The organism is Bradyrhizobium sp. AUGA SZCCT0177 (assembly GCF_018130125.1).
Lineage (GTDB): Bacteria > Pseudomonadota > Alphaproteobacteria > Rhizobiales > Xanthobacteraceae > Bradyrhizobium.
This window is the reverse complement of the sequence record NZ_JAFCMA010000001.1, coordinates 165284-222954: the sequence shown is the minus strand read 5'-3', so window position 1 is coordinate 222954 and position 57671 is coordinate 165284. Positions and strand designations below refer to the sequence as shown.

47 protein-coding genes and 1 pseudogene (1 of these 48 cut by a window edge) are annotated in these 57671 nt (G+C 63.3%); 31 read left to right on the top strand and 17 right to left on the bottom strand.

All coding sequences use genetic code 11. From position 1 onward, the window contains the following. Together JQ597_RS01120 and JQ597_RS01115 are read left to right on the top strand one after the other, a co-directional pair. Nucleotides 1-467, top strand: the 3' portion of a protein-coding gene (locus JQ597_RS01120) for a biotin transporter BioY (protein ID WP_502754158.1). Its footprint begins 52 nt before the window's first position; 467 of the gene's 519 nt are visible here — the last part of the coding sequence; its start codon lies beyond the left edge, outside the window; it ends in the stop codon at nucleotides 465-467. Between the two features lie 117 nt (nucleotides 468-584). Further along, entirely contained in the window at nucleotides 585-1913 is a 1329-nt protein-coding gene (locus tag JQ597_RS01115) for a dicarboxylate/amino acid:cation symporter (protein ID WP_212261941.1), read from the top strand. Between the two features lie 185 nt (nucleotides 1914-2098). On the opposite strand, the gene JQ597_RS01110 is transcribed toward JQ597_RS01115, so the two are convergent. Further along, the gene (locus JQ597_RS01110; RefSeq protein WP_212261938.1) at nucleotides 2099-5248 is read right to left on the bottom strand and encodes an Rne/Rng family ribonuclease; all 3150 of its coding nucleotides are present in this window, start codon (nucleotides 5246-5248) and stop codon (nucleotides 2099-2101) included. A gap of 728 nt (nucleotides 5249-5976) precedes the next feature. Between JQ597_RS01110 and JQ597_RS01105 the strand changes: the two genes are divergently transcribed. From JQ597_RS01105 to JQ597_RS01085, 5 genes and pseudogenes are all read left to right on the top strand, one after another. Then, on the top strand, nucleotides 5977-7305 hold the full coding sequence (locus tag JQ597_RS01105; RefSeq protein WP_212261935.1) for an N-acetylmuramoyl-L-alanine amidase: 1329 nt from the start codon (nucleotides 5977-5979) through the stop codon (nucleotides 7303-7305). 256 nt (nucleotides 7306-7561) lie between these two features. Continuing rightward, nucleotides 7562-10075, top strand: a complete 2514-nt coding sequence (locus tag JQ597_RS01100) for a penicillin-binding protein 1A (RefSeq protein ID WP_212261932.1) — start codon at nucleotides 7562-7564, stop codon at nucleotides 10073-10075. Nucleotides 10076-10197: 122 nt separating this feature from the next. Next, nucleotides 10198-11329, top strand: a protein-coding gene (gene prfB, locus JQ597_RS01095; protein WP_212261929.1) for a peptide chain release factor 2 whose coding sequence is annotated in 2 segments (ribosomal slippage) — nucleotides 10198-10266 and nucleotides 10268-11329 — 1131 coding nt in all. Because the reading frame shifts where the segments join, the coding sequence is not laid out codon by codon here. A 3-nt stretch (nucleotides 11330-11332) separates the two neighbouring features. Next, nucleotides 11333-12205 carry an NAD(P)-dependent oxidoreductase gene (locus JQ597_RS01090; RefSeq protein WP_212261926.1) on the top strand — a complete coding sequence of 291 codons (873 nt, stop codon included), beginning with the start codon at nucleotides 11333-11335 and terminating at the stop codon, nucleotides 12203-12205. A 79-nt stretch (nucleotides 12206-12284) separates the two neighbouring features. Continuing rightward, nucleotides 12285-13213 (top strand): annotated as a pseudogene (locus JQ597_RS01085) (DMT family transporter). A gap of 7 nt (nucleotides 13214-13220) precedes the next feature. Here the strand turns inward: JQ597_RS01085 and JQ597_RS01080 are convergent. Together JQ597_RS01080 and JQ597_RS01075 are read right to left on the bottom strand one after the other, a co-directional pair. Then, nucleotides 13221-13415: a hypothetical protein gene (locus tag JQ597_RS01080; protein ID WP_212261923.1), complete on the bottom strand. Its 195-nt coding sequence runs from the start codon at nucleotides 13413-13415 to the stop codon at nucleotides 13221-13223. Between the two features lie 159 nt (nucleotides 13416-13574). Next, nucleotides 13575-15722, bottom strand: coding sequence for a carbamoyltransferase C-terminal domain-containing protein (locus tag JQ597_RS01075; RefSeq protein WP_249147145.1), 2148 nt, complete (start codon nucleotides 15720-15722; stop codon nucleotides 13575-13577). Nucleotides 15723-15880: 158 nt separating this feature from the next. Here JQ597_RS01075 and JQ597_RS01070 point away from each other — a divergent pair, with 158 nt between their 5' ends. Beyond that, complete coding sequence (locus JQ597_RS01070; protein WP_212261918.1) at nucleotides 15881-17098, top strand: ABC transporter substrate-binding protein; 1218 nt, start codon at nucleotides 15881-15883, stop codon at nucleotides 17096-17098. A gap of 18 nt (nucleotides 17099-17116) precedes the next feature. Here JQ597_RS01070 and JQ597_RS01065 read toward each other — a convergent pair whose 3' ends face one another. After that, a complete protein-coding gene (locus JQ597_RS01065) occupies nucleotides 17117-18130 on the bottom strand; it encodes an AraC family transcriptional regulator (protein ID WP_212261915.1) in 1014 nt (337 codons plus the stop codon). 283 nt (nucleotides 18131-18413) lie between these two features. Between JQ597_RS01065 and JQ597_RS01060 the strand changes: the two genes are divergently transcribed. Beyond that, nucleotides 18414-18863, top strand: a complete 450-nt coding sequence (locus JQ597_RS01060) for a cupin domain-containing protein (RefSeq protein WP_212261912.1) — start codon at nucleotides 18414-18416, stop codon at nucleotides 18861-18863. A 37-nt stretch (nucleotides 18864-18900) separates the two neighbouring features. Further along, nucleotides 18901-20391 (top strand): flavin-containing monooxygenase, encoded by a 1491-nt coding sequence (locus tag JQ597_RS01055; protein ID WP_212261909.1) that lies wholly within the window; start codon nucleotides 18901-18903, stop codon nucleotides 20389-20391. 175 nt (nucleotides 20392-20566) lie between these two features. Here JQ597_RS01055 and JQ597_RS01050 read toward each other — a convergent pair whose 3' ends face one another. Beyond that, a complete protein-coding gene (locus tag JQ597_RS01050) occupies nucleotides 20567-21916 on the bottom strand; it encodes a M23 family metallopeptidase (RefSeq protein WP_212261906.1) in 1350 nt (449 codons plus the stop codon). Between the two features lie 101 nt (nucleotides 21917-22017). Further along, nucleotides 22018-22827: a peroxiredoxin gene (locus tag JQ597_RS01045; protein WP_212261903.1), complete on the bottom strand. Its 810-nt coding sequence runs from the start codon at nucleotides 22825-22827 to the stop codon at nucleotides 22018-22020. A gap of 228 nt (nucleotides 22828-23055) precedes the next feature. Here JQ597_RS01045 and JQ597_RS01040 point away from each other — a divergent pair, with 228 nt between their 5' ends. Both JQ597_RS01040 and JQ597_RS01035 read left to right on the top strand, forming a co-directional pair. Next, nucleotides 23056-26781: a YhdP family protein gene (locus JQ597_RS01040; RefSeq protein WP_212261901.1), complete on the top strand. Its 3726-nt coding sequence runs from the start codon at nucleotides 23056-23058 to the stop codon at nucleotides 26779-26781. A gap of 92 nt (nucleotides 26782-26873) precedes the next feature. Then, the gene (locus JQ597_RS01035) at nucleotides 26874-27977 is read left to right on the top strand and encodes a mandelate racemase/muconate lactonizing enzyme family protein (protein ID WP_212261898.1); all 1104 of its coding nucleotides are present in this window, start codon (nucleotides 26874-26876) and stop codon (nucleotides 27975-27977) included. A gap of 8 nt (nucleotides 27978-27985) precedes the next feature. On the opposite strand, the gene JQ597_RS01030 is transcribed toward JQ597_RS01035, so the two are convergent. From JQ597_RS01030 to JQ597_RS01020, 3 genes are all read right to left on the bottom strand, one after another. Beyond that, entirely contained in the window at nucleotides 27986-28747 is a 762-nt protein-coding gene (locus tag JQ597_RS01030; RefSeq protein ID WP_212261895.1) for a Crp/Fnr family transcriptional regulator, read from the bottom strand. A gap of 113 nt (nucleotides 28748-28860) precedes the next feature. After that, nucleotides 28861-29280 carry a response regulator gene (locus JQ597_RS01025; protein ID WP_212261892.1) on the bottom strand — a complete coding sequence of 140 codons (420 nt, stop codon included), beginning with the start codon at nucleotides 29278-29280 and terminating at the stop codon, nucleotides 28861-28863. Between the two features lie 28 nt (nucleotides 29281-29308). Beyond that, nucleotides 29309-29473, bottom strand: coding sequence for a hypothetical protein (locus tag JQ597_RS01020; protein WP_212261889.1), 165 nt, complete (start codon nucleotides 29471-29473; stop codon nucleotides 29309-29311). 243 nt (nucleotides 29474-29716) lie between these two features. On the opposite strand from JQ597_RS01020, the gene JQ597_RS01015 reads away from it, so the two are divergent. From JQ597_RS01015 to JQ597_RS01005, 3 genes are all read left to right on the top strand, one after another. Next, complete coding sequence (locus JQ597_RS01015) at nucleotides 29717-30925, top strand: sensor histidine kinase (protein WP_212262459.1); 1209 nt, start codon at nucleotides 29717-29719, stop codon at nucleotides 30923-30925. A 109-nt stretch (nucleotides 30926-31034) separates the two neighbouring features. Then, nucleotides 31035-31349, top strand: a complete 315-nt coding sequence (locus JQ597_RS01010; protein WP_192739493.1) for a hypothetical protein — start codon at nucleotides 31035-31037, stop codon at nucleotides 31347-31349. A gap of 128 nt (nucleotides 31350-31477) precedes the next feature. Continuing rightward, nucleotides 31478-31768, top strand: a complete 291-nt coding sequence (locus JQ597_RS01005; protein WP_211994952.1) for a GlsB/YeaQ/YmgE family stress response membrane protein — start codon at nucleotides 31478-31480, stop codon at nucleotides 31766-31768. A 30-nt stretch (nucleotides 31769-31798) separates the two neighbouring features. On the opposite strand, the gene JQ597_RS01000 is transcribed toward JQ597_RS01005, so the two are convergent. Then, entirely contained in the window at nucleotides 31799-33046 is a 1248-nt protein-coding gene (locus tag JQ597_RS01000) for an MFS transporter (RefSeq protein ID WP_212261887.1), read from the bottom strand. A 55-nt stretch (nucleotides 33047-33101) separates the two neighbouring features. After that, entirely contained in the window at nucleotides 33102-34355 is a 1254-nt protein-coding gene (gene tyrS, locus JQ597_RS00995) for a tyrosine--tRNA ligase (RefSeq protein WP_212261885.1), read from the bottom strand. 176 nt (nucleotides 34356-34531) lie between these two features. On the opposite strand from tyrS, the gene JQ597_RS00990 reads away from it, so the two are divergent. From JQ597_RS00990 to JQ597_RS00980, 3 genes are all read left to right on the top strand, one after another. Next, nucleotides 34532-35635, top strand: a complete 1104-nt coding sequence (locus JQ597_RS00990) for an anhydro-N-acetylmuramic acid kinase (RefSeq protein ID WP_212261883.1) — start codon at nucleotides 34532-34534, stop codon at nucleotides 35633-35635. Between the two features lie 128 nt (nucleotides 35636-35763). Further along, nucleotides 35764-36441: a glutathione S-transferase family protein gene (locus JQ597_RS00985; RefSeq protein ID WP_212261881.1), complete on the top strand. Its 678-nt coding sequence runs from the start codon at nucleotides 35764-35766 to the stop codon at nucleotides 36439-36441. Nucleotides 36442-36443: 2 nt separating this feature from the next. Continuing rightward, the gene (locus JQ597_RS00980) at nucleotides 36444-36773 is read left to right on the top strand and encodes a DMT family transporter (RefSeq protein WP_212261879.1); all 330 of its coding nucleotides are present in this window, start codon (nucleotides 36444-36446) and stop codon (nucleotides 36771-36773) included. 4 nt (nucleotides 36774-36777) lie between these two features. Here JQ597_RS00980 and JQ597_RS00975 read toward each other — a convergent pair whose 3' ends face one another. The 3 genes from JQ597_RS00975 to JQ597_RS00965 form a co-directional block, all read right to left on the bottom strand. Then, nucleotides 36778-37290, bottom strand: a complete 513-nt coding sequence (locus JQ597_RS00975; RefSeq protein ID WP_212261877.1) for a DUF1697 domain-containing protein — start codon at nucleotides 37288-37290, stop codon at nucleotides 36778-36780. A 15-nt stretch (nucleotides 37291-37305) separates the two neighbouring features. Then, entirely contained in the window at nucleotides 37306-37953 is a 648-nt protein-coding gene (locus tag JQ597_RS00970; protein WP_074829094.1) for an alpha/beta hydrolase, read from the bottom strand. A 173-nt stretch (nucleotides 37954-38126) separates the two neighbouring features. Further along, on the bottom strand, nucleotides 38127-39095 hold the full coding sequence (locus tag JQ597_RS00965; protein WP_212261875.1) for a LytTR family DNA-binding domain-containing protein: 969 nt from the start codon (nucleotides 39093-39095) through the stop codon (nucleotides 38127-38129). Nucleotides 39096-39126: 31 nt separating this feature from the next. Here JQ597_RS00965 and JQ597_RS00960 point away from each other — a divergent pair, with 31 nt between their 5' ends. From JQ597_RS00960 to JQ597_RS00915, 10 genes are all read left to right on the top strand, one after another. Next, the gene (locus tag JQ597_RS00960; protein ID WP_212261873.1) at nucleotides 39127-40341 is read left to right on the top strand and encodes an acyltransferase family protein; all 1215 of its coding nucleotides are present in this window, start codon (nucleotides 39127-39129) and stop codon (nucleotides 40339-40341) included. 175 nt (nucleotides 40342-40516) lie between these two features. Next, complete coding sequence (locus tag JQ597_RS00955) at nucleotides 40517-41677, top strand: cysteine desulfurase family protein (RefSeq protein WP_212261871.1); 1161 nt, start codon at nucleotides 40517-40519, stop codon at nucleotides 41675-41677. Between the two features lie 90 nt (nucleotides 41678-41767). Further along, nucleotides 41768-43249, top strand: a complete 1482-nt coding sequence (gene sufB / locus JQ597_RS00950; RefSeq protein WP_211994964.1) for a Fe-S cluster assembly protein SufB — start codon at nucleotides 41768-41770, stop codon at nucleotides 43247-43249. A 5-nt stretch (nucleotides 43250-43254) separates the two neighbouring features. After that, complete coding sequence (locus JQ597_RS00945; RefSeq protein WP_212261869.1) at nucleotides 43255-43458, top strand: GlyGly-CTERM sorting domain-containing protein; 204 nt, start codon at nucleotides 43255-43257, stop codon at nucleotides 43456-43458. A 16-nt stretch (nucleotides 43459-43474) separates the two neighbouring features. Next, nucleotides 43475-44230, top strand: coding sequence for a Fe-S cluster assembly ATPase SufC (gene sufC, locus JQ597_RS00940; RefSeq protein ID WP_212261867.1), 756 nt, complete (start codon nucleotides 43475-43477; stop codon nucleotides 44228-44230). A gap of 20 nt (nucleotides 44231-44250) precedes the next feature. Then, nucleotides 44251-45576 (top strand): Fe-S cluster assembly protein SufD, encoded by a 1326-nt coding sequence (sufD, locus tag JQ597_RS00935; RefSeq protein ID WP_212261865.1) that lies wholly within the window; start codon nucleotides 44251-44253, stop codon nucleotides 45574-45576. Further along, nucleotides 45573-46820, top strand: a complete 1248-nt coding sequence (locus JQ597_RS00930) for a cysteine desulfurase (protein ID WP_212261862.1) — start codon at nucleotides 45573-45575, stop codon at nucleotides 46818-46820. Before sufD ends, JQ597_RS00930 begins: the two co-directional genes overlap by 4 nt. Further along, nucleotides 46817-47203 (top strand): SUF system Fe-S cluster assembly protein, encoded by a 387-nt coding sequence (locus JQ597_RS00925; RefSeq protein WP_212261859.1) that lies wholly within the window; start codon nucleotides 46817-46819, stop codon nucleotides 47201-47203. The genes JQ597_RS00930 and JQ597_RS00925 overlap by 4 nt, the downstream gene beginning before the upstream one ends. 58 nt (nucleotides 47204-47261) lie before the next feature. Further along, nucleotides 47262-47666 (top strand): HesB/IscA family protein, encoded by a 405-nt coding sequence (locus JQ597_RS00920; RefSeq protein WP_212261855.1) that lies wholly within the window; start codon nucleotides 47262-47264, stop codon nucleotides 47664-47666. A gap of 153 nt (nucleotides 47667-47819) precedes the next feature. After that, nucleotides 47820-48269 (top strand): TfoX/Sxy family protein, encoded by a 450-nt coding sequence (locus JQ597_RS00915; protein WP_212261853.1) that lies wholly within the window; start codon nucleotides 47820-47822, stop codon nucleotides 48267-48269. Nucleotides 48270-48342: 73 nt separating this feature from the next. Here the strand turns inward: JQ597_RS00915 and JQ597_RS00910 are convergent, their stop codons facing one another. The 3 genes from JQ597_RS00910 to JQ597_RS00900 all read right to left on the bottom strand — a co-directional run bounded on the left by JQ597_RS00910 (nucleotide 48343) and on the right by JQ597_RS00900 (nucleotide 52481). Continuing rightward, nucleotides 48343-49410 carry a GGDEF domain-containing protein gene (locus JQ597_RS00910; protein ID WP_212261850.1) on the bottom strand — a complete coding sequence of 356 codons (1068 nt, stop codon included), beginning with the start codon at nucleotides 49408-49410 and terminating at the stop codon, nucleotides 48343-48345. A gap of 142 nt (nucleotides 49411-49552) precedes the next feature. Beyond that, on the bottom strand, nucleotides 49553-51124 hold the full coding sequence (locus JQ597_RS00905) for a DEAD/DEAH box helicase (RefSeq protein WP_212261847.1): 1572 nt from the start codon (nucleotides 51122-51124) through the stop codon (nucleotides 49553-49555). 316 nt (nucleotides 51125-51440) lie between these two features. After that, nucleotides 51441-52481: an AraC family transcriptional regulator gene (locus tag JQ597_RS00900; protein WP_349628766.1), complete on the bottom strand. Its 1041-nt coding sequence runs from the start codon at nucleotides 52479-52481 to the stop codon at nucleotides 51441-51443. Nucleotides 52482-52640: 159 nt separating this feature from the next. Here JQ597_RS00900 and JQ597_RS00895 point away from each other — a divergent pair, with 159 nt between their 5' ends. The 3 genes from JQ597_RS00895 to JQ597_RS00885 all read left to right on the top strand — a co-directional run bounded on the left by JQ597_RS00895 (nucleotide 52641) and on the right by JQ597_RS00885 (nucleotide 57596). Then, nucleotides 52641-54524, top strand: a complete 1884-nt coding sequence (locus tag JQ597_RS00895; protein ID WP_212261845.1) for a winged helix-turn-helix domain-containing tetratricopeptide repeat protein — start codon at nucleotides 52641-52643, stop codon at nucleotides 54522-54524. Between the two features lie 132 nt (nucleotides 54525-54656). Next, complete coding sequence (locus JQ597_RS00890; protein WP_212261843.1) at nucleotides 54657-56186, top strand: caspase family protein; 1530 nt, start codon at nucleotides 54657-54659, stop codon at nucleotides 56184-56186. A 150-nt stretch (nucleotides 56187-56336) separates the two neighbouring features. Further along, nucleotides 56337-57596: an FAD-dependent oxidoreductase gene (locus JQ597_RS00885; protein WP_212261840.1), complete on the top strand. Its 1260-nt coding sequence runs from the start codon at nucleotides 56337-56339 to the stop codon at nucleotides 57594-57596. Nucleotides 57597-57671: the final 75 nt, after the last annotated feature.

Genomic DNA, 57671 nt, shown 5'->3' with positions numbered 1-57671 from the left:
CGAAGGTCAGCCTGCCTTTGCCCTATGTGCCGATGACGCTGCAGACGCTGGTCGTATTGATGATCGGGGCGGCCTATGGCTGGCGCCTCGGCAGCGCAACCATCGTGGCCTATCTCGCCGAAGGCGCGATCGGATTTCCGGTGTTTGCAGGCCCCGTCGGCGGTCTTGCGCCGTTGCTCGGGCCCACGGCCGGATATCTCTACGGCTTCGTGGTGGCGGCCTTCGTCACGGGATGGCTGAGCGAGCGTGGCTGGGATCGGTCAGTACTGCTGCTTTTCATCGCGATGGGACTTGGCCACGTCATCATTCTTGCGGCCGGGTTTGCCTGGCTGGCGTTTGGCATCAAGCTCGGCGTTGAAAAGGCATGGCTGGTCGGAATAGCGCCGTTCATCGCGGCGTCGCTGATCAAGAACGCGCTCGGCGCTGCACTCGTGCCTTTGTTCCGGCGCCCATTCGACCGCCGCTGATCGATCCCGTTCGGACCCCGTCGCAATGCCCCCTGATTTCCGCTGGCCGAAATAATTTGGCTGTGCTAGCGGGCGGGGGTGTGGCAGAACGCCGCAGGTCGAACGGGAGTAGACGTCATGGCGGCAACGATTGCGGCTGAAGCGCCGGTAAGCGCAGGCAGGCCCTGGTACAAGATTCTCTACGTCCAGGTGCTGATCGCCATCGTGCTCGGCGCGCTGACCGGCTGGCTGTGGCCAGCGCTCGCGACCAACGACTGGATCAAGGCGCTCGGTGACGGCTTCATCAAGCTGATCAAGATGGTGATCGCGCCGATCATCTTCTGCACCGTGGTGTCGGGCATCGCCCATATCCAGGACGCCAAGAAGGTCGGCCGCATCGGCATCAAGGCGCTGATCTATTTCGAAATCGTCTCGACCTTTGCGCTGATGATCGGGCTGCTCATCGGCAATGTGGTCAAGCCGGGCCATGGCTTTGGCGGCGCGATGGCTGACGCGGCCAAGGTCGCCGGCTTTGCCAAGCAGGCCGAGGCCCAGAAGTCGGTCGATTTCTTCCTGCACATCATTCCCGACACCGTCGTCGGCGCCTTCGCGCAGGGCGAAATCCTGCAGGTGCTGCTGTTTTCGATCCTGTTCGGCTTTTCGGTCATGGCGCTCGGCGAGCGCGGCCATACGCTGCGTTCCTTCATCGACGATTCCGCGCACGCGGTGTTCGGCGTGATCTCGATCGTGATGAGGGCGGCCCCGATCGGCGCGTTCGGCGCCATGGCCTATACGATCGGCAAGTTCGGCACCGGCGCCATCGTGAACCTGGTCGGCCTGATCGCAACCTTCTATGTCACGGCGGCGCTGTTCGTCTTTATCGTGCTCGGCACCATCGCGCGCATGGTCGGGTTCTCGATCCTCAAGTTCTTGTCCTACATCAAGGACGAGCTGTTGATCGTGCTTGGCACCTCGTCGTCCGAGAGCGCGCTGCCTTCGCTGATGGAAAAGCTGGAGCGGCTCGGCTGTTCGAAGTCGGTCGTCGGCCTGGTGGTGCCGACCGGTTACTCGTTCAACCTCGACGGCACCAACATCTACATGACGCTGGCGACCCTGTTCATCGCGCAGGCGCTCGGTTTCGATCTCACGATGGGCCAGCAGATCACCATCCTGTTGGTGGCGATGCTGACCTCGAAGGGCGCCTCGGGCATAACAGGTGCGGGCTTCATCACGCTGGCGGCGACGCTCGCGGTGGTCGATCCACGGCTGGTGCCCGGCATGGCCATCGTGCTTGGCATCGACAAGTTCATGAGCGAGTGCCGCGCGCTGACCAACCTCTGCGGCAACGGCGTCGCCTGCGTCGTGGTGTCGTGGTGGGAGGGCGAACTCGATCAGGAGAAGCTGCACGCCAATCTCAACAAGCAGATCGATCCGACCGACATGGAGACCGCGCTCTCGACCGATTGACGATCGCTAGAGCCTTTTCCGTTCCGATGAATCGGAACGGGGCTCTAGATTCTTGATTTGACGCGTTTTCTTAACGCGAACCGGTATCCACTTCGCTGGAAAACGCTCTATTGAAGATCGCGTTGCTGCAACAAAAAACCGCCCGGCGTTACCGGGCGGTTTTTCCGTTGGAACTTAGGTCATCCTTATTCGCCGCTGCCGAAACGCCGTGACCACCAGCCGGCCTTGCGCGGCGCGGCTTCGCTGGTTGCGGCAGGCGCGGGTTCAGCGGGCGCGGGAGCAGGGGCCGTTGCCGCCGGCTCCGCCTCGCTATGGCTGACGGCCGGTGCTGGCTCGGACGGGGCGCTGGTCAGGAACGAGACTTTTTCGCGCACCGTCGAACGCCGCCGCGCGGCGGCCCGGTCGGCCTCCTGTGCGGTTTCCTCGGGCGTCGGCGTCGGCGCGCTGCTGACGGTTTCGGGCGAGGCGTGCTCCGCGGGCTGCCACTGCGGTTGCGGCGGCTGCGAAACGGGCTCGGGTTCAACCAATGTCGGAGCCGGCTCAGCCGAGGGGCCGTCGAAATCGGCAACCGCGCTGGTGACTTCCGAAACCGGGGTCGGTCCGAGTTCATCGGAGATCGATCCGGCGAGACCGTCTTCCGGTCCGCCGCCACGCCGGCGGCGTCCGCCGCGACGTCCGCGACGGCGCGGGCGCCGCTCGCCGTTTGGTCCCTGTTCGCCGCGCGCAACAGCTCCCTGTTCGTCGCCCTCGTCGTCGTCGGCTTCGGCTTCGCCGTCGTCGGCAACCGCGACCGCGCCATCAGCGCTTTCGGGTGCAACGCGCAGGGCGTCATTGTCCTCGCGCGGGGCGCCGCCTTCACGCGGCTCACCACGGCCGCGGCGGCGCCGGCGCCGCTTGCGGCGGTGGCCGTCGGCTTCGCTTTCACCGGCGACTTCTTCGCCGCCGGCGGCTTCCTCGGTCAGACCTTCGGTCTCTTCGGTCTCGACTTCACCTTCGATGTCGAACGGCTCTTCGTCGTCATAGGCTTCCTCGACCTGGGACGGCGAGGCCGCGGCCTGCGCTGCGAGCAAGGCCTTGGCTGCTTCCAGCGTGTGCACCTGTTCGCCGCGATCGATGATGAACGATTGCTGGCCGGCCACGGTGGGATCGGCGACCACCGCAAGCGTGACCTTGAAGGCGTTTTCGAGATCGCGCAGATGTCCGCGCTTGTGGTTGAGGACGTAGAGCGCGACGTCGGTGCGGGTGCGCACCACCAGATTGTGGGTCGCGCCCTTCATCAGAATTTCTTCGATGCCGCGCAGCAATTGCAGCGCCACCGACGACACCGAGCGGACATGGCCGCTGCCGCCGCAATGTGCGCAGGGCTCGGTCGAACTCTCCAGCACGCTGGCGCGGATGCGCTGGCGTGACATTTCCAACAGGCCGAAATGCGAGATGCGGCCGACCTGGATGCGGGCGCGGTCCTGCCGCAGGCAGTCGCTCAACTTGCGCTCGACCGCGCGGTTGTTGCGCTTCTCGTCCATGTCGATGAAGTCGATGACGATCAGGCCCGCGAGATCGCGCAGACGCAGCTGCCGCGCGACTTCCTCGGAGGCTTCGAGGTTGGTTTTGAGCGCGGTGTCCTCGATGTGGTGCTCGCGGGTCGAACGGCCGGAGTTGACGTCGATCGAGACCAAAGCTTCGGTCTGGTTGATGACGATGTAGCCGCCCGAGCGCAATTGCACCGTCGGCGAGAACATCGCATCGAGCTGGCTCTCGACGCCCATCCTTGAGAACAGCGGCTGGCCGTCGCGATATTGCCGGACCGCCCGCACGTTCGAGGGCATCAGCATCTTCATGAAGTCGCGGGCTTCATCATAGCCGGCCTGGCCGGCGACCTGGATTTCGTCGATTTCCTTGTTGTAGAGGTCGCGCAGCGAACGCTTGATCAGCGAGCCTTCCTCGTAGACCAGCGTCGGCGCCTGCGACTTCAGCGTCATGTCGCGCACGGTTTCCCACATGCGGATCAGATATTCGAAGTCGCGCTTGATTTCGGGCTTGGTGCGCGAGGCGCCGGCGGTGCGCAGGATGATGCCCATGCCCTCGGGCACGTCGAGATCCTGCACCACTTCCTTGAGCCGCGAACGGTCCTGGGCCGAGGTGATCTTGCGGCTGATGCCGCCGCCGCGCGCGGTGTTGGGCATCAACACGGCGTAACGGCCGGCCAATGACAGATAGGTGGTCAGCGCCGCGCCCTTGTTGCCGCGCTCTTCCTTGACGACCTGCACCAGCATGACCTGGCGGCGCTTGATGACTTCCTGGATCTTGTACTGGCGGCGCGGGCGGAAGGCGCGCTCCGGCACTTCCTCGAGCACATCGTCGCCACCGACGGATTCGACGACTTCCTCTTCGGCATCGTCGCCATCGTCTTCATCGTCCTGCGCTTCGTCGTCTTGCTCGTCGCCTTCCGGCGCGGGGGCACGATCCTCGTGGGAGGCGGCGGCGAATTCCTCGCCGGCATGCTCGGCGTGCGGCGCGTCATCGGCGTGGGCGGCGTTTTCGAGCGCGTGTTCGTCGTCGTGCCGTGCGTCATGCGCCGGCTCGTGGTGATGCGCATGATCCTCGTGGCTTTCGGCGCTGGCCGTTGGCTCTGCCGGCGCGGCGACGGCCTCAACCGGTGCCGCATCGGATTGCAATGAGGCTACCGGGGCTTCGGCCGCGGCATGATCAGGGGCGTGATCTTGGGCGTGGTCTTCCTGGGGACGACCATGTTCATGCGAATGATCGTCGTGATCATGCGCAACGTGCTCATGATCGTGGCCGGCTGTATCGGCGGGATGGTGATCGGCATCATGGGCGTGGGCTTCGTCGGGGTGCGCGCCTTCATGCAAGCGCTGCGCCTCGCCTTCATAGGGCTGGGCTGCCTGCGCCGGATCGATCGCGGCGTTGTCGACGACGTCGCTCTGGACTCGCTCGCCATGGCCGCGGCGGCGGGCGTTGCGGTGGCGCGAACGGCCGCGGTGACGGTTGGAGGAGCGGTTCTCGCTCTCTTCCTCGGCCTCGCGATGGGCGCGTTCGTCGGCCTCGATCAGTGCCTGCCGGTCGGCGACCGGGATCTGGTAATAGTCGGGATGGATTTCGCTGAAGGCCAGGAAGCCGTGGCGGTTGCCGCCATATTCGATGAAGGCCGCCTGCAGCGACGGCTCTACGCGCGTGACCTTGGCGAGGTAGATATTGCCGCGCAGTTGTTTGCGCTGGGCGGTCTCGAAATCAAATTCTTCGACGCGATTGCCGCGGACCACGACGACCCGGGTCTCTTCCGGGTGGGTGGCATCGATCAACATCTTGTTGGGCATTTTGGAGCTCTTGACGGCGGCGGGCGCGGTGCAAGGCGCGCGCATATTGCGCGGCCCGGTGACGCGACGGTCCACCTGATTCGGGGGTGAGGGGAAGGCCAAAACGCAAACCTTGGCGCCGCGCCGAACGGGGACCCACCGGAACAAGGCGACGCGCGAAGCTTTCGCTTCGCATCGGCGCGATCGATCCGTGGATCCTGGTCGGCAACACAGTCTGGCGCATCAAGCGTCGGCCCGTCTGAACATGTTGGCGGCAAAATTGACCGCCGTGTCTATCGCTGAAGGCCCGGCGCGGCGCCAAAGCGCTCGCCGGCCATCGCATATCGGACCGTTTGGGGTCCGGATAATCGGTTCTGCCGTGTTTTAAACCGTCCCTGGAGCAAGATAGTACCTTGCAAGTTAGTACCTGGGAGCGGACGCCGCTCGGGCTCGAAACCGCCACTCCGTGTCAGCCGCGCGCAGCGCTGGCTGTGGAGGGGATCGGGAAAGACGCAGGAAACTTCGGCTTCGAAGGTTCCGGCGCTGCACCGGGAGGCTGAACGCGACACAACCGGGAGTATTAGCCGTCAGCACCTCGTACATACGTGGATTGCCCGCCCGGTGCAAGGGAACTCAAGGGAAGCGTCGCAGCACGGCAACACTCATCCCTTTTCGCTTTTGGGCCCTTAAGGTTCGATTAACCCTGTGGTCCTAATGCGGTAAGAGAGCTGCTCGGAGGCGTCGAATCGTTGGCTAACCGCGCAAATCACCGGGTTTTGCTGGGGCGCGGCCTGTTGTGCGGCGCAGCATTGCTGTGTGCCAATTTCATCACCCCGAGCGCGGCGCAGGGGCCTGCGCCTGGTCCCGCTGCGGCAAGTGCCCCCAGTCCAACCCCGGTCGCCGCCTCGAATTTTCCGGTCGCCTCCGATGCAAGGCTGGCCGGCGATAGCAAACAAACCCGCTTCGTCCTCGATCTCGACAGGCCGATCCAGTTTCGCGCCTTTGCGCTGGCCGATCCCTATCGCGTGGTCGTTGATATTCCCCAGGTCAGCTTCAAGCTGGCCGCGGGCACCGGCAGCACGGGGCGCGGGCTGGTCAAGGCGTTCCGCTATGGCCTTGTCATGCCGGGCGGTTCGCGAATCGTGTTCGACCTGACGGGACCGGCCAAGGTCGCGAAATCCTATGTGCTGGAGGCGGCCAACGACCAGCCGCCGCGGCTGGTGCTGGAGCTGGAAGAGGTAGACCGGACCGCCTTCGTGCAGTTGCTGGCGCCCGAGAATCGCCCTGAACTGAGGCCCGCGATTGCGGCGGCCAATGCCGCGGTCGGGCCGGACGATGCCGCGGCGGCGGCAAAGCCCGCACAGGCGCAGGATACCCGTCCCCTGATCGTGATCGATCCCGGTCATGGCGGCATCGACAACGGCACCCAGGCCGGCGGCGAGATGGAAAAGAATCTGGTGCTCGGATTTGGCCTCGCGCTGCGCGATCGCATCGAGAAATCGGGCAAATACCGCGTCGTCATGACCCGTACGGACGATACGTTCATTCCGTTGAACGACCGCGTGAAGGTCGCACGCACCCAGTCGGCCGCGCTGTTCGTCTCGATCCATGCCGACGCCCTGCCGCGGCGCGAGGGCGATGCCCACGGCGCCACCATCTACACCTTGTCTGACAAGGCCTCCGATGCTGAAGCCGAGCGGCTGGCCGAGGCCGAGAACAAGTCGGACGCCATTGGCGGCGTCAATCTCACCGACGAGCCGACCGAAGTCGCCGACATCCTGATCGACCTGGCGCAGCGCGAGACCCGAACGTTTTCAAACCGGTTCGCCCGCATCTTGATGGGCGAGATGAAGACCACGGTGCGGATGCACAAGCACCCGTTGAAATCTGCCGGCTTCCGCGTCTTGAAGGCGCCGGACGTGCCCTCGGTGCTGGTCGAACTCGGCTATGTCTCGAACAAGGGCGACCTCGAACTCCTGATGTCGGAGAACTGGCGCAACAAGACCGTCGGATCGATGGCGCAGGCGATTGATGCATTTTTCGCCAAACGGCTGGCAACCGCCGGGCCTGGCAAATGAAAAGCCGTATGAAAATGCTGATTAAATGCACGCGATGCTATGGAGGAAGCCCTAGTTTGGCCACAGCGGCAGCGGTATAGAAAACTACCGCAGGGTCTTCGGAATCGGCCATTATTGTCCGTCGGCCCGTTTATTGTTGGTACGCGCAACGGCGGTCCGTTGGGCGAGGGCTTGAGCGCTTCGATTTGCGCTTGGATTTTGATGGCAAGGCAGACGCCGAAAGTCACGGCGCAAGGGTTGGAACGGAACTTCGATCATGCGCTTGCTGGTGCGGTTTTTGGGTTTCTTGTTCGCCGCCGGAACCGTGGTGTTCCTGGTTGGCGTCGCCGGCGTTGCCGGCGCGATCTGGCATTTCTCCAAGGACTTGCCGGACTATTCGCAGCTTCAGGATTATGAACCGCCCGTGATGACGCGCGTGCACGCCTCCGACGGCGCGCTGCTCGGCGAGTATTCCAAGGAGCGTCGGCTCTATCTGCCGATCCAGGCGGTGCCGAAGCTCGTCATCAACGCGTTCCTCGCGGCCGAAGACAAGAACTTCTACGAGCATGGCGGCATCGACTTCACCGGCATGGCGCGCGCGGCGGTGCTGTATGCGCAGAACTACGGTTCCAACCGCCGGCCGCAGGGTGCGTCGACCATCACCCAGCAGGTCGCAAAGAACTTCCTGTTGACCAACGAGGTCTCCTTCGCTCGCAAGATCAAGGAAGCCTTGCTGGCGATGCGCATCGAGCGCGCCTATTCGAAGGACCGCATCCTCGAACTCTATCTCAATGAAATCTATCTCGGCCTCGGCGCCTACGGCATCGCCGCGGCGTCGCTGGTCTATTTCGACAAGTCGGTGAACGAACTCACGATCTCGGAAGCCTCGTATCTGGCGGCGCTGCCGAAAGCGCCGGCGGCGCTGCATCCGGTGCGTAACCGCGACCGCGCGATCGAGCGCCGCAACTACGTCGTCGATCGTCTCGTCGAAAACGGCTGGATCAAGCAGGCCGATGCCGACAAGGCGCGCAAGGATCAGCTCCTCGTCACCAGCCGCGGTACTGGCGCGCATATCTTCGCCGGCGAATATTTCGCCGAGGAAGTCCGGCGCGACATCTTCGAACGCTACGGCGAAAAGAAGCTCTATGAAGGCGGCCTCTCGGTCCGGGCGACGCTCGACCCGAAGATGCAGGTGATGGCGCGCAAGACCATGGCGGCCGGCATGGTCAATTACGATGAGGCGCAGGGCTGGCGGGGTGCGCCAAGCAAGCTCGACATTTCCGGCGACTGGGGGGTGAAGCTGGCCGACGTCAAGGCGCTGGGCGATATCGCGCCCTGGCGGATGGCTGTGGTGCTGGAGACCAGCGACCAGTCGGCGCGGGTCGGGTTCCAGCCGGGCCGCGAGCTTGGCGGCGCCGTCGCCAAGCAACGGCAGACCGGCATCATCACGATCGATGGCGTCAAATGGGCCAAGGCGGCGTCGGGGCCGACCAAGGGCAGGACGCCGACATCGGTCGCGCAAGTGCTGGCGCCGGGCGATGTGATTTATGTCGATCCCCTGTTCGGCAAGGACGGCAATCCGGTTGAGGGGCAGTACCGGCTGCGCCAATTGCCTGAAGTGTCGGGTGCGATGGTGGCGATGGACCCATGGACCGGCCGCGTGCTGGCCATGGTCGGCGGGTTCTCGTTCGACCAAAGCCAATTCAACCGCGCGACGCAAGCCTACCGGCAGCCGGGCTCCTCGTTCAAGCCGCTGGTCTATTCGGCGGCCATGGACAATGGCTACACGCCGTCGACCGTCGTGGTCGACGCGCCGATCGAAATCGATCAGGGGCAGGGCGCCGGCGTGTGGCGCCCGGAAAACTATTCGTCCGGCAAATACAACGGTCCGGTGACGCTGCGCAACGCGCTGCGGCAATCGCTCAATACGGTGACGGTGCGGCTGGCGCAGGACATCGGCATGCCGCTGATCGGCGAATATTCACGGCGCTTCGGCGTTTACGACGAACTGCCGAACTATCTGTCCTATTCGCTCGGCGCCGGTGAAACCACGGTCATGCGCATGGTCACGGCCTATTCGATGTTCGCCAATGGCGGCCGCCGCGTGAAGCCGACCTTGATCGATCGCATCCAGGACCGTTACGGCCATACGATCTTCAAGCATGACGCGCGCGAATGCCGTGGTTGCGACGCGCCCGGCGGCTGGAAGAATCAGCCCGAACCGCAACTGGTCGACCGCCGCGAGCAGGTGCTCGATCCGATGACGGCGTACCAGATCACCTCGATGATGGAATATGTCGTGCAGGCCGGCACCGCGACGGTCGTGAAGGAAGTCGGCAAGCCGATCGCCGGCAAGACCGGAACCACCAACGACGCCAAAGATGCCTGGTTCATCGGCTTCTCGCCGGACCTCGTGGTCGGCATCTATGTCGGCTACGACAAGCCGCGCACTCTCGGCGGCAAGGCGACCGGCGGCGCGCTGGCCGCGCCGATCGCGCGCGACTTCCTCAAGCTCGCGCTCGCCGACAAGGCCGCGATCCCCTTCAAGGTGCCTGCCGGAATCAAGCTGGTTCGCGTCGATGCCAAGAGCGGCATGCGCGCAGGTCCCGGCGAAGGCGGCCGGACCATCCTGGAGGCCTTCAAGCCGGGTACCGCGCCGCCGGACAATTACTCCGTCATTGGCGTGGCGGATGCCGATGGGCGCGCCCCACAGGGATATCCGGCCGGATATCAGGGGGGATATCAGTCGCCTGACACCGGCCACATCATGCGGCCCGGCGGGCTGTACTAGGCTTGTTGGTGTGAAGAAACCGCTTGGGACCAAACCCCAGGCGGATTGCGCTTTGTGAGAGACGCCGCTACATCCCTGCGAGCATCTATAGTTAGCGGTTTGCACCGCAGATCAGAGACACCATGCGCGCCGAAGTCGAACGCCTCGTTGAAGAGATCAAGCAGTCAGTCGGGCTGCTGAGGAGGCATCTTTGACGTCGAACAGTCCACGGCACGTCTAGCCGAGCTGAACAAGCTCGCCGAAGATCCCAATCTCTGGAACGATCCGCAGAAGGCCCAGAAGCTGATGCAGGAGCGCACCTCGCTGGAGGATGCGCTGCAGGGCATCGGCAAGGTCGAGCGCGAGCTCAACGACAATGTCGAGATGATCGAACTCGGCGAAGCCGAGAACGATGCCGGTGTCGTCACCGAAGCCGAGAACGCGCTGAAGGCGCTGAAAAAGGAAGTGGCGCGCCGCGAACTCGAGGCGCTGCTGTCGGGCGAGGCCGACCGTTTCGATTCCTATCTCGAAGTCCATGCCGGCGCGGGCGGCACCGAAAGCCAGGACTGGGCCGAGATGCTGCTGCGCATGTATACGCGCTGGGCCGAGAAGCACGGCTTCAAGATCGAATATCTGGAAGAGACGCAAGGCGAAGAAGCCGGCATCAAATCCGCCACCATCCAGATCTCGGGCCACAACGCCTATGGCTGGCTCAAGACCGAGGCGGGCGTGCACCGGCTGGTGCGGATATCGCCGTATGATTCCAACGCGCGCCGTCACACCTCGTTCTCGTCGGTCGCGATCTTTCCCGTGGTCGACAACAGCATCAAGATCGACATCGCGGAGTCCGACGTGCGCACCGACACCATGCGCTCGGGCGGTGCCGGTGGTCAGCACGTCAACAAGACAGAATCCGCGGTGCGGCTGACGCATATTCCGACCGGCGTCGCCGTGGTCTGTCAGGCCGGCCGCTCGCAGCACAAGAACCGCGCGCAGGCCTGGGACATGTTGCGCGCGCGGCTCTACGAAATCGAGCTGAAGAAGCGCGAGGAGCAGGCCGCCGCCGATCAGGCCGCCAAGACCGATATCGGCTGGGGCCACCAGATCCGCTCCTACGTGTTGCAGCCCTATCAGATGGTCAAGGATTTGCGCACCGGTGTGCAGACCTCGGACACGTCGGGCGTGCTCGACGGCGATCTCGACGAGTTCATGGCCGCGACGCTGGCACAGCGTGCGTTCGGCACCGGACCGGGCTCGGTCGAGGATGTGGATTAACCCATGGCCAGAGTTGCTTTCATCGGATTGGGACGGATGGGCCACGGCATGGCCGGCCGTTATCTCGACGCGGGATTCACCGTCTCGGTGTGGAATCGCAGCAAGGCCAAGGCGGAAGATCTGATCGCACGCGGCGCACGATGGGCAACGTCGCCGGAGGATGCCGCGATTGACGCCGATGCCGTCGTGACCATGGTCGCCGACGACAACGCGTCGCGCGAGGTATGGCTCACCAAGGATGGCGCCGCCGCCAATATGAAGGCCGGCGCGCTGGCGATTGAATGCTCCACGGTGTCCCACCAGCACGCGCTTCACATGGCGGGTGTGTTGGGCGCGCGTGGACTGATCTACATCGATAGTCCGGTGACCGGCCTGCCGGACGCGGCGGCCGCGGGCAAGCTGACGCTGTTGGTGGGGGCTGATCCCGCCGATCTTGAATTAGCGCGGCCCTATCTGGTGCCGCTCTCGACCACCATCCGTCATTTCGGCGCCGTCGGTTCCGGCACCGTCTACAAGCTGATCAACAATCTGATGGGCGCGATCCAGATCGCCGGCATTGCCGAGGGGCTGGCGATCGCCGAGCAGGCCGGGCTCGACATGAAGCTGGTGCTGGAAGCGATTGAGACCGGCGTCGCCGCAAGCCCGCAGGTGATCCGGCATTCCAAGCGGATGGCGGAGCGCAATTTTGCCGGTGCGACCTTCACCGCGGCATTGCGCCAGAAGGATGCAGCCTACGCGGTCGCGTTGGCCGAAAGCCTGCTGTCCGCGCCGCCGATCATGGGACGCGCGGCGGTGCAGTCCTACGACCGCGCCAAGGCCTACGCGCCCGACGACGACGAAGGCAAGATGATCGAGATCGTGTCGCGCCCGAAATAGGCGCGCACCTGTTCGGGAATCGGGTGGGAATGACTCCCGAGCCGGAATAGATCTGCAGCAAATGCAGATATGAGCCGCAATGACCGCTAATGATGTCAGGATCGACGCCCGCGACTGGTCGCTGCTCGGCGTGCTTTCGATCCTGTGGGGCGGCTCGTTCTTCTTCAACGGCGTGGTGCTGCGGGAATTGCCGCCGCTGACACTGGTGCTGCTGCGCGTGGCGCTGGCCTCGATCATCCTGCTGCCTTTGCTGTGGATCTACCGGATCGATTTTCCCAAAGGGGGTTCAGGTTGGAAGCCGTTCTTCGCGATCGGGCTCTTCAACAACGTATTGCCGTTCTCGCTGATCGTGGCGGGGCAGACGACTATCCCGAGCGGGCTGGCCTCAATCCTCAACGCCACCACGCCGTTGTTTACCGTTGTGGTGATGGCGGCGGCCGGTGAGGAGAAGCTGCAGGCGCGGCGGATCGCCGGCGTCGTCGTGGGGCTGATCGGCGTCGTGATCCTGCGCGGCTGGAATTTTGACGGCGACGGATTTTGGAGCGGGCAGGCATCGGCATCCTGCTCTGCCTTGCGGGCGCGTTCAGTTATGGTTTGGCGGCGCTGCTGGCGCGACGGCTGCTGTCTAACTCGCCGCCGCTGGGAACGGCGACGTTCCAGTTGCTGGCCTCGAGCATCATGATGATGGTTGTCGCCGGCTTCGTCGAACGTCCCTGGCAATTGCCGATGCCAGGCGTTGCGACGTGGTTCGCGGTGATCGGTCTGGCTGTCCTGTCGACGGCGCTAGCCTATATCGTGTTCTTCCAGATCCTGCGGCGCTCCGGCGCTACCAACGTCATGCTGGTGACGCTGTTGATTCCGGTCACCGCTATCGTGCTCGGCTATTTGGTGCTGGGCGAGGAGATTTCGCTGCGCGAGATCGTGGGCGCGCTGGTGATCGGCAGCGCGCTGCTGTTGATCGACGGGAGGGTGCTCGGGTTGTTTCGACGGCCGGCTGTTATCGGATAGATGGCGCTTAGCCGGTGTGTTCGGTGTATTTCTTGTAGATCCAGCGCCGCCCGTCGTGTCGCCGCCAGACCTGGCCGGTCAGCAACCGTCCGGTGATGGATCGCCGCGGAATGAAAATCTTCCGCAAGTGCCAGACTTCGGCCCAGGCGGGCTTCGGACTGAGGCTCAATATTCGTAACCGCTCCTGGCTTTCAACATGCATGGCGCGCGCTCACGATTTAACGAGGCTGCCGGGCGGAATATGATCGCCCGACGGCGAAGTTAACAGGGGTTGGGACGGATCAAATCGTCCACTGCATGCACGATAGCGCGCGGCGGTCGTGACGCAATCGCAGTCGCTGGTTAAGCTAACCTGTCAACCTTACCGTCGGCTCTTCCACTGCGCTAACCAGCCGGAAAATCGCCCGCTGTCGCGCTCGCCGCCATGCCAGGAGGCATAAACCGCGCCGTCATCTGCGACCAGCACGACGGCATCGAGCCCCTTGGAGCGGCGCAGCGTGTCGATGGCCTGCTGCGGCGTCTGCGCGATTGGACCGGCGACATTGAAGGACGTGTTGACGGATATCTCGACGCCGACGTGACGGCCGAGCGCCTTCAGATAAGCATGGGTGAGGGGATCGTCATCCGCATTGACGATCTGGATCCGGCCGGTGCCGTCGGCATGGATCACCGCCGGAATTTTGTCACGCGCGCCCGGCTTCGATTGCGCCGTCAGCACCATGTAATTGTAGGCGTTGTAGCCGGCATCGGAGGCGCCCGGCAGCAACTCAAAAAATTCCCGGGCAGATTCCAGCGTTGCCATCGGCGCCAGCGGGCGGATCGCCTCGCGGTATTTGACGCGCTCGTTCAGCCGCTCGCGCGCCAGCGGATCGCAGGGGTTGGCAAGAATTGAACGGTGGCCGAGCGCGCGCGGCCCGGTCTCGGCGGCGCCCTGATACAGCGCGATCACGCCGCCCTGCGCGACCATGAACGCCATCAGGTCGGCGATGGCGTCGCGTCCATCAGCGGTCGAGATATTGCCGATCCGCTGCGAGGCGATGTCATCGGATTCAAGCGCGCTCGCAATGGCTTCATTTGACGGCGGCAGGCCGCAATAGAATGCATGCGTCATCGGCGCGCCGCGCGGGGCGCCCGCCAGATGCGCGAACAACCACGCCGCGCCGATGGTGACGCCGGGATCGCCGGGCACCGGCGGCACCCACAGATGCAGACGCGCGTTGCGCTGCTGGGCGCCGGCGAACCACGCTTCATCGAAATGTTCGAGGAGGCGCATGTTGCCGATCGCGTTTAGCGCCACGCCGCCGGTCAGCACCAGCCGGCTCGCGCCTGTGATGCGCAACAGGTGATCCACGACGTGGATCATGGCATCCTCGAACACCAGTTGCGTCGCGGCGGCCTTGTCGAGGCGATCCTTTGTGTCGGGACGGTGATGGATATCCTCGACGCGCAGCACCGCGTCGGGATTCCAGAGCTGTTCGGGCTTGAGCGGTGGCCCAAGGATGTCGGTGAGGGCCGTCTTGTAAGGGTTATCGAACGGGTCGCAATACCAGTTGGCCATCGCGCGGTTGAGCCTGACTTCGCCGGCCTCGCCGAAGTGCAGGACGTTTCGCAGCCGCGCGTAATACGGATTTGTCGCGCGGTTCATGTCGCCCCAGGCGGCCGCGCCCATATAGCGGCCTTCGCTGGAGAGCCAGGTCCAGCCGCCCTGCGTCGATGAAATCACGCTGTAGAACGCGCCCAGTGAATCGAACATGCTATCGTTGCAGTAGAGCCGGCGCATCTTGCCGTTCTCGACCACATACAACGAGATCGACCCCTGATCGCCGGTGCCATCCAGCACCGCCACGGCCACCGGCTCGCCGTCGTCGACGAAGGGCGAGGCGGCAAAGGAAAACCAGGCATGGTTGTCGTGATGCGGCAGGCAGATCAGCGGCACACGCTCGGCAAGTCCCAATTGCTTGGCAAGGATCTTCGGTGTGCGCGTCATCTGGTCGAGACGCCGTCCGTCGAAGCCGGCGGCTTCGGTGGTGCGTAGCAGCTTGAGGCTTTGCGGCACTTCTTCCAGCACCGAGCGCGCCAGCGTTCCCGCCAATGTCGGGTAGTCCCAGCTGGTAAGCCAGGCGTCGATATCGCCGATGTCGCGCCCCATGCCGCGCAAGGCTGCAACCATCGCGTCAACAGAGGCGCGCGGATATTCCGTCGTGTGCTTGTTGCCGGAAAAGCGTTCTTCCTCGTTGTTGAGGATCAGGCGGGGGCCATGGGCCTGCGTCACCTCGACCAGCGCCACGCCTGAATTGTGCGTGCCGGGCGCGCCGAGGCCGGCGAGATAAACCGTTTCCCCGCGCGCGAGCTTGTCGCGCACATGCGCTACCTGCGCATCGGCAAATTTTGAGCCGAGCTGGTGAAAGCCTGTCGCGCCAAATGTTTTCGCAGCCAGCCATCGCGCGGCACGGAATCCGCCTGCGGCGAGCTTCGGATGTCGGGGACCAATGCGTGTCGTCGGGTTCAATTCTAAGGAAGCCTTGCAGGGGAAACGTGTCGCCATGCATCAATCATAAAAGGCGGCGCGCAACAATCCTGTTTCATCCTGCGGAATAAGCAGCGCCTTGCCAGTCCGCGCGCGGCTTGCGACACTTTGCCAAAATAATAAACGCGTGGGAGAGAGCGATGACGGCCCGAATCCGAACTCTGGTTGCCATGACGGCGATCGCCGCGATGACCGCGACCGCAGCCCACGCGCAGAAGAAATACGATCCGGGCGCGTCCGATACCGAAATCAAGATCGGCAACATCATGCCCTATAGCGGCCCGGCCTCCGCCTACGGCACCATCGGCAAGGCCCAGGCCGCCTATTTCAACAAGATCAACGCCGAAGGCGGCATCAACGGCCGCAAGGTCAGTTTCATCAGCTATGACGACGCCTACAGTCCGCCCAAGGCCGTCGAGCAGGCACGCAAGCTGGTGGAGAGTGACGAGGTTTTGCTGGTCTTCCAGCCGCTCGGCACGCCGTCGAACTCGGCGATCCAGAAATACATGAACGCAAAGAAAGTCCCGCAGCTTTTCGTGGCGACAGGGGCCACCAAATTTGGCGATCCGCAGAATTTTCCGTGGACCATGGGCTGGCAGCCAAACTACCAGAGCGAGGGCCGGATCTACGCGGCCTACATCCTGAAGAATTATCCGAACGGCAAGATCGCCGCGATCTGGCAGAACGACGACGCCGGCCGGGATCAGATGAAGGGATTGCGCGACGGCCTCGGTGCCAAGGCCAACATGATCATCGCGGACAAATCATACGAGGTTGCCGACCCCACCATCGATTCGCAGATCGTGGCGCTGAAAGATTCCGGCGCCGACATCTTCATGACGTGGGCAGCGCCAAAGGGCGCGGCGCAGGCGATCCGCAAGGTCGCGGAACTCGGCTGGAAGCCGGTCTATCTGCTCGGCAACGTCTCGACGTCGGTGGCGACCGTGCTCAAGCCCGCCGGATTGGACAACGCCAAGGGCATCATCTCGACCGCCTACATCAAGGATCCGACCGACCCCGTGTGGAAGGACGATCCCGGCATCAAGGCGTGGGCCGCCTTCATGGACAAGTATTTCCCGGACGGCGACAAGACCAACAACAACAACGTCTACGGCTATGCGACGGCGCAGACCATGGTCCAGGTGCTCAAACAATGCGGCGACAATCTCACGCGCGAGAACGTGATGAAGCAGGCCGCCAGCCTGAAAGGCTTTACCAGCGATGTGCTGCTGCCCGGCATCCAGATCAACACCGGCCCGAACGACTTCTTTCCGATCGAGCAGATGCAGCTGATGAAGTTTAACGGCGTAAGCTGGGAGCTGTTCGGCGACATCATCGCGGGTGAGGTCGGGCACTAGGCCAGCGCCCGGATTTGTTCAGCTCAATCGGCGCAGGGTCGAGGACGGCGTTTCGCCGAATTTCTTGCCGTAGGCGCGGGCCATGCGGCTGAGATGGGTAAATCCAAGTTCGAACGCGATTTCCGTGATGCTCTCGCCGGGGCGGGCGCTAGTCAGCCGGGCATTGAGGTGCGCCAGCCTGATATCGAGCAGCATCTGTGAAATGGACGTGCCGAAATGGCGGCGGAAGCCGATCTGCAGCGCGCGGATGCCGATGCCGGTGATGCCGGCGAGCTGGGCCAGATCGAGCGGCTCGGCCGCGTGGGCATGCAGGCAATCCCGCGCCTGCCGCAACGGCCGCGGTAGCGTTTCGGCGCGGCCGCCGAACACCAGCATCGCTTCGCTCCGGCTGTGGCGCTGACCATGGAGCAGGGCGCCGAGCAGGGTTTCGCGCAGTTCGGCCGCAGCCAGCGGCGCCAAGCGGCGGCCTGGTCCGAGATGCTCGGCCAGATCGACCAGATCGGCGGCCCGTGATTGGAGTTCGCGCCCGCAGGCCTGGTTGAGATCGATCGCCGGCGCAAACTCGACCGCGCTGGCCGGCTTCCCCGAAAGCGCTGCGGCCCGCTGTTCGACCAGCCGCCGGTCCACCAGAAGGATCAACTGGGCGCAATCGCCGTCCCATGTCATCCGCGTCGGGATCGTCGGAGACAGCAGCGAAGCGCGCGTGCCCGGGCTGCTCTCAACCTCGCAGGCCGCGGTGCCTATTCGCGCCGATCCGTGCAGCGGAATCTGCAGCAGAAAGAAGCGGTCGAGGCAGCCGGGATCGATCGTTACTGTCCCGCCATAGGCGACGTAGTTGATGGAGAACCCGTCGAAGGCGGCGCAATTGTGCAGGGCGTAGAAACCCGGCGCCGACGGGCGATTGGGCGTCAACTGATGGGGGCAGAAGATGCGTCCGATCGCCTCGGCAGCGGCATCGACATCGCCGGTCGATACGCGGTTGAACGCGGCCAGTCTGGCGTCTCGAACCTTCTCCGCAACGGCTGCGCCCATCGTCGTCACACGGCCTTCGGGTTTGTTTGAACCCTATAATATCTCCGGGACGGGTGCTTGGAAAGGCGATTTGGCAGCGGATTGTGCCCGATCGTTGCGCAGCCGGCGACAACAGCGTCACGATGATCCTGCGCCGCAACATCGCCCGTGCCCGGCCAAAAGAAATTCTTCGGCGCCGATGGCGGATTCGTTTTGCGGCTAGACGGCCGGGTGGGTTCGCCGCAGCCTGCGCAAACACGACGGATTGATCCGGACGGACAAATTATCCAACAGGAGGCGGCACATGACGGCGCTCGAAAAGGGTATCACCGCTGATGGCACCGGCTACGGCGGCGTGACCTGGAATATCCTCGGTCAGGTCTATTTCCCGAAGGCGGTGACCGATTCCACCTTCGCCTTCGAGACCAACAGCGACCCCGGCCAGTTCGTGCCGGTCCATATCCATCCGACCCAGGACGAATTCATCCTGGTGCAGGAAGGCGAACTCGATCTCAAGCTCGACGGCGTCTGGGTGAAGGCGAAGGCCGGCGACCTGGTGCGTCTGCCGCGCGGCATTCCGCACGGTTACTTCAACAAGTCAGACAAGCCCGCTCGTGCGCTGTTCTGGGTTTCGCCGATGCAGAAGCTCGAAGCGCTGTTCAACCGGCTGCACAACATGACCGACCCCGCGGAGGTGGTCCGGGTTTCCGCCGAGCACGAGGTGAACTTCCTGCCGCCGGAGGCCAACGAATAGCGGCGCGAGCTTTCACCTTCACGACGGAGACAAATCCATGGTCAAGCAAATGCAGGTCTGCATCATCGGCGCCGGCGTGTCCGGGCTGGCCGCGGCCAAGGCGTTTTCGTCGCGCGGACACCGCGTCACCATTGTCGAGCGCAGCGGCGATCTCGGCGGCGTATGGGAGCCGGCCAGATCCTATCCCGACGTGCAGACCCAGAGCCCGAAAGAGCTTTACCGCTACACCGACAAGGCCATGCCGGCGTCTTATCCGGAATGGCCGAAGGGTCCGCAGGTCCATGCCTATCTTGCCGAATACGCCCGCGATCATGGCCTCGATCGCCTGATCCGCTTCAATACCGAAGTGGTGCAGATGAATAGCCGCTCGGACTCACAGCCGGGCTGGCGGCTCGACCTTCGTAGCCCCGCCGGCAGCACGCAGGAGGATTTTGACTTCGTCGCTGTTTGCATCGGGCAGTTCAACGAACCGCAGACCCTCAGCCTGCGCGGCGAGGAGGCGTTCAAGGCGCAGGGCGGGCGCATCCTGCACTCCTCGCAATACAACGATGCCGGCCTCGCCAGGGGCAAGAAGGTGGTCGTGCTGGGCGGCTCGAAATCGGCCACCGACATCGCCGTCAACGCGGTCAATTCCGGCGCCAGCGACGTCACGCTGGTGTACCGCGAACCGGTGTGGCGGATTCCCTACTTCATCGGCGGCCTCGTCAACTTCAAGCGCATCCTCTACATCCGCGCACAGGAGGAGATGTTCAAGAGCTGGGGCATCGGGGCGCTGTCGCGGTTCAAGCACGCGGTGGCGAAGCCGTTTGTCTGGGCCAACTGGCGCGGCCTGGAAAGCATGCTGAAGCTGCAGCTCAAGCTGAAGAAATGCGACATGGTTCCGAAGCAGCGCATCGAGGACGGCGTCAATTGCTCGGTGCCGATCGCCACGCCGGACTTCTTTCCGATGGTGGCCGATGGCCGGATCAAGGCGATCCGCGGCAGCTTCGACCACTATGACGGCAACAGCATCGTGATGACCGGCGGCGAGCGCGTTGCAGCCGACCTCGCCATCCTGGCCATCGGCTACAAGCTCGGCGTGCCGTTCCTGCCGCAGGCGCTTCGCGACCGGCTGGTGGACGGCGACGGCCAGTACAGGCTCTACCGGCTGATTGCCAACCCGGACCTGCCGGATATGGGTTTTGTCGGCTTCAACTCCAGTTTCTGCACGGTGCTGTGCGCCGATTTGGCGGCAAACTGGCTGGTTCGTTACGCCGACGGCCAGCTTGCACAGCAGCCGAGCCCCGCCGAGATGCGTGACAACATCGAATTGATGCTCAACTTCAAGCGCGTGGAGCGGCCGGCGGCCGGCGTCTATGGCGGGCTGTGCGTGGCGCCCTACCATTTCAAGCATTTTGACGAGTTGCTCGCCGACATCGGGACAACAACACGCCGGCGCAGCGCGCTGGCGGAGAAGTTCACGCCGCCAGATGCGGATGCGTATGCGCGGTTTCTCGCTTCTGCACCGGACTACAAAGTATTGGCATGAAGCGGGGGCTTTGGCGGCGGTGGAATGGGCGGAGGCGGTGGTCGACGATAATGGCGCTGCTTACCGGTATTTAATACCGTAACCCCCTGCCCATTCTACTTTGCATGGGGTTGTTTTCGCTCTTTTTTGTCTGCGGCGTCGGGGGCGGGCGATCGTTGGCGCTTCGCGCTCACTTCTAGCCGGCGCTGAGCCGCACGCCGGCGCGCAAAAACTTCTGCGGGTCGACCGCGTCGCCGTCGATCCGTGTTTCGTAATGCAGATGCGGACCGGTCGAGCGGCCGGTCGAGCCGACCGCACCGATCACCTGTCCGATCTTGACGACGTCGCCGACCCTGACGTGGATCTCCGACAGATGGCCGTAGCGGGTCGATAACCCATTGCCGTGGTCGATCTCGACCATGCGGCCATAGCCGCCCATCCATCCCGATGAAGCCACTTTGCCGTTCGCGGTCGCGCGCACGGGATCGCCGGTCGCAGCGCGGAAATCGAGGCCGGTATGCATCGCCGGCCGACCGAGGAAGGGATCGCTGCGAACACCGAAGCCGGAGGTGAACTCGACTTCGCCGACGACGGGTTTGCGATAGGGCACCAGTGCCAGCGTGCGGTTGAGCCGCTCGACCTGGGCACGGGTGGCGTTGATCCGGTTGAGCTGGCGCTCGAAGGGGCCGGCATCGGCCCCAAGCTTCACCGGAACGAAGGGGCCGCCGACGCCCGAACGTGGCGTCGCGGCTTCGAGTTGCGCCATGTCGAGACCGAGATCGGTGAACACGCCGCGCATCCGGCGGACGCGCGATTCCATGCTGTCTTCGACCGAGCTCAGCGCCGCCATCTGGCGCCGCTCAACCTGGTCGAGCGAGGTCTGCAGGCGGACCAGGACGTTGTCGACGCCCTGAACCTTGGCGTACTGGTTGGCTTGCTGCTTGACCACGACCGGTGCGCGCGACTCCAAACGGGCTTCACGATCCGGCGGCGCCACAAAGATCACGGTGTCGCTGATCGGGCTGGGCTTCGGTGTCCCGGAAGCGGGGGTCTCGGCGGCGGCGCCGCGTGCCGGCGGCCGGATCGATCCGGTGGCCGTGCTGTCCGGAATCGAGCCGAGCGCGGTGGCGCGGGATTCCAGCGCGGTCTGGCGCTTCATGATCTGGTCGAGCTTCTGGTCGAACTGTTCCTGGTCGAGCAATTGGCGGCTGGTGGTGCGATCGACCTTGGCGCGCAGCTCGGCGATGCGGTCTTCATAGGCGTATTGCATCTCGGCCTGGCGGGCGATCAGCCGGGTCAGGACGTCGTCGCGAAAGGCGAAATAGGTGGCGGTCGCCGCCGACCACATTCCGAGCACGATGATCGTGCCGACGACGATCCAGAACACCACGGGCCCGAACCGCACCTGCTTGCCGGCATGGACAATGGCATAGCCGTCATTGGCCGGGGGGAGTGCCGCGGCCTGCGCCACGGGACGTCGCGCCCGGCTGTCATGGGGATGATGGTGCTGGTGGTACTCGGAATGATGACCGGAACGGTACGACATCGGCTCTCCCGCGCCGGTCGGACTGGGGTTCCGTACGGCTCAATTTGCGAGGCCGATTTGACCCACTCATGGTTAATTTTTGGGAAATGGAACCTGGAAAACTATAATCCTTGGGCTGTGGCCAATACCTCGTCGGCGTGGCCATCGACCCGCACGTTGCGCCAGATTTTGGCGATCTTGCCGTCCTTGCCGATCAGAACGGTCGTGCGAAGAATCCCGAGGAAAGTCCTGCCATACATGGATTTTTCGCCCCAGGCGCCATAGGCCTCCAGCATCTCGTGTTTTTCATCCGAAATCAGAGGAATCGAGAGCTGGTGCTTGTCGCGAAAGGACTCCTGGGCCTTCACGGTGTCGGCGGAGATGCCCAGGACGGCCGTTCCGCTTTCGGCGAACGCGTCCTTGAGGCGGGTGAAATCGATTGCCTCCCTCGTGCAGCCGGGAGTATCGGCGCGGGGGTAGAAGAACAGTACCAGTTTCCGCCCGGCGTAATCGGCCAGGGATACGCTGTCGCCACCATCCCGGGGCAGCTGGAAGCTGGGCGCTTTGGCGCCTTCAACCCGACCCGAGACCAAGCCTGGTTTGCTGTCCGGCTTCGCAGCGGCCTCGGGAATGGGCGTCAAATCAGGCTTCGGTGCCGTCGATGGCTTGGATTTTAACGATTTCGACGCGGGCTTGTGGGATTCTTTGGTCAAGGCGCCCTTGGCTGCCGTGCCGGACTTCTTCGCGACCACCTTGCCGGTCTTGGCCGCGGGCGTTTTGACTGGAGCTTTCGAGCCACTGCGGGCTGCCTTCGCCGGGATCGTTTTGTGGGCGGATTTCTTGGCAGGTGTCTTCGCGGGTGACTTGGCTGGTGCCTTTGCGGGTGTCTTTGCGGATCCCTTGGAGGATTTCTTGCGCGTTTTCTTGGACATACGCCTTCCTTTCGTCGCTTTCGGCGGATCAACCAATAGGGTATTGCGGGTCTTGTCCCGGCCTATCGGATTCGCTCCGGCCGCTGGGCAAGTTTGATGACCTCGGAGTATGGTTACAAGGAATTCGACGCACCACCCGTCCGCTCGTTGAAGGTCCGTTTGATTGAGTCGGCGATTGAGTCCTTGGGCCTGGCTACGAGTAACAGTATTAATCGAGGATTGGCAGCGATGCCGACACAGGAGCGCTCGATACAGATCGATGGGCGCGCCTGCGGCGACGATCAACCTCAGCGCCAGCACCGAGAGGCAATGGCTAGGAATAGTTCGCCCCAAAGTCCTGGGCTCCAAGGTTCTGGGCTCAAAGGTTCTGGACCCCAGGGTTCCGGACCCCAAGGGTCGAATCCGCGTGCTGAGGCTCATATCTCGCAATGGGATGACGAGGCCGGCTGGGATACCGACCAGGACGAGGCGGCGCGCCACCGGGCACGACGGTTGTTGTCCCGTTCCAATTCCCGTTTTCACCGGTTCAGCGACAATGTCTCGGCGCTGAACCGATGGGTCACCGGCGAACGTTGGGTCAAGCGCCTGACGGTCGTAATTGCGGTGCTGGCCGTGATCTTTGCCAGCTGTTTCGGCGGGCTTTGGTGGCGGCTCGGCGCCGGGCCGATCAATCTCGACCTGGCGACGCCCTGGCTTGCGGCGGCGATCGAGGAAAATATCGGGCACGGCAATACGGTCGAGGTCGGTGGCACGCAAATCGAGCGCGCCGGCAAAATTCGAATCGCGGTGCGTATCCGCGACATCGTGGTCAGGGATCGCGACCAGGCGATTGTCGCAAGCGCCCCGAAAGCCGAAGTGAGATTATCCGGCACCGCGTTGTTGATGGGGCGGCTTCGCGCCGAGAGCCTCAATTTGGTCGATGCCGAACTCGCGGTACGAATCACACCGGATGGCCAGGTGACGGTATCCGCCGGTGACACGGCCAAACCATTGGCGACCGGCGTAGCCTCGAAGCGCGACGCTGGCTTGGCGCCCACATTCCCGCGGCCGGCACCGCCCCCTGGCACGCCGGCGCCCGAGACGGCACAGAACGGATTGCTGGCCGGCCTCGATTGGCTCGACAGCCTGAGCCTGACCGGTCTCGACGGACAAAATCTCAACGAGATCGGCTTGAAGAACGGCAATCTGGTCGTCGACGACCAGCAGCGCGGCAACAAATGGACGTTCGACAATATCAGCATGAGCCTTCGCCGGCCGAGCGCCGGTGGCGTGGCGCTGAGCGTGGGCGAGGAGGGCGCCCGACCATGGTCGCTGCGGGCGGTGATCGGGCCGCCGACCAACGGCGTGCGCTCGGTCGATCTGCGTGCCGACAAGGTGCCGACGGCCAATATTCTGCTGGCGATGCGGGTCAAGGATCTCACCTACAGCGCAAACCTGCCGCTATCGGGCGAGCTGAAAGGCGAACTCGGCCGCGATGGCCTGCCGACCTATTTCCGCGGCAAGCTGACCGCCGGTGCCGGCCACATCATCGACAGCGATACGCCCGATTATCCAATGGCGATCGATGCGGCGGAAATGAACGTCGAATGGGATTCCGCGCGGCGCGTGCTGGTCGCCCCGTTCAAGATCGTTTCCGGTGCAAACCGGGTAACTCTGCTCGGCCATCTTGAGCCGCCGAATGGAACCACGACCGAATGGCAGGCCGGGTTGAGCGGCGGCACCATCGTGCTGGCCGGCAATGAGGGCGAACAGCCGCTGATCTTCAATCGCATCGCGATCGGCATGCGCTTCGACACCGAAAGGAAGCGCTTTCTGCTGACGCAGGCCGATATCAGCAATGGCGAGATCGGCGTCGCCGGAACCGGCAGCGTCGATTATTCCGGCGAGGCGCGGCTCCAGCTTGGCTTTGCCGGTACGCCGATGTCGGCCTCCGCGCTCAAGCGGATGTGGCCGGTTCTGATCGTGCCGGAAGTGCGCGAGTGGGTGATCGAGCGGATCGAACGCGGCACGCTCCAGCGCATCGAGGTCGGCGTCAATTCGCCGGTGCGAAATTTGTCGCGCAAGGGCCCGCCGATTCCCGACGACGGCCTGGCGGTCAATATCACGGCAACGGGCGTGACGGTGCGCCCCGTCGATGACATGCCGGTCGTGCGCGACGCCGACCTGAAGGCGCGGGTGACGGGTCGCACCGCCACCGTCAACATCGGCCAGGGCATCGCCGATACGCCGGCCGGTCGCAAGGTCACCATTTCGGATTTCACCTTCGAGGTGCCGGACATGGCGCCGAAGCCATCGCCGGCAAAGGTCAAATTCCGCATCGACGGCACCATCCCGGCGGCGGCCGAGATTCTGGCATCCGATCGCCTCAGCGACGTATCCGCCACCTTCGTCGATCCGAACGCGAGCAAGGGAAATGTGACGGCCACCGTCATGCTCGGCATGCCGGTCAAGGGCGTGCTGACCAAGGCCGATACCACTTATTCCGTGACCGCCGATCTCGGCGGGGTTTCCATCGACAAGCTGGTGATGAACCAGAAGCTGGAGGCCAACACGCTGAAGGTCGTTGCCAACAATAACGGCTATCAGGTCAGGGGCGACGTCAAGATCAACGGCCAGGCTGCGTCGCTGGATTATCGCAAGCCGAACGAAGGTGACGCCGACATCAAGCTGTCGGCGACACTGGATGACGCCAGCCGCGCGCGGCTTGGGCTCGATCTTGGTCCGGCCGTCAGCGGCGCGATCCCGATCAAACTGATCGGCAAGATCGGTGAAAACGACAGCCGCGTCGGTATCGAGGCCGATCTCACCGCGCTCCGGCTCGACAACATCCTGCCGGGTTGGGTCAAGGTACCGGGCAGGTCCGGCAAGGCGACCTTCAGCGTCGTCAAAAAGGAGCAGTCGACGCTGTTCCAGGACATCGTCGTCGACGGTGGCGGCGTCTCGATCAAGGGCTCGCTGGAAGTCGACGCGAATGGCGAGCTGATGACCGCGAACTTCCCGACCTACTCGCCGTCGGAGGGCGACAAGACCTCGCTGAAAGCCGAACGCAACGCCGATGGCGTAGTGAAGGTGACGATGCGCGGCGACGTGTTCGACGGCCGCGGCTTCCTCAAATCGGCGATCTCGGGCAAGGAAGCCGACGCCAAGAAGACCAAGAACATCGATCTGGACATCGACGTCAAGCTCGGCGCGGTCGCCGGCCACAATGGCGAGGCGCTGCGCAGCGTCGACGCCAAGATGTCCCGGCGCAATGGCGTCATCAAGACGTTTGCGATGACGGGCAAGGTCGGGCGCGATTCGCCGGTGTCCGCCGATTTGCGCGGTCGCGTGCAGGGGCAGGGGCGTGACCTGATCATTCTGCAGACCAATGACGCCGGGGCGTTCCTCCGCTTCACCGATACCAACTCGAAGGTCTTCGGCGGTCAGCTCTCACTCGCGATGGAACCGCCGACGGTCGAACCATCAGCCAAAGAGGGCCTGATCAATATCCGCGACTTCTCCGTCAAAGGCGTTCCTGAACTGGAGCGCGCGGCGGCGGGCGGACCGGCAGGCGTACAGAACGGCGTGTCGTTCTCGGCGTTGCGCGCGGAATTCACCCGGCAAAGCGGACATCTCACGATCCGGGACGGCGTCGTGAAGGGCCCGACCATCGGCGCCACCATCGAAGGCACTCTCGACTATATCGGCAACTCCGTTCGCATGAGCGGGACCTTCGTTCCGATGTACGGGCTCAACAACATGTTCGGCCAGATTCCCGTGCTCGGCCTGTTCCTCGGCGGCGGCAGCAATGAGGGCTTGATCGGCGTCACCTATGAGGTCGTCGGTACTCCGGCCGCGCCGGTACTGCGCGTCAATCCGATTTCAGCGATGGCGCCCGGCGTGCTGCGCAAGATCTTCGAATTCAACACCGGCAAGCAGAACAACCCGATCGAATTCCCGCCGACCAATAATTAGGGCGCGAGCGGTTGAGGGATTTTGCCATCAGCGATTGATCTGGCCAATCGGCATCGTCTCGCGCTAGCTTTCAAAAAAGGGAGGCTGGCGTTATGCTGATCACCGACGTCCGTGCGCATCACATTCGCATCCCCTATGACGCCGGCGTGGCGAGCTTCAAGCAGGGCGCGTCAGCGATATCTGCGCTCGAAATCGTTCTCGTCGAGGTCTCGACGGATACAGGATTGACCGGCTGGGGTGACGCCTTCAGCTATGTGTGCCCGCGATCCTGTGCCACCGCCATCGATGAAATGATTGCGCCGCAGGCCCGAGGTCTCGAGGTCCCCGACGCCGCTGATATTCCCGCCTTCATGGATCGTATCCAGCGCAATCTGCATCTGTTCGGCCGCTACGGCATCACGATGTTCGCGATCTCCGCCCTCGATATCGCGTTGTGGGACCTCGCGGCGCGCATGCAAGGCGTCCCGCTTCACCGCCTGTTGGGCGCGCGCAAGCGGGCGCGGATTCCGGCCTATGCCAGCCTGCTGCGGATCGGAACACCCGATCTCGTCGCCAGCGAATGCGAGACGGCGCTGCGGCGGGGTTACACCGCCATCAAGCTTCATGAGACGACGGTATCAGCCGTATTCGCCGCACGGCGCGCGATCGGCGACGGCATCCCGCTGATGGTCGACATGAACTGCCCGATGACGTCGGCGGAAGCCATCGCCTTCGCGCATGAATGCAAGGCGGCCGCGCCGATGTTTCTGGAGGAGCCGGTATGGCCGCCGGAAGATTTTGCCGCGCTGGCGGAGACCCGCACGAAGGGCGGGCTCGATATCGCCGCCGGTGAGAATGCCTGCACCGTCAATCAATTTCGCCTGATGATGGATGCGGGCGCGGTCAGCTACGCGCAGCCCTCGGTGACCAAGGTCGGCGGCATCACTGAATATTTGAAGGTGGTCGATCTGGCCGACGAAAGGGGCGTCAGGCTGGCGCCGCATTCGCCCTATTTCGGTCCGGGCCTTCTGGCGACGCTGCACTTGCTGTCGTTGCGGGACGACAAGACCTTCGTCGAGTTCTTTTATATGAACCGTGCCGCGTGCCTTTGGCGCGGTGCGATCGATGTCGGAGCCGATGGCGCGGTCGCGGTGCCGGAAGGGCCGGGGCTCGGTTACGAGCCGGACCGCGAGGTTATGGAGCGTTATCGGGTCTAGCGGGGGCTTCACCCGGCCGTACGGCCCTTGTTGTGGCCCTGTACCGCCGTCGAAGGCGGTGTCAGGAACGCATCGAAGCGCTCCTTGACGATGGCGTAACATTCGCATGACGCCTTCTCTAAGCCCGCTCGGTCAAGTACCTGGATGGTGCCGCGGCGATAATGGATGAGACCGGCGGTCTGCATCGACTGCGCGGCAAGCGTTACGGATTTCCGGTTCGCGCCGAGCATATGCGAAAGAAACTCGTGTGTGTAAGGCAGCGCTTCACCGCCGGCGCGGTCGTGCATCATCAATAGCCACCTGCACATGCGCTCTTCCGTCGTGTGCATGGAATTGCAGGCAACCGTCTGCTGAACCTGTGAAAGCAGGGTCTCCGAGTAACTCACGAACAGATCGCGCACGTGTTCGCTGCTTTTGAATTCATATCGCAACAGCTCGATCGGGCAACGGACTGTATGACCTGGGAGTTGCACGAGACAGCGGTTGAACGAGACGCGGCTGTACATGGCTGCAAAGAGGCCGAACGCACCTTCGCGACCGATGTTGGCAGTCTCGATGGCGGCGCCATTTTCCAGAACGGTCAATAGCGACAGAACCGAGCCTTGCGGAAAATAGGCGTGCTTGAGCAGACCGCCGGCATCGCAGACCATTTCTTCGAGCTGGAAATCGATGGGCTCGAGGTAGGAATCTATTCTCTTGCGGCTGTCCGGCTCCAGGGCGCCGAGCAGTTGATTGCTTCGCGGGTCATGGTCCATTTGTACCTGGGACATCGCTTTTGGCAGCGTGTTGATGCGAGTGCTTCGGGCCGATCATCACAAGATTAGAGTCTGATTGGGCAGGTTAGATTTGCACGAATATGGTGCTCACGTCTGAGCAAAACAGCTCAGTGGACATTGCTGGGTTCCCGATAGGGATGGCCCAAGGGAGGCGCCAGCGTACACAGCGCCTCGACCAGTGCCGCAGTCTGGTAAGGCTTTGCGAGAAAGCAGCTGTCCTGCGGAAGTTCGAAGGGCTGTAGCCGCACGTGTCCCGATACGACGAGAATTTTGATTGGCGGCCACCGGTTGCGCGCCGCGTGGGCCAATTGCAATCCGTTCATGCTGCCGGGCATGTCGATATCTGTGAGCAGCAACGCAATGTCCAAGCGGGATTCCAGCAGGGCCATCGCTGCGTCTGCATCAGCAGCTTCAATAACTGCAAAGCCTGCTTCCTCAACAATCTCTGCGGCACACATCCGCAGCAGTGTGTCGTCCTCTACGATCAGAACGATGGTCGGTGATTTGCTGGGCAATTCTGCAGCCATGTTGACGGGAACTTTCCTAAACGGGCTACTAGCTGCCGTGTCCCTGATTCGCCTGCTCGGTCAATTCGGCTGCCATCCGCAGACACTGCGCCTTCAAGTCCGGGGTGAGCGACATGGATGCGAGTTCAATGAGGTCCGATGCCAGGCGCAGGCACTCAAGGTCGCGCTTTCGGTCGCTTTCAGAATCGAGCATGCGCACCTCCTGGAAGGTGTGAGTGATCGCACGCCGCCTTTCGTGCTGTCGGTGGTCCACACCACAGACCATGACCCACGTATTCGTGATGCTGCAGGAGCGGGCGCTCACGCACCGGGGCGCTGAAGTGAGCTGTTTTGCTCAGACTGACCAACGCCGGGCTGCCATAATGCTCTGAAAGCACTGGCTGAAATCTGAACTGATCCCTGGCGAAGGCCGTGCTCGGGAGGTCCGCGATTGCATATGCCGTCTGACGCAGTTCAGGAACTATTCAAGTTTCCTGCAGAATCGCCTGATCGGGACGAGCTTCCATACCGACTTCGGCAGCAATCCCTGCTCGGCGAGTTCGGCCGCATCGCTATGCAAACCCGCGACTACCGACAAATCCTGCAGCGGGCCACCGAGCTTTGCGCCGACGGGCTTCAGACACGATTCGCCAAAGTCTTGGAATATGTGCCGGAAGAGGACCACCTGAGGGTGCGCGCCGGCGTCGGCTGGGACCTCGACACCATCGATAGCGTCTCGCTCACCGCCGATCTCGGATCGCCGGCCGGATACGCCTACCAAACCGGGGCCACGGTTATCTCGAATCACCTGGAGGTGGAGACCCGTTTCCGGACACCCCAGCTCCTGAAGGATCACGGCGTCAGGCGCGCGATCAACGTGCTGATCGAAAAGGGCGGGGAGGGCAAAACGTTCTTCGGCGTATTGGAGGTCGATAGCGCCGATCCCGGCCAGTTTGACGAGGCGGACGCCGATTTTCTGGCCGGCTTTGCTGGCCTGCTCGGCGTCGCCATCGAACGTCAGCAGGCGGACGCCAAGCTGCAGGAGGCACTTGAGCACCAGGCGCTGCTGACGCGGGAGATGAGCCACCGCGTCAAGAACAGTCTGACTTCCGTGGTCGGATTGCTGCGCGTGCAGGCCCGGACGGCTCTATCCCCGGATGTCAGAAATGCGCTTGAGGATGCAAGCCTGCGCGTCGACACCATCGCCCAGGTACATGATCATCTATGGCGTAGTTCGCACGTCGGTTTTGTCGAACTCGTAGACTTCATGAACGAGCTTTGCAAAAAGCTGCAAGGTACGACGGATGGCCATACGCTGCACTGCCATGCCGACCCAATGCTGCTTTCGGCTGACCATGCCATTCCATTGGGGCTCCTGATCAACGAACTCGTCACAAACGCGGTGAAATACGCCTACCCCGAAGGCGGTGGCGTTATCGAGGTCAGTGCGCGGGAAATCGACGAACATCTTCATGTCGAGGTTTCCGACCATGGCGTCGGCCTTCCGGACGGCTTCGACATTGATCAGTCGCAAACCAGTCTGGGGTTCAAGGTGATCGTCGGCATGGTGCGGCAGCTTCAAGGCAACCTGACGCTCACCTCCGGAAATCCCAAAGGGGCACATTTCCTGCTCGACCTGCCTATCCTGCCCCGAGTCAAAGAATAGATTCTTGCCTCTCGCGCCGTTTGATCCAGGCAGAACACGTGAAGATGTCGCAGGAACCAACGGGCCACCGGCCTATTGGTCCCCTGACACATCAACCCCCGGAGAAAAAATGAAAACGCTCACCCTCGCGCTGGCAGCCGGCGCTGCGGCGTTGTTCGCCACTGCCGCCTCGGCGGCTCCGCTTTCGATTGGCCCGGTCGCATCGGACAGCCACATTCAGAACGTACGCATGGTTTGCGACGAAGACGGCCGTTGCTGGCGTGAGCGCGGTGAGCGCCGCGTCATCCTGCGCGAGTCTCGCGACTCGTATGGCTATGCGCCGCGCGAGCGCTATATCGAGCGCCGCGGCTATGAAGAGCGCGGACCGGGTATTGGAATTCATGCGCCCGGCGTGAGCATTGGTGTCGGCGGCGGTCGATACTGAGCCACGCGCTACGAACGACCAAAGATCTGCCCGGCCGGCTTTGTTCGGTCGGGCATGATCAATCTTATACAGACAGATGCGGACCAGCCTGCAATGCTGGCCCTGCGGCCAACCGCTGAGGTGACGATATGCATATGTCGGGCGAGAGTTTGCTGGTCATCTTGTTTGTCGGTCTCGTGGCCGGCTGGCTCGCGGGCCAAATCGTGCAGGGGACCGGATTTGGGATCGTCGGCGATCTCCTTATCGGGATTGTGGGCGCCTTTATCGGAAGTTGGCTTTTGCCGCAGCTCGGCATTCATCTCGGAACCGGAATCATCAGCGCAATCATCAATGCGACCATCGGCGCGATATTGCTGCTTGTCGTCGTGCGGCTGGTTCGTGGCGGCGGCCGATGGCGAAGGAGCTGGTGGCGCCCGTGATGACAATTGCGCCGTCCCTGGATTGTATTGTCACCGCCGCAGCGCCGGCACCACCAGGAACGGGATCAATCCCAGCACCACGTTGACCAGCGCGAATACGAACAGCGCGTTGTAGCTGTGGGTCCAGTCATGGATCAGGCCGCCGGCCCACGAGCCCAGCCCTGATCCGAGGCCGCTGCCGATCGAAATGGTGCCGAAGATGGTGCCGACCCGTTTGCCGCGGAAAATGTTCAGCGCAGTCGCGGTGATCAGCGGCCCACGCGAACCGATCATGCTGCCGAAAGAGATGATGAAGCCGGTCAGCAGCCAGTAGTTCGGATAATATTGCAGCAGCCAGAGCAGGATGATGCCGACGATCGAGACGCCGTAGCTGAACAGCACCGACGGCCTGCGGCCGATGATGCCGTCCAGCGTCGAAATCCCGAGCATGCCGAACAGCAGCACCACGCCGGAAAAACCCCAGGCCGTGGCCGCCTCCAGGGGAGGGAAGCCGGCGTCGATCAGATACGCCACGATCTGCGCTGTGATGGCGTACATCGCCACCGCGGTGAAAAAGAATGTCGAGAACAGCGCCCAGAAGACGTGGTGGAGCATCGCGCTCTTCAGCGTCCAGCCGTCATCGACGAAGCCGTCGTCGGTCTTCTTGACGACATGCGGCGAGCCGGTCGCGAACAGCCGCCACGGCATCAGCAGCAGCGGCAGCAACAGACACAGCGCCACGATCCCGAACCATTGATAGGCATCGCGCCAGCCGATGCGGTCGATCAGCAGCTGCGAGGCCGGCAGCAACACCAGGATGCCCGCGCCGGTCGCCGAATAGAGGATCGCCATCGCGGTTGGCAATCGCGGTCCGAACCAGCGGCCGAGCAGGATCGAGTTCGGCACCACGCCGATCAGCGCGATGCCGATGCCGACGCACAATCCCGTGGAGAGCTGGAACTGCCAGAGCGCCTGCGCGCGCGAGGCAACCAGGAACGAGCCGCCGAGCAGCAGCAATCCGAGCGAATAGACGAGGCGCGGCCCGGAGCGGTCAAACAGCCGGCCAACGAACGGCGCCATCAGCCCGCCCGCGAGCCAGGTCAGCGAATAGACCGAAACCACTTCGGCGCGGTCCCAGGCGAAACTCTCCGCGATCGGTTTCAGGAAAACCGTAAAACTCTCGCCGAGGCCGCGGCCGACTACCGACAGCGCAAAGCATAGCGCGAGCACGTTGAGGGCGGTGCGCGCCGGTCTTTGCGGCGTCGTCAGCGCGTCTCCTCCTGGCGTCTTTTGATCCATGGAAGGCAGGGAGCGCGCTTCTGCGCCGCCGAGCAAGCGCGTAAAGCGAATACGCCTATGCAGGCTTGAGCAGGACGTGCTTCTTCTTGCCCATCGACAGCTTGATAACGCCTTCCTGCGTGAGGTTTGCGGCGTTCAGGACCATCTTCTCGTCGGTCACGGCAGCATCATTGACACGAAGGCCGCCGCCCTTGATCTGGCGGCGTGCCTCGCCATTCGATGCGACGAGGCCGGCTTTGACGAATGCCGCGAGAACGCCGATGCCGGCATCAAGTTCGCCGCGCGGAATTTCCACCGTCGGCAGGCTTTCCGCGATTGCGCCTTCCTCAAAGGTTTGCCGCGCGGTTTCGGAGGCGGTGTTGGCGGCTTCGCGGCCGTGCAGCAGCGCGGTTGCTTCCGTCGCCAGCACCTTCTTGGCCTCGTTGATCTCGCCGCCTTGCAGCGCCGCAAGCTTGTTGATCTCGCCCATCGGCAGGATCGTGAACAGCTTCAGGAATTTGACGACGTCGGCGTCCTCGACGTTGCGCCAGTATTGCCAGAAATCGTAAGGCGAGAACGCGTCGGCGTTGAGCCACACCGCGCCTTGCGCGGTCTTGCCCATCTTGGCGCCCGATGCGGTGGTGAGCAGCGGCGTGGTCAGCGCGAACAACTGTTCCGTGCCCATGCGGCGGCCGAGGTCGACGCCGTTGACGATGTTGCCCCATTGGTCGGAGCCGCCCATCTGCAGCCTGCAGCCGGTGCGCCGGGCCAGCTCGACGAAGTCATAGGCCTGGCAGACCATATAATTGAACTCGATGAAGCTCATCTCCTGCTCGCGCTCGAGCCGCAGGCGCACCGAGTCCATCGTCAGCATGCGGTTGACCGAGAAATGCCGGCCGATGTCGCGCAGCATTTCGATCCAGTTCAGCTTGGTCAGCCATTCGGCGTTGTCGAGCATGATGGCGTCGCTGGCGCCGTTGCCGTAGCGCAGCACTTTGGCGAACACGCCGCGGATCGAGGCCTTGTTGGCCTCGATTTCCTCGATCGAGCGGATTGCGCGGGATTCGTCCTTGCCGGAGGGATCGCCGACCATGGTGGTGCCGCCGCCCATCAGGGTGATCGGCTTGTTGCCGCTTTGCTGCAGCCAGTGCAGCATCATCATGGTGAGGTAATTGCCGATATGCAGCGACGGCGCGGTACAATCGTAGCCGACATAGGCGGTGGCCTGGCCCTTCGCGGCGAGCGCGTCGAGGCCTTCGAAATCGGAACATTGGTGGATAAAGCCGCGTTCCTGTAAAATGTTCAGGAAATCTGATTTAAATGCGGTCATTGGTCTGCGACTCTGATCATTCTATTTTCACGGTAATTGTAACGAGTTGCGGAACCATAGCGGAATGGCCTGCCGCAAGCGCGTGCGGTGTGGCATTATAAGATGTCCGTGTTTGGCACAAGCTGGTCGTCGTCGGCGGGACGATTCGAGCAGGGCGTGGCGAAGGCACGATTACAATGATGTTGACGGCAATAGGTTTGATGAGCGGCACCTCGCTCGACGGGGTCGATGTCGCCATGATCGAAACCGATGGCCGGAAAGTCCGGGCCTTCGGGCCATCCGGATACCGACCCTACAGCGAAATGGAGCGCCGCCTGCTGCGCCAGGCGCTGTACGAGGCCGTCAACCTGCCGCAGCGCGATGCGCGGCCGGGTGTCCTGCGGGAGGCCGAACAGGCCGTCACTTTGGCCCATGCCGAGGCGGTGGCCGCCTTTACCGCGCAACACCGCATCTCGGCCCAGGACATCGATATCGTCGGCTTTCACGGCCAGACCGTGCTGCACCGGCCCGAGCGCGGATTGACGGTACAGATCGGCGACGCCGCAGCCCTGGCCAAGGCGATCCACATTCCCGTCATGCATGATTTCCGCGCCGCCGACGTCGCCGCCGGCGGGCAGGGCGCGCCCTTTGTGCCGGTCTATCACCGCGCGCTGGCCCAGTCGCTGGAGCGCGAGGGACCGATCGTTGTGGTTAATATCGGCGGGGTCTCCAACATCACCTATATCGACGGCACCGATACGCTGATCGCCTGCGACACCGGTCCCGGCAACGCGCTGCTCGACGACCACATGTACCGTGTCCTGAACCAGCGCTTCGACACCGCGGGCCAGACCGCCGCGCAAGGCAGGGTCGATGACGCCTGGATCGCCCGCGCGCTGGCGCTGCCGTTCTTTGCCAAGCCGCCGCCCAAATCGCTCGACCGCAATGACTTTGCCGCGCTGAAGGTTGACGGGATGTCGCCTGTGGACGGCGCCGCGACCCTGACCGCGTTCACGGCCGCGTCGATCGCCCGGATCGTGCCGTTGCTGCCGAAGGTGCCGAAGAGCTGGATCGTGGCCGGCGGCGGCGCCCGCAACCTGACCATGCTCCGGATGCTGCGCGACCGGCTGGCGCCGGCAACCGTCGAGGCCGCGGATGGGCTGGGCTGGGCCTCGGATGCGATCGAGGCGCAGGCTTTTGGCTTTCTGGCGGCGCGGGGCTTGAAAGGCCTGCCGCTGAGCTATCCGGCCACCACCGGGGTGCCGATCCCGATGACCGGGGGGCTCATGGCCCGGCCGTAACGGCCGGGATCAAGATATGTTGATGCAATTGCATCGACCTTGACGACTGCATGCAGTCGCATCTAATTTGATGCAGGTGCATGAAGCGAGCCGTTCGGCTTTGCCTTCAGTTCTCTTTGGAGGTCGTCATGACGGCAAAACTGACTTTGATCAGCCACAAGCTTTGTCCCTATGTGCAGCGCGCGGTGATCGCGCTGAACGAGAAGGGCGTCCCGTTCGAGCGCGTCGACATCGACCTCGCCAACAAGCCGGACTGGTTCCTGAAGCTTTCGCCGCTCGGCAAGGTGCCGGTGCTGATCGTGCGCAGCGATGCGGGCGAGGTGGCGCTGTTCGAGAGCAACGTGATCTGCGAGTACATCGAGGAGACGCAAGCGGGCGCAAAACTGCACTCGCAGGATCCATTGCCGCGGGCGCAGCGCCGGGCCTGGATGGAATTCGGCTCGACTATTTTAAGCGAGCTGTGGGGTCTCGAAACCACCGGCGATGCCGCGGTGTTTGAAGCCAAACGCGTCGCGGTGGCCGCGAAATTTGCGCGCGTCGAGGAGGCGCTGGGTTCGGGTCCATTCTTTGCCGGCGAAAAATTCAGTCTCGTGGATGCCGTGTTCGCGCCGATTTTCCGGTACTTCGATGTGTTCGACGAGTTGATCGACCTCTCGATCTTCGCACAGACGCCGAAGGTGCGCGCATGGCGGATGGCGCTGGCAACGCGGGAAAGTGTCCGCAACGCCGTCGGCGCCGACTATCCGCAATTGCTGCACGCGTTTCTGGTTCGCCATAACGCGCACATGCTGAAACTGGCGGCGTAGCCATGTCGCCGCAGGTCGCCTGGGTCGCGCTGGTTACCGCCGGCATTCTCGATGTCGGCTGGGCGATCTCGATGAAATATGCCGAGGGTTATACGCGGCTGGGCTGGAGCATCGCCTCGCTGGTGTTGCTGGCGGCGTTCGTGTTTTTGCTCGGGCGTGCGCTGCAGGTGCTGGAGATTGGCGTCGCCTACACGGTGTGGACCGGCATCGGCGCGGTCGGGACCCTGACCATGGGCGTGCTGCTGTTCGGCGAGGCGCTCAACCCGGTGAAGATCGCCGGCATCGTGCTGGTCATGACCGGCATCGTCGCGTTGAAACTGGCGCCGGCGTAAGCGGTTACAAATCGCTCGCCATCTTCGCGAGCGTCGCGATCGTATTCATGTTGCGCGCCGTTCCCGCCTTGGCAGCAGGGATGACAAGTTTCGATTGCCCGATGCCGTCGCCGTAATGGACGTAGATCTCGCGGGCGCTCAATCCGATTTCTTCGTCCTTGCGGCCTTTGACGGCGGCCAGCGTATCGGCCGGCGGCTTGGCGTCGAGAAAGATCGCGAGCGTCCGATTGCCCGGCGCCTTTGGAAACGGATTGTTGTTCAACACGGCCTGCATCTCGGCGGCGGAGCGCACCATCACGCCGACAGCCTTGCCGGCATAGGCTTCAAGTCGCGCTTCCAGCGCCTTCTTCACGGCGGGTTCGGATTTGCGGCTGGTGAACACCACATTGCCGCTGGCGATGTAGGTGCGGACGCCCTCGAAGCCGAGCGCCTCGCACATTGCTTTCAGCTCGGTCATCGGTAGCTTGCCGGTGCCGCCGACATTGACGGCACGAAGGAGAGCGACGAAGGCGGTCATCGCGCGCCGCCTCGTTTACCGGACGTTGGCGAGCCGCATGTCGAGATAGCCGGTCACCGTCTCCATCAGCGGCTGCAATTTGCCGTCGAAGAAATGGTTGGCGCCGGGAATGATCTGCTGGTCGATCACGATGCCCTTTTGGGTCTTGAGCTTCTCGACCAGCGTGTTGACGTCCTTCGGCGGCACCACCGCATCCTTCTCGCCATGCACGATCAGGCCCGACGACGGGCAGGGCGCAAGGAACGAGAAATCATAGAGATTGGCGGGCGGTGCGATCGAAATAAAACCTTCGACCTCGGGCCGGCGCATCAGAAGCTGCATGCCGATCCAGGCGCCGAACGAAAAGCCGGCAACCCAGCAGGCGCGCGCTTCGGGATTGATGGTCTGCGCCCAGTCGAGCGCGGATGCCGCGTCCGACAATTCGCCGGTGCCGTGATCGAACGAGCCCTGGCTGCGGCCGACGCCGCGGAAATTGAATCGCAGCACCGAAAAGCCGCGATGCGCAAACGCGTAGTAGCACTGGTAGACGATCTGGTGATTCATCGTGCCGTGAAACTGCGGATGCGGATGCAGGATCATCGCAATCGGCGCGTTCTTCTGCTTCGCCGGATGGTAGCGGCCTTCGAGACGGCCTGCGGGACCGGTGAAAATAACTTCGGGCATTGATGATCCTTGGAAGTCTTCCTTGGCAACGGACGTGATCCGGCAGAAACGATGATCGGACGTCGTTGGGGCGAGGCGCGGACAGCGCTCGGTGAACTTGTGGCCGCGTTCTAACATGACGCGAGGGGCAAAAAGCAAGGACTTTATGCACCCAGGGCCGCGCCAGTGCGGATTCAGCGCCCGGGATAAGTATTTGAAGGATTTAGCAGATCTGTTTTCGTCTCAAGCGAGGCGATGGCGTTGCGATAGCGCCGGCTGCCCACAGCGGTCTGGCCGGTGTCGAAGGTAAGCTCGAAATCTCCCGATGGCTTCAACGCCACGGCGGTTACCCGGTCGAGATTGGCGAGCCGGGTGCGGTGGACGCGCGCCAGTTTGAATCGCGCAAGCTCAGCCTCGGCCGCTGCCAGCGTTCCGCGGACCAGATGGCTGCGACCATCGGCGAGGCTGTATTCGACATAGTTCCCGGCCGAACTGATCCAGATAATCTCTTTGGGTTCGATGCGGATACGGGTGGTGCCGTCGCGCAGCCAGACCATATGCGGCAGCGCTTCCGCTGCCGCGGCGGGGGCCGCCGTCGTAACGGCTGCGACCTCGCGGCGGCTGTCGATCAGCCACATGCCGCCACCGATCAACAGGCAGGTGACCGCGTCCTTGCGGGCCTCATAGAGCAAGGTCGCAAGCGAGAGGTGGAAATCATAGTTGCCGCCGAGCAGCCACAGCACGAGTTTACGCAAGGCCACCATCCCGGTGATGTGTACGGCGGAGAAGACGATGATTGCCGCGATCACCAGCGCGATACGGACCAGCCGGCGAGGTTCCCGGCGGATTCGCCTGACCGCGGCGAACAGGGCCGGCGCCAGCAGGATGATGACGGCAATGCTGGTCATCTCCCAGAGCAGCGGCGTCTTGAGGTTATACGAGCCGCCGCGCCGGGCGATGTCGTCCGCGGTCGACAGCGCGTTGACGCTGCCGATCGCTAGCGCGACCGCCGCAACTGCGGCGTAGACCAACCAGTCGGCGCCGGTTATCCCGCGAAACAGGCCGCTGGTCCCACGCGGGGTCGTCTCGTCCCAAGCAGGCTGGTTTTGATCCCAAACCGGCTCGACGCCACGGCCATCAGGCGCATTTTTGACGTCGGTCATCCAACTTCGTCGCGCATTGAGGGATCAAGCCATGTGGCAGCAAACCATATCACAACCACCGGATTCCGCTTCCGGCTCCGAGCGGCGCATCGATCTCGACTGGGTGCGGATCGCAGCCTTCGGCCTGCTGATCTTCTACCATGTCGGCATGCTCTACGTTTCCTGGGGCTTCCACATCAAGAGCGCGCATCGGATCGCCGCGCTGGAACCGGTGATGCTGGTGCTCAATCCGTGGCGGCTGGCGCTGTTGTTCCTGGTTTCGGGCGTGGCGACCCGCTTCATGCTGGGGAAATACAAATTGGGGCCGCTGCTGCGGTCACGGTCGGCGCGGCTATTGATACCCTTGGTGTTCGGCATGCTGGTGATCGTGCCGCCGCAGGCCTATGACCAGATCGTCGAGGCGCTTGGCTATCCGGCCGGCTTCGTCGATTTCTACCAGCGGCATTATCTCGCTTTCGGGCCGCAATTCTGCCCAACCCCCTGCATCCTGCTGCCGACCTGGAACCATCTCTGGTTCGTGGCCTATCTGTGGGTTTACACGATGGCGCTGGGCGGCGTGCTGGCGCTGGCTCCCGGACTTCTCGGCTGGATCGAACGGCGGCTGGCATCGGCGCTATCGGGCGTGCTGCTGCTGGTCGTGCCGCCGCTGCTGCTTGCGGCCTATCGTCTGGTCCTGCTGCCACACTTTCCATCGACGCACGCGCTGTTCGGCGACTGGTACAATCACGCGCTGTTCGCGACCGTCTTCCTGTTCGGCTTTGTGCTGGCCCGCGCTGCGGCCATCTGGGAGGCGATGGAGCGTCTGCGCTGGCTGGCGCTGTCGCTGGCGGCCGTATTCTTTCTGTGCTTTCTCGCGGTGTGGGCGACCAGGTACGGCGGCATGCCGCTGAAAATCTTGGCCGGCTTGGCCTACGGATCCTATCAATGGCTTTGCATGCTCGCGCTGCTCGGCTTCGCGCGGCGATGGCTGACCGCGGATTCGCCGGCGCGGCGCTATCTCACCGATGCGATCTTCCCGTATTACATCGTGCACCAGACCGCGATCATCATGATTGCGCATGCGTTGCACGGACAGGGCCTGCCAGCCTGGCTTGAGGCGGGGATCGTCATTTTTGGCACGATCGCGGCCTGCGTGGCGACCTATGAGATCGTCCGGCGCGTCACTATCTTGAGGCCCTTGTTCGGATTGCGGATGGCATCCGAACCGGCCATGCCGGTGCGGGCGAGGAGCCAGCCCGCGCAATGATTGGCCGCCTAGAGCGTTTTCGAGCGAAGTGGATGCCGGTTCGCACAGCAATCAAGTTTACGCAGATTGCGTAGACTTATCTGCGGTAGAAAACGCGTCAAAACAAGAGGCTAGAGCTTCGGTTCTGATTCAATCAGAACCGATAATGCTCTAGCGAAAGGTGGTAAGAGGGCGCATGCCCGACCGGATCTATCTCGACTGGAATGCGACCACGCCGCTTCGCCCGGAAGCCAAGGCGGCGATGGCGGCGGCCTGGGAGCTCGCCGGCAACCCGTCCTCGGTCCACGCCGAGGGCCGCCAGGCGCGCCGGCTGGTCGAGGACGCCCGCGCAGCGGTCGCGGCGGCAGTCGGCGCCCGGCCTCAGGACGTGGTCTTTTCATCAGGTGGAACCGAGGCCAACGCGCTGGCGCTGACGCCGGGCGTGCGGCGGGGCGCAGGGCAGCCGGTTCAACGGCTCCTGGTGTCGGCCATCGAACACGCCTCCGTGCTGTCGGGCGGACGGTTTCCAGCCGACGCGATCAAGACCATCAACGTCACGGCCTCGGGCCTTGTTGACCTCGACCATCTGCGCGAGCTGTTGAACGGCCCTCCCGCGCTGGTGTCGGTGATGCTGGCCAATAACGAGACCGGTGCCATTCAGCCCGTGGCGGAGGTGGCCCGGGTCGTCCATGAGGCCGGCGGGCTGCTGCATGTCGATGCGATCCAGGCATTCGGGAAAATAGCCTTTGATATCAAATCGATCGAAGCCGATCTGATCACCCTTTCTGCACACAAGATCGGCGGCCCCAAGGGTGTCGGTGCGGTTGTTTTGGCCGGGGACGTGCAGGGGCTGGAGCCGCTGCTGCGCGGCGGCGGGCAGGAGCTGGGACGCCGGGCGGGTACCGAGAACGTCGCGGGGATTTCAGCGTTTGGCGCAGCTGCCAAGGCCGCCATGGCAGCTCAGGAAGTGGACGCCGGCCGTCTGGCGGGCCTCAAGAGCGGCCTTGAGGACGGTTTGAAGCTGACGCCTGGGATGATCGTGTTCTCGGAGGCAGCGCCGCGGTTGCCCAATACCACACTGTTCACGGTTCCCGGGCTTAAGGCCGAAACGGCCGTAATTGGCTTCGATCTCGCCGGTATTGCGGTATCGTCGGGCTCGGCCTGCTCCTCCGGCAAGGTCCAGCCATCGCATGTCCTGAACGCCATGGGGCAGGGCCGGGAACTGGCTCAGGGAGCTGTGCGGCTCAGTCTGGGGTGGTCTACATCACAGACAGAGATTGAATTAGCCCTCAAGGCTTGGCGAAAGCTCTCCAATACCTTACTTAAGAGCGACGAAACACAGGTTGAACGGTTCTAAGCAAATCGGTTCTGAACCAATCAGGATCGATCAGGCCGGAACCGCCGGATTGATCCACCGCGGTCCTTGAAACCGCGAGCGGAGGATGGAATGGCTGCCGTACAGGAGACGGTCGATCGCGTCAGGCAGATCGACGTCGACCAATATCGATATGGATTTGAGACGCTGATCGAGTCCGACAAGGCTCCAAAAGGGCTGTCGGAAGACACCGTCCGCTTCATCTCTGCGAAAAAGAACGAGCCGGCGTGGATGCTGGAATGGCGGCTGGAGGCCTATCGCCGCTGGCTGACCATGACCGAGCCGCAATGGGCCCGCGTCAACTATCCCAAGATCGACTATCAGGATCTCTATTACTATTCGGCGCCGAAGCCGAAGAAGACGATCGGTTCGCTCGACGAGATCGATCCCGATATCCTGAAGACCTACGAGAAGCTCGGTATTCCCTTGCGCGAGGTCGAGGTGCTGGAAGGGGTCGTGCGGCCCGAGGGCCAGCGCAAGATCGCGGTCGACGCTGTCTTCGATTCGGTCTCGGTCGCGACCACGTTCCAGAAAGAACTCAAGCAGGCCGGCGTGATCTTCATGCCGATCTCGGAAGCGATCCGCGAACACCCTGAACTGGTGAAGAAGTATCTCGGCACGGTCGTGCCGACCTCGGACAATTATTTCGCGACGCTGAATTCGGCTGTCTTTTCCGACGGCTCGTTCGTCTACGTGCCGCCGGGCGTGCGCTGCCCGATGGAGCTGTCGACCTATTTCCGCATCAATGAGCGCAACACCGGCCAGTTCGAGCGCACGCTGATCATCGCCGACAAGGGTTCTTACGTCAGCTATCTCGAAGGCTGCACCGCGCCGCAGCGCGACGAGAACCAGTTGCACGCCGCGGTCGTCGAACTCGTCACGCACGACGATGCCGAGATCAAATATTCGACCGTGCAGAACTGGTACCCCGGCAACTCCGAGGGCAAGGGCGGCATCTACAATTTCGTCACCAAGCGTGGCGACTGCCGCGGCAATAATTCCAAGATCTCCTGGACCCAGGTCGAGACCGGATCGGCGATCACCTGGAAATACCCGAGCTGCATCCTGCGCGGCGACAACTCGCGAGGCGAGTTCTATTCGATCGCGATCTCGAACGGTCACCAGCAGGTCGATTCCGGCACCAAGATGATTCATCTCGGCAAGAACACGACGAGCCGGATCATCTCCAAGGGCATCGCCGCCGGCGTCTCGCAAAACACCTATCGCGGCCTCGTCACCGCCCACAGGAAAGCAACAGGCGCGCGCAATTTCACGGCCTGCGACTCGCTTCTGATCGGCGACAAATGCGGCGCGCACACCGTGCCGTATGTCGAAGCCAAGAACTCCTCGGCGCTGTTCGAGCACGAAGCCACCACGTCGAAGATTTCGGAAGACGTGCTGTTCTACTGCGTGCAGCGCGGGCTCAGCCAGGAAGAAGCCGTCGGCCTCGTGGTCAACGGTTTCGTGAAGGATGTGCTGCAGCAACTGCCGATGGAGTTCGCGGTCGAAGCGCAGAAGCTGATCTCGATCTCGCTGGAGGGCAGCGTCGGGTAACCCGGATGGTTCGAAACATCTTCTACTTCATTCGGTTTGCGCCGCTCGGGCTGTTTTTGATGATTGCGATCGTCGGATTGTTTGCCGTGTTGATCGGGAGTTTGGCGGGATCGGTTGAAGCTACCGAATTCGGCAAACTGGCTGCAGGTGGTGGATCTCTGGGGTTTTTTGCGTGGCTTTTTTTGCCAGTTCTAGTTCGGGCGTTTTAGGCCAGAAGGAAAGAATATGACTGCGTTACTTGAAGTGAAAGACCTGAAAGTCCGTGTCGAGGAGCGTGAGATCCTCCATGGGCTGTCGCTCACGGTGAACCCGGGCGAGGTGCACGCGATCATGGGGCCGAACGGCTCCGGCAAATCGACGCTGTCGCACGTCATCGCCGGCAAGCCCGGCTATGAAGTCACCGGCGGCGAAATCCTGTTTAGGGGCGAGGACCTCCTGGAGATGTCGCCGGATGAGCGCGCCGCCAAGGGCGTGTTCCTGGCGTTCCAGTATCCGGTCGAAATTCCCGGCGTCGCCACCATGAACTTCCTGCACGTGGCGCTGAACGCGCAGCGCAAGGCGCGCGGCGAGAGCCAGCTGACGACGCCGGAATTCCTGAAGAAGGCCTATGCGGCGGCGGCGAGCCTGAACATTCCGCGCGACATGCTCAAGCGCGGCGTCAATGTCGGGTTTTCCGGCGGCGAGAAGAAGCGCAACGAGATTCTGCAGATGGCGCTGTTCGAGCCGGCCGTCTGCATCCTCGACGAAATGGATTCCGGCCTCGACATCGACGCCCTGCGCGTCGCAGCCGACGGCGTCAACGCGCTGCGTTCGCAGGGCAGGGCCATGGTCGTCATCACCCACTACCAGCGGCTGCTCAACTACATCGTGCCGGATTTCGTGCACGTGATGTCCAAGGGCCGCGTCGTCAAAAGCGGCGGCAAGGAACTGGCGCTGGAGCTCGAGGCTTCCGGCTACGCCCAGTTCGAAGACGCAGCCTGAGGCGGGATACGGATTTTGTGATGAATGTGGCTTTGGTAAAAAATGAGACCGGGAGCGCGCTGAGCGACAGCTTTGCGATCGCGCGCGACCGGCTTCCCGGCACCGGCAAGGTCGCCGCGGCGCGCGAGGCGGCTTTCGCTGCCTATGCGCAAGCGGGCCTGCCGCATCGCCGGATCGAGGACTGGAAATACACCGATTTGCGCGCGCTGATGCGCGAGGTGCTGCCGCTGGCGCCCGCGCCGGATGCGGCGGAATTTTCGCGAGCAGCCAGCGCCGCCAAGCTGCACGCCATCGAAGGCGTCCGCCGGCTGGTGCTGGTCGACGGCGTGTTTGCGCCGAAGCTTTCCGAACTTGGCGGTCTTGAGAAGGGTCTCGGCATCCGCACCCTGCGGGAGGTGCTGGAAAGCGGCGACGCCGCGCTGCAGGCGCTGTTGTTCACGCCTGACAATGCCAATCCCATGGTGGCGCTGAACAGCGCGATGATGACCGACGGCGTGGTGATCGATGTCGCCGACGGCGTCGTGCTGACGCAGCCGCTGCAGATCGTCCATATCGCCAGCGGCACTGTGCCGGCGGCGATGTTCACGCGCTCGCTGCTGCGCCTCGGCAAGGATGCCGGTGCGACCCTGGTCGAAAGCTATATCGCGGCCGAGGGCCCCAAGGCCTATCAAGTCCACGATTCCCTGATCATCTCGATCGGCAACAATTCACGCCTCGACCATGTCCGCCTCAACGAAGACGGTCGCGACGCCTTCAATATTTCCTCGGGTGTGGTGAGCCTCGGCGCGCACGCGCATTTCAACACCTTTGGCATGATGTCGGGCGCCGGCGTCAGCCGCTACCAGGCCACCATCGTGTTTGCCGGCGAGGGCTCCAGGGTCGAGACCAACGGCGTCAATCTGCTCAACGGTAAACAGCACGCCGACACCACCCTGTTCATGGACCACGCGGTGCCGCACTGCGACAGCCGCGAGATCTTCCGCGCCGTCGTCGACGACCGCGCCCATTCGGTGTTCCAGGGCCGCATCATCGTGCGTCCGCATGCCCAGAAGACCGACGCCAAGATGATGACGCGGGCGCTGCTGCTGTCCGACGAAGCCGAGGCCGACAACAAGCCGGAGCTCGAGATCTTTGCCGACGACGTCACCTGCGGCCATGGCGCCACCACCGGCGCGCTCGACGAGAGCCTACTGTTTTACCTGCGCGCGCGCGGCCTTTCCGAGAAGGAAGCCCAGGCGCTGCTGATCCAGGCCTTCGTCGGCGAGGCGATTGAATCGATTGTGAATGACGGCCTGCGCGAGCTTGCGATCGCAGCGGCGCAGCGCTGGCTGGAGGCGAGGGGTTGACCATGCATCCGGCGGTGAAAAATGGCGCCTATGACGTGGTGCGGGTGCGGGAGGATTTTCCGGCGCTGGCGATGAAGGTCTATGGCAAGCCGCTGGTCTATCTCGACAACGCCGCTTCCGCCCAGAAGCCCACCGCCGTGCTCGATCGCATGACGGAAGCCTACAAAAGCGAATACGCCAACGTGCATCGCGGGCTGCACTATCTCGCCAACGCCGCCACCGAAGCCTATGAAGGCGGCCGCGCCAAGGTGGCAAAATTCCTCAACGCCGCGCGCACCGAAGAGATCATCTTCACCCGCAACGCCACCGAGGCGATCAACCTCGTGGCGTCGTCCTGGGGTGAGCCGAACATCAGGGACGGCGACGAGATCATCATCTCGATCATGGAGCACCATTCCAACATCGTGCCCTGGCATTTCCTTCGGGAGCGTCACGGCGCGGTCATCAAATGGGCGCCGGTCGACGACGAAGGCAATTTCCTGATCGAGGAATTCGAAAAGCTGCTGACCGATCGCACCAAGCTGGTCGCGGTCACGCAGATGTCGAACGCGCTCGGCACCATCGTGCCGGTCAAGGACGTGGTGAAGCTGGCGCACGCCCGCGGCATCCCGGTGCTGATCGACGGCAGCCAGGCCGCCGTCCACATGACGATCGACGTGCAGGACACCGACGCGGACTTCTACGTCTTCACCGGTCACAAGCTGTACGGCCCGACCGGCATCGGCGTGCTCTACGCCAAGCATGAGCATCTGGTCGCGATGCGCCCCTTCAACGGCGGCGGCGAGATGATCCGCGAAGTCGCCCGGGACTGGGTCACCTATGGCGACCCGCCGCATAAATTCGAGGCCGGCACGCCGGCGATCGTGGAATCGATCGGGCTCGGCGCTGCGATCGACTACGTCAATTCGATCGGCAAGGAGCGTATCGCAGCCCATGAGCACGACCTCGTGACCTACGCCCAGGATCGTCTGCGCGAAATCAATTCGCTGCGGCTGATCGGCACCGCGCGCGGCAAGGGACCGGTGATTTCGTTCGAGATGAAGGGCGCGCATGCCCACGATATCGCGACCGTGATCGACCGCCAGGGGATTGCGGTCCGCGCCGGTACCCATTGCGTGATGCCGCTTTTAGAGCGGTTCAATGTCACAGCCACCTGCCGGGCGTCGTTTGGGATGTATAATACCCGTGAAGAAGTCGACCATCTGGTGCAGGCGCTGATCAAGGCGCAGGATTTGTTTTCATGACCGACACAGCCGAAGCCAAAACCGCCAACGAAGTCAAAGCCAACATGGAAACCCAGTCGGCGCTGCCGCCGGAGGAGACCGAGCGTCTCGGCGGCGAGATCGTGGCTGCGCTTAAAACGGTGTTCGACCCGGAAATTCCGGCCGACATCTACGAACTCGGCCTGATCTACAAGGTCGATTTCAAGGACGACCGCAGCGTCGATGTGATGATGACGCTGACCACGCCGAACTGCCCGGCGGCGGGCGAACTGCCGACCATGGTGGAGAACGCCGTCGCCAGCGTTCCCGGCGTCGGCGTCGTCAATGTCAATCTGGTCTGGGAGCCGGCCTGGACGCCGGATCGCATGTCCGACGAGGCCCGCCTCGTGTTGAATATGTGGTGATGCGTTAACGGCTCAACGGGAAAATAACCGGCATTGATTTGCCGCTGGGATTGACCACATGAATGACATGACGCCCACAGCACCCACACCCGCCGCCAAGCCGAAGCCGCGGCCGCGCCCGCAGATCATGAAACTGACCGAGGCGGCGGCAGAGCGCATCACGGAACTGACCAAGCGCGCCGATTCCGAGATCGTTGGCCTGCGCGTGGGGATCAAGAACGGCGGCTGCGCCGGGCAATCCTACACGGTCGAATACGCCCATGACGTCCGTCCCACCGACGAGGTGGTCGAAGACCGCGGCGTCAAGATCCTGGTCGATCCCAAGGCCGTGTTGTTCCTGCTCGGCACCGAAATGGACTACAAGGCCGACAAGATGCAGGCCCAGTTCATCTTCAACAACCCCAACCAGGTCTCCGCCTGCGGTTGCGGCGAGTCGGTGCAGCTGACGGCTGCGAAAGTGTAACCCTTGACAGGCATTCCGGCCTCATCCTGAGGAGCCGCGCTTTTGCGCGGCGTCTCGAAGGATGGCTGCAAGCGGGATCGCGGGCCGCATGGTTCGAGACGCGCAAAGATGCGTTCCTCACCATGAGGGTCTAATGTCGAGGTTGAAGCCAGCATGGATCGCGATTTCCTGATCGACCTGTTTGCTGATTTCGGTCCGGTGACGATCCGCCGGATGTTTTCCGGCTTCGGCATTTCCGCTGACGGCACCAACTTCGCACTCGCGCTGCGCGCTGGGCTGTATTTCCGGGCAGATGAGACGACGATACCGCTGTTCGAGGCGGAGGGATCGCAGCCGTTTTCGTATCAAACCCGCACCAAAACCGTGACCGTGAATTCGTATTGGCAATTGCCGGCGCGGCTGTTCGACGATTCGGAGGAACTGAGCAATTGGGCGAGGGCGGCGCTGGCCGCCGCGCAGCGCGCCGCGTTGCGCAAGCGTCCGAAGGCGCGCAAGGCCGCGAAGAAAGTTGCAAAGAAAGCTGTGGTGAAAAAGCCGGCGGCCAAGAAGAAACCGGCAACTCGTAGGGTGGGCAAAGCGAAGCGTGCCCACCAATCCAGATAAGGAACGGACCTTGGTGGGCACGGCATAAGAACGCCTTTGCCCAACCTACGGGCTCACCATGAAGGGCTGAACGTCAGGCCACCTGGCTGCGCTGGTCGTCGGCGAATTCGGGGTCGACTTCGCAGATCACGCGGTTGCGGCCGTTGCGCTTGGCGGCGTAGAGGCAGGCATCGGCGCGTTCGATCAGTGAATCCGTGTCGTCGTCCGGTTTCAGCATGGACACGCCGACAGAGATGGTGACGCGGCCGAGGATTTCGCCGGTGGATTTCTTCTTCAATTCCTTCGCCATCACGGCGCGGCGGATGTGATCGGCAACCGTCAGCGCCTGGCGCAGCGCAGTGTTGGGCAGCACGACCGCGAATTCCTCGCCGCCATAACGCGCGGTGATGTCCTGTCCCTTGATGGTCTGCTTCAGGGACATGCCGACGAGACGCAGCACCTGATCGCCGGTGAGGTGGCCGTAGGAATCGTTGAACGATTTGAAATGATCGATGTCGAACATCAATAGCGACAACGGCTCGCCGGTAACCAGCGCCGCCTGTACCGCCATCTCGATCGAGCGGTCGAAATATTTGCGGTTGCCAAGGCCAGTGAGCGGATCGGTCAGGCTCTCGGCACGGATGGCTTCCAGGCTGTGCTGGAGATTGCTGATCTCGCTCTTCGACAGCGACAGCCGGTTCTCCAGCGCCTTGTTGGTGTCGCGCATCTCGCGGGTGGATTTCACCAGCTGGTCGACCACAGCCTTGATCTGGTCGCGGTTCTGCGCGGTCGACAGTTTCTGGCTGGCGCCGCTCAGGCTGGCGTCGTAGCTCGCCGACATGCCCAGCGCCTCGGTGATCAGCGTCATTACGTCGTCGATCTCGCCGATCACGCGCGCGCCGACCTTGTCGATGCGGTCGGAGGTCTTGATGTGAGAGAGGTAGGTTTCGTAGATCTGTTCGAGGTCGGCTTCGCTGAGCCTGCCGTTGCGCGCCAGCGTCTCGTTGATGATCTTGTTGAGGGGGGCGTTGTATCCGGTGGCGTAGACGTACCAGATTTCATAGTTGCGAGGCACGGCGGTCTGCCGAAGCGACTTGATCTGGCCCATCGCGACTTCGGCGAAAGCCAGCGTGCGTTCGTGTTCGTCCAGCAGTTTCACCACTGATCCGTCCCTAATAGCGAGCAACGCTTCGCGCCGCCCAGCAGGCAATAACTAAAATTATCGCCGTGAAGTTAAGGGAGGAGAATGAACGCCCGGTAAACAGGGTTGTACCCTGTTCACCGCGTGGACGGCGTTGAACGCGTTAAACGCGGGCGCGCACGGGACGCAGCAAAAACGCCGGAAGATGCGAGTGATCGGCAGGCTCGGATTCGACCTCGCGCTGGGCGCGCCGCGGCTCGGCCCGGCCGATCGAGGGTACGCGGGAGGCCGGTGCCGGCGTTGGCGGCGTGAACGCTTCGGTCGCTGCCGGCGGCTGCGGGCCGGAGTTGCGCTCGCCTCCCTTGGCGTGGCGCGGTTCGCGCTCACCGTTGCGCGGCTCGCGCTCACCGTGGCGCGGCTCGCGCTCACCGTGGCGCGGCTCGCGCTCACGTCGCGGCTTGCGTCCGCCACGCGAACCTTCTCTCGAACCTTCCTTGACGCTTTCCCTGGAGCCTTCTTTCGCACCGTGGCGGGAGCCTCCGCGAGAGCCTTCTCTGCCGCGCGCCTCGCGCGGCGGGTCGATATCCCCTGACGCTTCCGATCGCACGGAATAGTCGCCTTCCGCACGGGGAATGGATTTTCCGATCAGCCGTTCGATCGCGGCCAGCGATTTGGTGTCGAGCGATGTGACGATCGAGATCGCGGTGCCGGCGCGGCCGGCGCGACCGGTTCGGCCGATGCGGTGGACGTAGTCGTCGGCATGATGCGGCACGTCGAAATTGAATACGTGGCTGACGGTGGGAATATCGAGGCCGCGGGCGGCGACATCGGAGGCCACCAGTATCGGGATTTCGCCGGAGCGGAATTGGTCGAGGGCGGCGGTGCGGGCCGACTGATCCATATCGCCATGCAGGGCACCGACACTGAAGCCGTGCTTTTGCAGCGACTTGTAGACGACGGCGACTTCGCGCTTGCGGTTGCAGAAGATCAGCGCGTTCTGGAGGTCCTTGGCGTCGCGCAGCAGGCGGCGCAGGATCTCGCGCTTCTCGTGCACCTCGCGCCCGCAGGCGACCTGGAACTGAGATACGCCCACCGCCGTGGTCGCAGGCTTGGAGACTTCGATACGTTCGGGATTGTGCAGGAAGGCTTCGCTGATGCGGCTGATTTCGGGCGGCATCGTCGCGGTAAAGAACAGGGTCTGTCGCGTGAACGGGACCAGCTTGCAGACCCGTTCGATGTCGGGAATGAAGCCCATGTCCAGCATGCGGTCGGCTTCGTCGATGACCAGGAGTTCGACGCCGGTGAGCAGCAGCCCGCCGCGCTCGGTATGGTCGAGCAGCCGGCCCGGGGTCGCGATCAAGACGTCGACGCCGCGGGTCAATTTGGTGTCCTGATCGCCGAACGAGACGCCGCCGATCAGCAGGGCGACATTGAGTTTCTGGCCAATGCCGTATTTGTCGAAATTCTCTTTGACCTGGGCCGCAAGTTCGCGGGTCGGCTCCAGGATCAGGGTGCGGGGCATCCGTGCCCGGGCGCGGCCCTTTTCCAGCATGGTAAGCATGGGCAGGACGAATGCAGCGGTCTTGCCGGTGCCGGTCTGGGCGATGCCGAGAACGTCACGGCGGGCCAGAACGTGGGGGATCGCCTGTTCCTGAATGGGCGTAGGGGTGGTGTAGCCGGTGGCCGCAACAGCGGCGAGAACCTTGTCGGAAAGTCCGAGATGGGAAAAAGACATTGAGCCTCTAGTCGACACCGCCGTTCGGAATCGAGGGTAATAAGGCTGTCGCGTTCAACCCCGAAACGGCGCGCTTTAAAAAGCTGGGGGCTCTGACTTACGCTGACGAGCGGCTAACCCAGGGGAATCGCGTGTCGATCCAGGGCCGCGTTGGCCGGAACATAGGCGCGAAACGGCCAAAGTCAATCTGGGAACCAGCCAAATGGCCGAAAAAGCTTAATGTTTTCGCACAAATAACGGCCAAACCGCCATTTGGCGGTCAAATGCGTCGAGCTTGCCGAGCCTGCTGCGGCGCGACCGGTCGCGCGCTCATACCCTATTTCCTTGTCGCCGCTTCCCTGAAATCGCCGGGCGTGATGCCCTGAACCGCGCGAAACACGCGATAAAATGTTGCGAGGCTGTCGAAGCCGCTGGCGAAGGCGATCTCGGCAATGGTCATGGCCGGCGCCTCGCGGAGCAGGCGGCGGCTTCGCTCGATGCGCAGCGCGGTGACGGTTTGCGAGAAGCTCATGCTGGATTCTTCGAACAGCACGTGCAGATGACGAACCGAGATCGCGAGCTGACTTGCGACGAACGCTGGCGACAGTTGCGGCTCGGCGATGTGGCGGGCCATCAATCGCCGCGCCAGTGACAGGCGGCCGGCCCGAACCGCGTACTGCGCAACCCGGCTGGTCGGCCGGACAACGCCGCGCTCGATCAATGTGAGGTGCGTGAGCGCCTGCACCAGCGCCTTCGTTGTCGCCGGATCGCTGTCGTTATCCGCTTCGGTCAGGTCGGTGAAACAGGATTCCAGCAGCGGGGTGAGGGTGGCGCGGTCGGTAAACGGTTTTGGGACGAGGTCGTGCAGGCCGGGTAGCGGCAGCAGAATGTCGGCCACCGGTACCTTCAGAATGCGAAGATCGAAGCCTTCAGCGGCGATCGGGACCGTGTGGTAGGGCAGATCCGAATAGCTCGTCGCAAACGTTCCGCCGGCGACGTGGAAGTCATCGACATTGCGGACCCTGAACCAGCCGCCGCCGCCAAGCTGCTGGCAGATGCAAAGGCTGTCGCTGGGTGCGTTGGCGATATCGGTCGCACTGCGTTCGACATGATAGCTCGAGGCGCGCAGTCCGATCAGGCCCGCGGAGCCGATCTTTCGAAGCGAGAATTCTCCGGAGAACTTTGGGCGGTGCTCCCGGTCGAGTTCGGCGGTCGCCCCAAAAAGCCCCTTGGAGCGCACCTCGCGCCAATAGTCGAAGCGCTCCTTCGGATCGACCTGATCGGTGGACCATTTAAAGACAGAGGTACCCTGATCTCCAGGAGGGGCATAGGCGACCGGCGCCAGACATGCCGCTCCTCTTAAAGCCGAAATAGCCACCCCCAGCACTCCTCCCCAAGATATGCCGCGGTGCGACAAATCACTCGGGAATCATGCCACGGCGGAGGAACCCGGTCCTGATGGGACGGCGGTGACTTTCTGAAATTTCTCTGATATTCGCTGTGCGCAGACCAGCCCTGAGAAGATTGCGGACATAAGTTGCTCTGTTTCGCCGGATTTGAACTTGACCCGGAACGCGCCAGGCTCCGCGGGCCCGGTGGCGAAGCGATCCGGCTGCGCCCGAAATCCTTCGACATGCTGCAGCTGTTTGTGACCAACGCCGGGCGCGTTCTCAGCAAGCAGGACCTGATTGACGCGATTTGGCCGAACGTCCATGTGGGCGACGACAGCCTTTTCCAATGCGTCCGCGAAATCCGCGCCGCGCTTGGCGACGACCAGCGCCAATTGATCAAGCTGGTTTCCGGCCGCGGCTACCTGTTCGACGGGCAAGTGACGGCCGGGCCGGGCGGCCTTGGCGCGGCTGATCAAGCACCGCCTCCGGTCGCGACGGCCGACGCCGATCCTGTCGCCGCGGCGTCACCCAAGCTCGCGGCAGAGCCCGTCCGGAAACGGCTCCGCTTCGGCTTGCGCGCCGCGCTTGCGACGGCGGCCGGGCTCGGTGCTGTCATCGGCCTAGCCGTCGCCGCGCCGATCTTCGTGCCCGATTTCATCTTCGCGCGAAAACCCCCCACCGTTGCCGCAGAGCAGCTCGTTGGGGTGGGTGAGGGCCAGAAACTTGCCGAGTTGGCGGCGAGCGTGGCTGACCGCCTCAGCGCGGCCGTCAGCCTTGCCGCCGCAGCACCGGTGCTCACGCCCGATTCCATGTTCCCACGAAAGTCTCCGACCATCGCCATGATGCCGATCGTCGGCGTCGGTGATAGCCAGTTGGTTGCCGAGATGGCGGGGGACGTGACCGACCGGCTCACCGACGGCTTGGCCAGGATCGACAAGTTGCGCGTGCTGGCGCCGCGATCTCAAACGGCTTCGGCGGTGCCCCAGCCCGTCGCCGCGCACCCGGAGGCCGACTTCGTGGTGAGCGGCGAGTTACGGTTGGAAGGCGGGGCCTGGACCATCCAGGCGCGCATGAGCAATGGCGCCACTGGCGAGGTACGCTGGAGCAACTCGGTTTCGGTCGGCATCGAGAAGTCGGACATGACGCTTCAGCAGATCCGGCTCGCCGCGGGCGTCGGCCATCCGCTGGCGCTTCGCATCAATGCGATGATCAATGCCGGCCCGGCCGCGACCGACGACGAACTGGCTGGCGGCGCCGCCAAGGTCGTTATCGAGCAGGCGATGGCCTCGATCAACCAGACAACGCCGGAGCGTTTCAAGGCCGCGCAAACCATGCTGGAGAAAGCCATCGCGGCCGATCCCGGCAATGTCGATCTTGCCGCCGCGTTGGCCGCGCACTTGCTGCGCGGCATCCAGATGACCTGGTACAACAAGGCCGATGTTGCCGAGACTCAACGCGCCGCGCAGTCGATGCTCGAGCAGGCGCTGCGGGCGAAGCCGACCTACATCCCCGTGCTGGAGGCGTATTGCCGCCTTCTCAACACGACAAACCAGTTCATCGAAAGCCTGGTGGCCTGCGGCAGGGTGTTGACCTTCGATCCCTGGGACGGGCTCGCGATCTACAACCTGGGCCTCGGGCAGCTTCGGCTCGGGCGGTTCGAGGACGCGCTGGCGACGTTCAAATTAGCCGAACAATTCGATACGCCGCGAACGGCGCGCTGGACCTGGCTGCTGGGAGCAGGGCTGACCTTGGTGGTGATGGACCGCGACGAAGAGGCGATCCCCTATCTCACGAAATCGATTGCGATCACGCCGGCCACCGGACGATCGCATGCGGTGCTGGCAATTGCCTACCAGCGCACGGGCCGCACGGACGAGGCCAAGGCAGCCTTGGCCAAGACCATGGAACTGCGGCCCGGCTCCACGGTCGCCAACATCAGGCTTGATCCCAGGAATGCCAGCCCCGTGTATAACGAAGCTGCCAAGCGTGTGGAGGATACTCTCCTGGCGCTTGGTATGGCGGCGAAGTAGCGGTCTCGCATCTGACTTACGTGGCGGAAATGGGGCTCTGGTCCTGCCTGCAGCATTGAACCGCCGGCGTGGCTTTATCGACTACGACAAAAGCGGTCCCGCGCGGCCGCGCATCATTGCGGGGAACTGATTATGACGAGCTGGTTACGGCCCAAGGCGCGGTCCAAAGCCGGGCGGCTTTCCGGACTGGCATTCGGCATTGTCGCCTCGTTGCTGGCGTTCGCTGCCCCCGCTTATGCCGAAAAACGCGTCGCGCTGGTGATCGGCAATAACGACTACCGGAACGTGCCGAAGCTGCAGAAGGCCGTCAACGACGCCCGCACCATGGGCGATACGCTGAAGCAACTCGGTTTCACCGTCATGGTCGCCGAGAACCAGACGCGCCAGGCTTTCAGCCAGAGCCTGCTCGCGTTCGACAAGGCGGTCGGCAAGGGCGACACCGCGTTCTTCTTCTATGCGGGCCACGGCTTTGAAATCGCCGGCCAGAACTTCCTGCTGCCGACCGACGTGCCGGCGGCAACCGAAGGCCAGGAGGAACTGGTGCGCGACGCTTCCATCCTCGCGGACCGCATCATCGAGCGCCTGCAGAACAAGGGCGCGCGAACCGCCATTCTGGTGTTCGACGCCTGCCGCAACAATCCGTTCGAGCGCTCCGGCACCCGCGCCGTCGCCGGTGGTGGCGGCCTCGCGCCGATGACGCAATTGCCGGAAGGCGTGTTCTCGATATTTTCAGCGGGACCGCGGCAGACCGCGCTGGACCGCCTGTCGAACGACGATGCCAATCCCAATTCGGTGTTCACCCGGACCTTTACCAAGGAACTGACGCAGCCAGGCGTCAACCTCGTGCAGGTCGCGCAACGCACGCGGCGGCTGGTCAGCGAGTTGGCGGAGACCGTGCGCCACAAGCAGATCCCGGTCTATTTCGACCAGATGGTCGATGACGTATTCCTGAGCGGCACGGCGAAGGCCGCGCCCGAGGCTGCCGTCGCCAAGCCTGCGGAGCCATTGCAGAAGGTTGCAGCGTTGCCGCCGGTGCACCGGTTGGCGCCGTCGAACGATTCCGTCAACGCGCCGATCGCGATGTTCTCGCGCCATAATAGCGGCTGGACCGTGGTGTTCTCGATCGCCGATCCGACGCTCGGGATTTCGTGGCGGATGGGCGAGGCCGGCGATTTCCGCGAGACCGGCTTCATCGACACGCTCGATCCGCGGACCCGCAAGCGGATGCCGAACCCGTCGATCGAGCTTCCGGCCGACGCGCCGGCCGCCACGATCCAGGTGCGCTATGTCGATACCAATGGCGAAGTGCAGGGGCCGTTTCCGATCCGCTTCGATCCCGAGGCGGCGCTGATCCGCGACCAGCGCAAGGTACTCGACATGACCGCGACCAGCTGGCTGTCGTTTCGTGAATTCAACGGGCTCCTGGTCTATTACACCCATCTGATGTCTTACCGCTGTGCGATCCGCGAGGTGCGCGTCGGCATCGACAGCGCCGTGCCCGACCAGGTCCTGAAAATGCCGCCGTGCGATCCCAAGGATCCCAGCGTCATCCCGCGCGAGGCGCAGCCCTACCTCAAGCTTGCGCCGGCGACCAAGTCGGTTTCGGTCGAGCTGGTCTACCGCGACGGCAGCGTGTCCGAGATCAAGAGCTTCCGACGCTAAAGCGTTTTCGAGCGAAGTGGATACCGGTTCGCGTCGAGAAAACGCGTCAAATCAAGAATCTAGAGCCCCGTTCCGATTCCATCGGAACGGAAAAGGCTCTAATCCAGCCAGCGTCGTCCGATTGAGCTACAATCCGCTCGGAGGTCGATCATGGACGCAGGCAGTTTTTCGCGGCAGCCCCCGGGGCGCACGATGAAGGTTCGCTGCTGCATCGTTGGCGGCGGGCCCGCCGGTATGATGCTCGGATATCTCCTGGGCCGCGCCGGGATCGATGTCGTGGTGCTGGAAAAGCACGCCGACTTCTTTCGCGATTTTCGCGGCGACACCGTGCATCCCTCGACCCTGCAGGTGATGGACGAACTCGGATTGATCGACGGATTCCTGAAGCTGCCGCATCAACGGCTGCAGAAGATGGAAGGGTTGTTCGGCGGCGCATCGGTGCGGATCGCCGATCTCAGCCGGCTCAAGGTGAAATACCCCTTCATCGCCTTCATGCCGCAATGGGATTTCCTGAATTTCCTGCGCGAAAGCGGCAAGCGGTTTGCCTCGCTCAAGGTGATGATGAGCACCGAAGCGACCGATCTAATTGAGGACGGCGGCCGCGTCGCGGGCGTGCGCGCAAACACGCCGGAGGGCATGATCGACATCGAGGCGGATCTCACCGTCGCCTGCGACGGCCGCCATTCGCTGGTGCGCGAGCGCGCGGGCCTTGCGGTCGAGGAAATCGGCGCGCCGATGGACGTGCTGTGGTTCCGCGCGGGAAAACGCGCGAATGAAACCGAAAGCCTGTTTGCGCGCGTTGAGCCCGGCAGGATGATGGTGATGTTCGATCGCGGCGATTACTGGCAATGCGCCTATATCATCGCCAAGGGTGAGTACGACGCCGTCAGGGCGAGGGGCCTGCCGGCGTTTCTGGACGACGTCGCGCGGGTCGCACCGATCCTCAAATCCGGCCTTGCCGACGTCAAAAGCTGGGATGACGTCAAGCTGCTCACGGTTGCGATCAACCGTCTGCCGCGCTGGACGCGGCCGGGCTTGCTGTGCATCGGCGATGCCGCGCATGCGATGTCGCCGATGGGCGGCGTCGGCGTCAATCTTGCGGTTCAGGACGCGGTCGCGACCGCCAACCTTCTGGCGGCCAAGCTCGTCAACGGCTGCCCGCCGGAGGACGAACTGGACGCGGTGCGCCAGCGCCGCGAATTCCCGGTGCGGATGACGCAGCGGATGCAGGTCGTGGCGCAAGACAACATCGTCAGCGCCGCGCTGAAGCCCGGCAATAAGCCGCTGAAAGCGCCACTGGTGATGCGCCTGATCACGGCGGTGCCATGGCTGCAGGGCATCACGGCGCGCTTCATCGGGCTCGGCGTCCGGCCCGAGCATGTGCAGTCGCCGGCATCCGCGGAACACTAAAACAAGCTGGCTGCGGCTACGACATCACGCGGCGTCTCTGTAGCGGCCCCGCCACAGTAAGCGACAATCCGTCTG

Coding starts and splice junctions, on each gene's coding strand:
- JQ597_RS01115 (WP_212261941.1), top strand. CDS start 585: ATGGCGGCAACGATTGCGGCTGAAGCGCCGGTAAGCGCAGGCAGGCCC.
- JQ597_RS01110 (WP_212261938.1), bottom strand. CDS start 5,248: ATGCCCAACAAGATGTTGATCGATGCCACCCACCCGGAAGAGACCCGG.
- JQ597_RS01100 (WP_212261932.1), top strand. CDS start 7,562: ATGCGCTTGCTGGTGCGGTTTTTGGGTTTCTTGTTCGCCGCCGGAACC.
- JQ597_RS01090 (WP_212261926.1), top strand. CDS start 11,333: ATGGCCAGAGTTGCTTTCATCGGATTGGGACGGATGGGCCACGGCATG.
- JQ597_RS01080 (WP_212261923.1), bottom strand. CDS start 13,415: ATGCATGTTGAAAGCCAGGAGCGGTTACGAATATTGAGCCTCAGTCCG.
- JQ597_RS01070 (WP_212261918.1), top strand. CDS start 15,881: ATGACGGCCCGAATCCGAACTCTGGTTGCCATGACGGCGATCGCCGCG.
- JQ597_RS01065 (WP_212261915.1), bottom strand. CDS start 18,130: ATGGGCGCAGCCGTTGCGGAGAAGGTTCGAGACGCCAGACTGGCCGCG.
- JQ597_RS01060 (WP_212261912.1), top strand. CDS start 18,414: ATGACGGCGCTCGAAAAGGGTATCACCGCTGATGGCACCGGCTACGGC.
- JQ597_RS01055 (WP_212261909.1), top strand. CDS start 18,901: ATGGTCAAGCAAATGCAGGTCTGCATCATCGGCGCCGGCGTGTCCGGG.
- JQ597_RS01050 (WP_212261906.1), bottom strand. CDS start 21,916: ATGTCGTACCGTTCCGGTCATCATTCCGAGTACCACCAGCACCATCAT.
- JQ597_RS01045 (WP_212261903.1), bottom strand. CDS start 22,827: ATGTCCAAGAAAACGCGCAAGAAATCCTCCAAGGGATCCGCAAAGACA.
- JQ597_RS01040 (WP_212261901.1), top strand. CDS start 23,056: ATGCCGACACAGGAGCGCTCGATACAGATCGATGGGCGCGCCTGCGGC.
- JQ597_RS01035 (WP_212261898.1), top strand. CDS start 26,874: ATGCTGATCACCGACGTCCGTGCGCATCACATTCGCATCCCCTATGAC.
- JQ597_RS01030 (WP_212261895.1), bottom strand. CDS start 28,747: ATGTCCCAGGTACAAATGGACCATGACCCGCGAAGCAATCAACTGCTC.
- JQ597_RS01025 (WP_212261892.1), bottom strand. CDS start 29,280: ATGGCTGCAGAATTGCCCAGCAAATCACCGACCATCGTTCTGATCGTA.
- JQ597_RS01020 (WP_212261889.1), bottom strand. CDS start 29,473: ATGCTCGATTCTGAAAGCGACCGAAAGCGCGACCTTGAGTGCCTGCGC.
- JQ597_RS01015 (WP_212262459.1), top strand. CDS start 29,717: ATGCCGTCTGACGCAGTTCAGGAACTATTCAAGTTTCCTGCAGAATCG.
- JQ597_RS01010 (WP_192739493.1), top strand. CDS start 31,035: ATGAAAACGCTCACCCTCGCGCTGGCAGCCGGCGCTGCGGCGTTGTTC.
- JQ597_RS01005 (WP_211994952.1), top strand. CDS start 31,478: ATGCATATGTCGGGCGAGAGTTTGCTGGTCATCTTGTTTGTCGGTCTC.
- JQ597_RS01000 (WP_212261887.1), bottom strand. CDS start 33,046: ATGGATCAAAAGACGCCAGGAGGAGACGCGCTGACGACGCCGCAAAGA.
- tyrS (WP_212261885.1), bottom strand. CDS start 34,355: ATGACCGCATTTAAATCAGATTTCCTGAACATTTTACAGGAACGCGGC.
- JQ597_RS00990 (WP_212261883.1), top strand. CDS start 34,532: ATGATGTTGACGGCAATAGGTTTGATGAGCGGCACCTCGCTCGACGGG.
- JQ597_RS00985 (WP_212261881.1), top strand. CDS start 35,764: ATGACGGCAAAACTGACTTTGATCAGCCACAAGCTTTGTCCCTATGTG.
- JQ597_RS00980 (WP_212261879.1), top strand. CDS start 36,444: ATGTCGCCGCAGGTCGCCTGGGTCGCGCTGGTTACCGCCGGCATTCTC.
- JQ597_RS00975 (WP_212261877.1), bottom strand. CDS start 37,290: ATGACCGCCTTCGTCGCTCTCCTTCGTGCCGTCAATGTCGGCGGCACC.
- JQ597_RS00970 (WP_074829094.1), bottom strand. CDS start 37,953: ATGCCCGAAGTTATTTTCACCGGTCCCGCAGGCCGTCTCGAAGGCCGC.
- JQ597_RS00965 (WP_212261875.1), bottom strand. CDS start 39,095: ATGACCGACGTCAAAAATGCGCCTGATGGCCGTGGCGTCGAGCCGGTT.
- JQ597_RS00960 (WP_212261873.1), top strand. CDS start 39,127: ATGTGGCAGCAAACCATATCACAACCACCGGATTCCGCTTCCGGCTCC.
- JQ597_RS00955 (WP_212261871.1), top strand. CDS start 40,517: ATGCCCGACCGGATCTATCTCGACTGGAATGCGACCACGCCGCTTCGC.
- sufB (WP_211994964.1), top strand. CDS start 41,768: ATGGCTGCCGTACAGGAGACGGTCGATCGCGTCAGGCAGATCGACGTC.
- JQ597_RS00945 (WP_212261869.1), top strand. CDS start 43,255: ATGGTTCGAAACATCTTCTACTTCATTCGGTTTGCGCCGCTCGGGCTG.
- sufC (WP_212261867.1), top strand. CDS start 43,475: ATGACTGCGTTACTTGAAGTGAAAGACCTGAAAGTCCGTGTCGAGGAG.
- sufD (WP_212261865.1), top strand. CDS start 44,251: ATGAATGTGGCTTTGGTAAAAAATGAGACCGGGAGCGCGCTGAGCGAC.
- JQ597_RS00925 (WP_212261859.1), top strand. CDS start 46,817: ATGACCGACACAGCCGAAGCCAAAACCGCCAACGAAGTCAAAGCCAAC.
- JQ597_RS00920 (WP_212261855.1), top strand. CDS start 47,262: ATGAATGACATGACGCCCACAGCACCCACACCCGCCGCCAAGCCGAAG.
- JQ597_RS00915 (WP_212261853.1), top strand. CDS start 47,820: ATGGATCGCGATTTCCTGATCGACCTGTTTGCTGATTTCGGTCCGGTG.
- JQ597_RS00905 (WP_212261847.1), bottom strand. CDS start 51,124: ATGTCTTTTTCCCATCTCGGACTTTCCGACAAGGTTCTCGCCGCTGTT.
- JQ597_RS00890 (WP_212261843.1), top strand. CDS start 54,657: ATGACGAGCTGGTTACGGCCCAAGGCGCGGTCCAAAGCCGGGCGGCTT.
- JQ597_RS00885 (WP_212261840.1), top strand. CDS start 56,337: ATGGACGCAGGCAGTTTTTCGCGGCAGCCCCCGGGGCGCACGATGAAG.